At 66.4% G+C, this 53578-nt stretch carries 64 protein-coding genes and 4 tRNA genes (2 of these 68 running past the window's edge); 24 read left to right on the top strand and 44 right to left on the bottom strand.

The window, feature by feature from the left end; translation table 11 throughout:
• On the top strand, positions 1–1456 hold the 3' portion of the coding sequence (locus AC5Y7E_RS11370; protein ID WP_499948993.1) for a polyamine aminopropyltransferase. 122 nt of this gene lie to the left of the window's left edge; the window shows 1456 of its 1578 coding nt (coding positions 123–1578); its start codon lies off the left edge, out of view; the stop codon is at positions 1454–1456.
• A 93-nt stretch (positions 1457–1549) separates the two neighbouring features.
• Here the strand turns inward: AC5Y7E_RS11370 and AC5Y7E_RS11375 are convergent, their stop codons facing one another.
• The 12 genes from AC5Y7E_RS11375 to AC5Y7E_RS11430 all read right to left on the bottom strand — a co-directional run bounded on the left by AC5Y7E_RS11375 (position 1550) and on the right by AC5Y7E_RS11430 (position 13013).
• Positions 1550–2305, bottom strand: a complete 756-nt coding sequence (locus AC5Y7E_RS11375) for a YebC/PmpR family DNA-binding transcriptional regulator (RefSeq protein ID WP_463833598.1) — start codon at positions 2303–2305, stop codon at positions 1550–1552.
• A 103-nt stretch (positions 2306–2408) separates the two neighbouring features.
• Positions 2409–3026 carry a pyridoxal 5'-phosphate synthase glutaminase subunit PdxT gene (pdxT, locus tag AC5Y7E_RS11380; RefSeq protein WP_499919570.1) on the bottom strand — a complete coding sequence of 206 codons (618 nt, stop codon included), beginning with the start codon at positions 3024–3026 and terminating at the stop codon, positions 2409–2411.
• On the bottom strand, positions 3023–3868 hold the full coding sequence (gene tesB, locus AC5Y7E_RS11385) for an acyl-CoA thioesterase II (RefSeq protein WP_499919569.1): 846 nt from the start codon (positions 3866–3868) through the stop codon (positions 3023–3025). The genes pdxT and tesB overlap by 4 nt, the downstream gene beginning before the upstream one ends.
• A 10-nt stretch (positions 3869–3878) precedes the next feature.
• Entirely contained in the window at positions 3879–4784 is a 906-nt protein-coding gene (gene pdxS, locus AC5Y7E_RS11390; RefSeq protein ID WP_499919568.1) for a pyridoxal 5'-phosphate synthase lyase subunit PdxS, read from the bottom strand.
• A 71-nt stretch (positions 4785–4855) separates the two neighbouring features.
• Entirely contained in the window at positions 4856–5881 is a 1026-nt protein-coding gene (locus AC5Y7E_RS11395) for an NUDIX hydrolase (RefSeq protein ID WP_499919567.1), read from the bottom strand.
• Positions 5881–7005 (bottom strand): glycosyltransferase family 4 protein, encoded by a 1125-nt coding sequence (locus tag AC5Y7E_RS11400; RefSeq protein WP_499919566.1) that lies wholly within the window; start codon positions 7003–7005, stop codon positions 5881–5883. Before AC5Y7E_RS11400 ends, AC5Y7E_RS11395 begins: the two co-directional genes overlap by 1 nt.
• Entirely contained in the window at positions 7005–7979 is a 975-nt protein-coding gene (locus tag AC5Y7E_RS11405; protein ID WP_499919565.1) for a phosphatidylinositol mannoside acyltransferase, read from the bottom strand. Before AC5Y7E_RS11405 ends, AC5Y7E_RS11400 begins: the two co-directional genes overlap by 1 nt.
• Positions 7976–8617 carry a phosphatidylinositol phosphate synthase gene (gene pgsA / locus AC5Y7E_RS11410; protein WP_499919564.1) on the bottom strand — a complete coding sequence of 214 codons (642 nt, stop codon included), beginning with the start codon at positions 8615–8617 and terminating at the stop codon, positions 7976–7978. Before pgsA ends, AC5Y7E_RS11405 begins: the two co-directional genes overlap by 4 nt.
• Positions 8614–9189: an ATP adenylyltransferase gene (locus AC5Y7E_RS11415; RefSeq protein ID WP_499919563.1), complete on the bottom strand. Its 576-nt coding sequence runs from the start codon at positions 9187–9189 to the stop codon at positions 8614–8616. Before AC5Y7E_RS11415 ends, pgsA begins: the two co-directional genes overlap by 4 nt.
• Positions 9182–11245, bottom strand: coding sequence for a threonine--tRNA ligase (thrS, locus tag AC5Y7E_RS11420; protein ID WP_499919562.1), 2064 nt, complete (start codon positions 11243–11245; stop codon positions 9182–9184). The genes AC5Y7E_RS11415 and thrS overlap by 8 nt, the downstream gene beginning before the upstream one ends.
• Before the next feature lie 184 nt (positions 11246–11429).
• A complete protein-coding gene (locus tag AC5Y7E_RS11425) occupies positions 11430–12056 on the bottom strand; it encodes a PaaI family thioesterase (protein WP_499919561.1) in 627 nt (208 codons plus the stop codon).
• Between the two features lie 36 nt (positions 12057–12092).
• Positions 12093–13013: an aldo/keto reductase gene (locus AC5Y7E_RS11430; RefSeq protein ID WP_499919560.1), complete on the bottom strand. Its 921-nt coding sequence runs from the start codon at positions 13011–13013 to the stop codon at positions 12093–12095.
• A gap of 22 nt (positions 13014–13035) precedes the next feature.
• Between AC5Y7E_RS11430 and AC5Y7E_RS11435 the strand changes: the two genes are divergently transcribed.
• Positions 13036–13536: a DUF1990 domain-containing protein gene (locus AC5Y7E_RS11435; RefSeq protein WP_499948994.1), complete on the top strand. Its 501-nt coding sequence runs from the start codon at positions 13036–13038 to the stop codon at positions 13534–13536.
• Positions 13537–13539: 3 nt separating this feature from the next.
• Here AC5Y7E_RS11435 and AC5Y7E_RS11440 read toward each other — a convergent pair whose 3' ends face one another.
• Positions 13540–13989, bottom strand: coding sequence for an Rv2617c family stress response/phage resistance protein (locus AC5Y7E_RS11440; protein ID WP_499919558.1), 450 nt, complete (start codon positions 13987–13989; stop codon positions 13540–13542).
• Between the two features lie 96 nt (positions 13990–14085).
• Here AC5Y7E_RS11440 and AC5Y7E_RS11445 point away from each other — a divergent pair, with 96 nt between their 5' ends.
• Positions 14086–14790 carry a helix-turn-helix transcriptional regulator gene (locus AC5Y7E_RS11445; RefSeq protein WP_499919833.1) on the top strand — a complete coding sequence of 235 codons (705 nt, stop codon included), beginning with the start codon at positions 14086–14088 and terminating at the stop codon, positions 14788–14790.
• Here AC5Y7E_RS11445 and AC5Y7E_RS11450 read toward each other — a convergent pair.
• From AC5Y7E_RS11450 to fdxA, 5 genes are all read right to left on the bottom strand, one after another.
• Positions 14771–15727, bottom strand: coding sequence for an NAD(P)H-dependent flavin oxidoreductase (locus tag AC5Y7E_RS11450; protein ID WP_499919557.1), 957 nt, complete (start codon positions 15725–15727; stop codon positions 14771–14773). The two genes, AC5Y7E_RS11445 and AC5Y7E_RS11450, sit on opposite strands and share 20 nt — an antisense overlap.
• 6 nt (positions 15728–15733) lie before the next feature.
• Positions 15734–16078: a cupin domain-containing protein gene (locus AC5Y7E_RS11455; protein WP_499919556.1), complete on the bottom strand. Its 345-nt coding sequence runs from the start codon at positions 16076–16078 to the stop codon at positions 15734–15736.
• A gap of 41 nt (positions 16079–16119) precedes the next feature.
• Positions 16120–16545 (bottom strand): hypothetical protein, encoded by a 426-nt coding sequence (locus AC5Y7E_RS11460; RefSeq protein WP_499919555.1) that lies wholly within the window; start codon positions 16543–16545, stop codon positions 16120–16122.
• Positions 16542–17162 (bottom strand): helix-turn-helix transcriptional regulator, encoded by a 621-nt coding sequence (locus AC5Y7E_RS11465; protein ID WP_499919832.1) that lies wholly within the window; start codon positions 17160–17162, stop codon positions 16542–16544. The genes AC5Y7E_RS11460 and AC5Y7E_RS11465 overlap by 4 nt, the downstream gene beginning before the upstream one ends.
• Positions 17163–17258: 96 nt before the next feature.
• Positions 17259–17615: a ferredoxin gene (gene fdxA / locus AC5Y7E_RS11470; protein WP_499948996.1), complete on the bottom strand. Its 357-nt coding sequence runs from the start codon at positions 17613–17615 to the stop codon at positions 17259–17261.
• Between the two features lie 136 nt (positions 17616–17751).
• Here fdxA and AC5Y7E_RS11475 point away from each other — a divergent pair, with 136 nt between their 5' ends.
• The 4 genes from AC5Y7E_RS11475 (at position 17752) to AC5Y7E_RS11490 (ending at position 20146) form a co-directional block, all read left to right on the top strand.
• The gene (locus AC5Y7E_RS11475; RefSeq protein ID WP_499948997.1) at positions 17752–18591 is read left to right on the top strand and encodes a class I SAM-dependent methyltransferase; all 840 of its coding nucleotides are present in this window, start codon (positions 17752–17754) and stop codon (positions 18589–18591) included.
• A 156-nt stretch (positions 18592–18747) separates the two neighbouring features.
• Positions 18748–18972 carry a hypothetical protein gene (locus AC5Y7E_RS11480; RefSeq protein WP_499919831.1) on the top strand — a complete coding sequence of 75 codons (225 nt, stop codon included), beginning with the start codon at positions 18748–18750 and terminating at the stop codon, positions 18970–18972.
• A gap of 158 nt (positions 18973–19130) precedes the next feature.
• The gene (locus AC5Y7E_RS11485) at positions 19131–19397 is read left to right on the top strand and encodes an Rv2628 protein family (RefSeq protein WP_499948999.1); all 267 of its coding nucleotides are present in this window, start codon (positions 19131–19133) and stop codon (positions 19395–19397) included.
• 101 nt (positions 19398–19498) lie between these two features.
• Complete coding sequence (locus AC5Y7E_RS11490) at positions 19499–20146, top strand: TetR/AcrR family transcriptional regulator (RefSeq protein WP_499919551.1); 648 nt, start codon at positions 19499–19501, stop codon at positions 20144–20146.
• Here the strand turns inward: AC5Y7E_RS11490 and AC5Y7E_RS11495 are convergent.
• Genes AC5Y7E_RS11495 through AC5Y7E_RS11515 form a run of 5 tightly spaced genes read right to left on the bottom strand, consistent with a single transcriptional unit; the run spans position 20137 to position 24196 of the window.
• Positions 20137–21363 (bottom strand): lyase family protein, encoded by a 1227-nt coding sequence (locus tag AC5Y7E_RS11495; protein WP_499949001.1) that lies wholly within the window; start codon positions 21361–21363, stop codon positions 20137–20139. The two genes, AC5Y7E_RS11490 and AC5Y7E_RS11495, sit on opposite strands and share 10 nt — an antisense overlap.
• Complete coding sequence (gene pcaG / locus AC5Y7E_RS11500) at positions 21360–21923, bottom strand: protocatechuate 3,4-dioxygenase subunit alpha (RefSeq protein WP_499949002.1); 564 nt, start codon at positions 21921–21923, stop codon at positions 21360–21362. The genes AC5Y7E_RS11495 and pcaG overlap by 4 nt, the downstream gene beginning before the upstream one ends.
• Positions 21916–22683 carry a protocatechuate 3,4-dioxygenase subunit beta gene (gene pcaH, locus AC5Y7E_RS11505; RefSeq protein WP_499949004.1) on the bottom strand — a complete coding sequence of 256 codons (768 nt, stop codon included), beginning with the start codon at positions 22681–22683 and terminating at the stop codon, positions 21916–21918. Before pcaH ends, pcaG begins: the two co-directional genes overlap by 8 nt.
• 59 nt (positions 22684–22742) lie before the next feature.
• Complete coding sequence (locus AC5Y7E_RS11510; RefSeq protein ID WP_499949006.1) at positions 22743–23228, bottom strand: hemerythrin domain-containing protein; 486 nt, start codon at positions 23226–23228, stop codon at positions 22743–22745.
• On the bottom strand, positions 23225–24196 hold the full coding sequence (locus AC5Y7E_RS11515; RefSeq protein WP_499949007.1) for a Rieske (2Fe-2S) protein: 972 nt from the start codon (positions 24194–24196) through the stop codon (positions 23225–23227). Before AC5Y7E_RS11515 ends, AC5Y7E_RS11510 begins: the two co-directional genes overlap by 4 nt.
• 281 nt (positions 24197–24477) lie before the next feature.
• On the opposite strand from AC5Y7E_RS11515, the gene AC5Y7E_RS11520 reads away from it, so the two are divergent.
• The 5 genes from AC5Y7E_RS11520 to phtC are packed head-to-tail and all read left to right on the top strand — an operon-like array spanning position 24478 to position 28124.
• On the top strand, positions 24478–25827 hold the full coding sequence (locus AC5Y7E_RS11520; protein WP_499949009.1) for an aromatic ring-hydroxylating dioxygenase subunit alpha: 1350 nt from the start codon (positions 24478–24480) through the stop codon (positions 25825–25827).
• A complete protein-coding gene (locus AC5Y7E_RS11525; protein ID WP_499919544.1) occupies positions 25824–26351 on the top strand; it encodes a 3-phenylpropionate/cinnamic acid dioxygenase subunit beta in 528 nt (175 codons plus the stop codon). The genes AC5Y7E_RS11520 and AC5Y7E_RS11525 overlap by 4 nt, the downstream gene beginning before the upstream one ends.
• Positions 26348–26614: a dihydrodiol dehydrogenase gene (locus AC5Y7E_RS11530; RefSeq protein WP_499949011.1), complete on the top strand. Its 267-nt coding sequence runs from the start codon at positions 26348–26350 to the stop codon at positions 26612–26614. The genes AC5Y7E_RS11525 and AC5Y7E_RS11530 overlap by 4 nt, the downstream gene beginning before the upstream one ends.
• The gene (gene hcaB, locus AC5Y7E_RS11535; RefSeq protein WP_499949013.1) at positions 26611–27405 is read left to right on the top strand and encodes a 3-(cis-5,6-dihydroxycyclohexa-1,3-dien-1-yl)propanoate dehydrogenase; all 795 of its coding nucleotides are present in this window, start codon (positions 26611–26613) and stop codon (positions 27403–27405) included. The genes AC5Y7E_RS11530 and hcaB overlap by 4 nt, the downstream gene beginning before the upstream one ends.
• Positions 27402–28124: a 3,4-dihydroxyphthalate decarboxylase gene (gene phtC / locus AC5Y7E_RS11540; protein WP_499949014.1), complete on the top strand. Its 723-nt coding sequence runs from the start codon at positions 27402–27404 to the stop codon at positions 28122–28124. The genes hcaB and phtC overlap by 4 nt, the downstream gene beginning before the upstream one ends.
• Here phtC and AC5Y7E_RS11545 read toward each other — a convergent pair.
• On the bottom strand, positions 28121–28936 hold the full coding sequence (locus AC5Y7E_RS11545) for an IclR family transcriptional regulator (protein WP_499919540.1): 816 nt from the start codon (positions 28934–28936) through the stop codon (positions 28121–28123). The genes phtC and AC5Y7E_RS11545 overlap by 4 nt on opposite strands.
• A gap of 49 nt (positions 28937–28985) precedes the next feature.
• On the opposite strand from AC5Y7E_RS11545, the gene AC5Y7E_RS11550 reads away from it, so the two are divergent.
• Together AC5Y7E_RS11550 and AC5Y7E_RS11555 are read left to right on the top strand one after the other, a co-directional pair.
• Complete coding sequence (locus AC5Y7E_RS11550) at positions 28986–29795, top strand: SGNH/GDSL hydrolase family protein (protein WP_499919830.1); 810 nt, start codon at positions 28986–28988, stop codon at positions 29793–29795.
• A 36-nt stretch (positions 29796–29831) separates the two neighbouring features.
• Complete coding sequence (locus AC5Y7E_RS11555) at positions 29832–30497, top strand: DedA family protein (RefSeq protein ID WP_499919539.1); 666 nt, start codon at positions 29832–29834, stop codon at positions 30495–30497.
• On the opposite strand, the gene AC5Y7E_RS11560 is transcribed toward AC5Y7E_RS11555, so the two are convergent.
• A complete protein-coding gene (locus AC5Y7E_RS11560) occupies positions 30498–31103 on the bottom strand; it encodes a TetR/AcrR family transcriptional regulator (RefSeq protein WP_499919538.1) in 606 nt (201 codons plus the stop codon).
• A gap of 155 nt (positions 31104–31258) precedes the next feature.
• Between AC5Y7E_RS11560 and AC5Y7E_RS11565 the strand changes: the two genes are divergently transcribed.
• Both AC5Y7E_RS11565 and AC5Y7E_RS11570 read left to right on the top strand, forming a co-directional pair.
• Positions 31259–31693, top strand: coding sequence for an anti-sigma factor antagonist (locus tag AC5Y7E_RS11565; RefSeq protein WP_499919537.1), 435 nt, complete (start codon positions 31259–31261; stop codon positions 31691–31693).
• Positions 31694–31715: 22 nt separating this feature from the next.
• Positions 31716–32801 carry a glutamate--cysteine ligase 2 gene (locus tag AC5Y7E_RS11570; protein ID WP_499919536.1) on the top strand — a complete coding sequence of 362 codons (1086 nt, stop codon included), beginning with the start codon at positions 31716–31718 and terminating at the stop codon, positions 32799–32801.
• A gap of 46 nt (positions 32802–32847) precedes the next feature.
• Here AC5Y7E_RS11570 and AC5Y7E_RS11575 read toward each other — a convergent pair whose 3' ends face one another.
• From AC5Y7E_RS11575 to AC5Y7E_RS11585, 3 genes are all read right to left on the bottom strand, one after another.
• Entirely contained in the window at positions 32848–33642 is a 795-nt protein-coding gene (locus AC5Y7E_RS11575) for a sulfite exporter TauE/SafE family protein (RefSeq protein WP_499919829.1), read from the bottom strand.
• An 81-nt stretch (positions 33643–33723) separates the two neighbouring features.
• Complete coding sequence (locus tag AC5Y7E_RS11580) at positions 33724–34665, bottom strand: catalase family peroxidase (RefSeq protein ID WP_499919535.1); 942 nt, start codon at positions 34663–34665, stop codon at positions 33724–33726.
• Positions 34666–34683: 18 nt separating this feature from the next.
• The gene (locus AC5Y7E_RS11585; RefSeq protein WP_499919534.1) at positions 34684–35475 is read right to left on the bottom strand and encodes an SDR family NAD(P)-dependent oxidoreductase; all 792 of its coding nucleotides are present in this window, start codon (positions 35473–35475) and stop codon (positions 34684–34686) included.
• Positions 35476–35774: 299 nt separating this feature from the next.
• On the opposite strand from AC5Y7E_RS11585, the gene AC5Y7E_RS11590 reads away from it, so the two are divergent.
• From AC5Y7E_RS11590 to AC5Y7E_RS11600, 3 genes are all read left to right on the top strand, one after another.
• Positions 35775–36248, top strand: coding sequence for a hypothetical protein (locus tag AC5Y7E_RS11590; RefSeq protein WP_499919828.1), 474 nt, complete (start codon positions 35775–35777; stop codon positions 36246–36248).
• 93 nt (positions 36249–36341) lie between these two features.
• Complete coding sequence (locus tag AC5Y7E_RS11595; RefSeq protein WP_499949015.1) at positions 36342–37901, top strand: long-chain-fatty-acid--CoA ligase; 1560 nt, start codon at positions 36342–36344, stop codon at positions 37899–37901.
• Positions 37898–38689 carry an MBL fold metallo-hydrolase gene (locus AC5Y7E_RS11600; RefSeq protein ID WP_499919532.1) on the top strand — a complete coding sequence of 264 codons (792 nt, stop codon included), beginning with the start codon at positions 37898–37900 and terminating at the stop codon, positions 38687–38689. Before AC5Y7E_RS11595 ends, AC5Y7E_RS11600 begins: the two co-directional genes overlap by 4 nt.
• On the opposite strand, the gene AC5Y7E_RS11605 is transcribed toward AC5Y7E_RS11600, so the two are convergent.
• From AC5Y7E_RS11605 to AC5Y7E_RS11615, 3 genes are all read right to left on the bottom strand, one after another.
• Positions 38684–39514, bottom strand: coding sequence for an enoyl-CoA hydratase/isomerase family protein (locus AC5Y7E_RS11605; protein ID WP_499919531.1), 831 nt, complete (start codon positions 39512–39514; stop codon positions 38684–38686). The two genes, AC5Y7E_RS11600 and AC5Y7E_RS11605, sit on opposite strands and share 6 nt — an antisense overlap.
• A gap of 127 nt (positions 39515–39641) precedes the next feature.
• Positions 39642–40079, bottom strand: a complete 438-nt coding sequence (locus tag AC5Y7E_RS11610) for an Rv1443c family protein (RefSeq protein ID WP_499919529.1) — start codon at positions 40077–40079, stop codon at positions 39642–39644.
• A 133-nt stretch (positions 40080–40212) separates the two neighbouring features.
• A tRNA-Val gene (locus tag AC5Y7E_RS11615) sits at positions 40213–40284 on the bottom strand.
• Positions 40285–40465: 181 nt separating this feature from the next.
• On the opposite strand from AC5Y7E_RS11615, the gene AC5Y7E_RS11620 reads away from it, so the two are divergent.
• The 4 genes from AC5Y7E_RS11620 to AC5Y7E_RS11635 all read left to right on the top strand — a co-directional run bounded on the left by AC5Y7E_RS11620 (position 40466) and on the right by AC5Y7E_RS11635 (position 41085).
• Positions 40466–40538: transfer RNA gene (locus AC5Y7E_RS11620), tRNA-Gly, on the top strand.
• A gap of 28 nt (positions 40539–40566) precedes the next feature.
• Positions 40567–40640 (top strand) — tRNA-Cys (locus tag AC5Y7E_RS11625).
• Positions 40641–40652: 12 nt separating this feature from the next.
• A tRNA-Val gene (locus AC5Y7E_RS11630) sits at positions 40653–40727 on the top strand.
• Positions 40728–40884: 157 nt separating this feature from the next.
• Positions 40885–41085 carry a YegP family protein gene (locus tag AC5Y7E_RS11635; protein ID WP_499949016.1) on the top strand — a complete coding sequence of 67 codons (201 nt, stop codon included), beginning with the start codon at positions 40885–40887 and terminating at the stop codon, positions 41083–41085.
• Between the two features lie 148 nt (positions 41086–41233).
• Here the strand turns inward: AC5Y7E_RS11635 and AC5Y7E_RS11640 are convergent, their stop codons facing one another.
• The 11 genes from AC5Y7E_RS11640 to AC5Y7E_RS11690 all read right to left on the bottom strand — a co-directional run bounded on the left by AC5Y7E_RS11640 (position 41234) and on the right by AC5Y7E_RS11690 (position 50619).
• Positions 41234–41377: a hypothetical protein gene (locus tag AC5Y7E_RS11640; RefSeq protein ID WP_499949017.1), complete on the bottom strand. Its 144-nt coding sequence runs from the start codon at positions 41375–41377 to the stop codon at positions 41234–41236.
• A 53-nt stretch (positions 41378–41430) separates the two neighbouring features.
• The gene (locus AC5Y7E_RS11645; RefSeq protein ID WP_499949019.1) at positions 41431–42228 is read right to left on the bottom strand and encodes a GAF domain-containing protein; all 798 of its coding nucleotides are present in this window, start codon (positions 42226–42228) and stop codon (positions 41431–41433) included.
• A 1976-nt stretch (positions 42229–44204) separates the two neighbouring features.
• The gene (locus tag AC5Y7E_RS11650; protein WP_499949021.1) at positions 44205–44858 is read right to left on the bottom strand and encodes a hypothetical protein; all 654 of its coding nucleotides are present in this window, start codon (positions 44856–44858) and stop codon (positions 44205–44207) included.
• A gap of 91 nt (positions 44859–44949) precedes the next feature.
• Entirely contained in the window at positions 44950–46275 is a 1326-nt protein-coding gene (locus AC5Y7E_RS11655) for a phage major capsid protein (RefSeq protein ID WP_499949022.1), read from the bottom strand.
• A 249-nt stretch (positions 46276–46524) separates the two neighbouring features.
• Positions 46525–46827 carry a hypothetical protein gene (locus tag AC5Y7E_RS11660; RefSeq protein ID WP_499949023.1) on the bottom strand — a complete coding sequence of 101 codons (303 nt, stop codon included), beginning with the start codon at positions 46825–46827 and terminating at the stop codon, positions 46525–46527.
• On the bottom strand, positions 46824–48104 hold the full coding sequence (locus tag AC5Y7E_RS11665; RefSeq protein WP_499949025.1) for a DUF3631 domain-containing protein: 1281 nt from the start codon (positions 48102–48104) through the stop codon (positions 46824–46826). The genes AC5Y7E_RS11660 and AC5Y7E_RS11665 overlap by 4 nt, the downstream gene beginning before the upstream one ends.
• Positions 48101–48409, bottom strand: a complete 309-nt coding sequence (locus tag AC5Y7E_RS11670; protein ID WP_499949026.1) for a DUF2742 domain-containing protein — start codon at positions 48407–48409, stop codon at positions 48101–48103. The genes AC5Y7E_RS11665 and AC5Y7E_RS11670 overlap by 4 nt, the downstream gene beginning before the upstream one ends.
• Positions 48406–48681, bottom strand: coding sequence for a DUF6011 domain-containing protein (locus tag AC5Y7E_RS11675; RefSeq protein WP_499949194.1), 276 nt, complete (start codon positions 48679–48681; stop codon positions 48406–48408). The genes AC5Y7E_RS11670 and AC5Y7E_RS11675 overlap by 4 nt, the downstream gene beginning before the upstream one ends.
• Positions 48671–48883: an excisionase family DNA-binding protein gene (locus AC5Y7E_RS11680; protein ID WP_499949195.1), complete on the bottom strand. Its 213-nt coding sequence runs from the start codon at positions 48881–48883 to the stop codon at positions 48671–48673. The genes AC5Y7E_RS11675 and AC5Y7E_RS11680 overlap by 11 nt, the downstream gene beginning before the upstream one ends.
• A gap of 130 nt (positions 48884–49013) precedes the next feature.
• Positions 49014–49463, bottom strand: a complete 450-nt coding sequence (locus tag AC5Y7E_RS11685) for a hypothetical protein (RefSeq protein WP_499949027.1) — start codon at positions 49461–49463, stop codon at positions 49014–49016.
• A gap of 1 nt (position 49464) precedes the next feature.
• Entirely contained in the window at positions 49465–50619 is a 1155-nt protein-coding gene (locus AC5Y7E_RS11690) for a tyrosine-type recombinase/integrase (protein ID WP_499949029.1), read from the bottom strand.
• Between the two features lie 321 nt (positions 50620–50940).
• Here AC5Y7E_RS11690 and AC5Y7E_RS11695 point away from each other — a divergent pair, with 321 nt between their 5' ends.
• A complete protein-coding gene (locus AC5Y7E_RS11695) occupies positions 50941–51801 on the top strand; it encodes a hypothetical protein (RefSeq protein ID WP_499919527.1) in 861 nt (286 codons plus the stop codon).
• A 36-nt stretch (positions 51802–51837) separates the two neighbouring features.
• On the opposite strand, the gene AC5Y7E_RS11700 is transcribed toward AC5Y7E_RS11695, so the two are convergent.
• Positions 51838–52080 carry a hypothetical protein gene (locus AC5Y7E_RS11700; protein ID WP_499919526.1) on the bottom strand — a complete coding sequence of 81 codons (243 nt, stop codon included), beginning with the start codon at positions 52078–52080 and terminating at the stop codon, positions 51838–51840.
• A 993-nt stretch (positions 52081–53073) separates the two neighbouring features.
• Positions 53074–53578, bottom strand: the 3' portion of a protein-coding gene (locus AC5Y7E_RS11705) for a hypothetical protein (RefSeq protein ID WP_499919525.1). The gene runs 29 nt beyond the window's last position; the window shows 505 of its 534 coding nt (coding positions 30–534); its start codon lies beyond the right edge, outside the window; its stop codon occupies positions 53074–53076.

Raw genomic sequence — 53578 nt, forward strand, 5'->3', positions numbered from 1 at the left:
CGCGCTGCTGACGCTGTCGGCCAGCCTCGACGGCGGCGGGATCGTCGCCACCTCCCTGATCGTCGCGGGCTACATCGCCGCGCTGGGCGTGGGCGCCCTGCTGGTCAAACCCCTGCTGGCGCACGCCGCGATCACCTTCATCGCCGTCGAGGCGCTGCTGGGCATCATCGGTGGCCTGTCGGCGGCGGCGCTGTACGTGGTGTTCGCGTTCGTGGATGGGTCGACGTGGGTGCTCGCGTTGAGCACGGCGCTCATCGGTGGCTTGGTGGGCGCCGAGGTGCCGCTGCTGATGACGCTGCTGCAAGGTGGCCGGGCAGCCGGTGCCGCCGATGCCGGGCGGACGCTGGCCAACCTCAACGCCGCCGACTACCTGGGCGCGCTGCTGGGCGGGCTGGTCTGGCCGTTCCTGTTGCTGCCGCAGTTGGGGATGATCCGCGGTGCGGCCGCCACCGGCATGATCAACCTGGCGGCCGCCGCCGTCGTAGCGATTTTCCTGTTGCGGCAAGTGGTTTCGACGCGGCAGCTGGCGCTGGCGATGTGCGCGCTGGCCGCCGCCGTTGGGCTGCTCGCCACCCTGCTGCTGCGTTCGGCCGACATCGAAACAACAAGCAGGCAAAGGCTTTACGCCGACCCGATCATTGCCTACCGGCACACTGCCTATCAGGAGATCGTGGTGACGCGCCGCGGCAACGACACCCGGCTGTATCTCAATGGGGGGCTGCAGTTCTCCACCCGCGACGAGTACCGCTACACCGAGAGCCTCGTCTACCCCGCCCTCGGCGGGGTTTCCCAAGGCGCCCATTCGGTGCTGGTGCTGGGCGGCGGAGACGGCCTGGCGGCGCGCGAATTACTGCGCCAGCCAGGCGTTTCCAAGATCGTGCAGGTCGAGCTCGACCCCGCGGTGATCGACGTCGCGCGCACCACACTGCGCGGGGCCAATGGCGGCTCGCTGGACAACCCCCGGGTGTCCGTGCTGATCGAGGACGCGATGAACTGGTTGCGCGGGCCGCACGTGGACCGCTTCGACGCGGTGATCGTCGACCTTCCCGACCCCGACACACCCGTGCTGGGCCGGCTGTACTCCACGGAGTTCTACGCGCTGGCCGCCCGCGCGCTCGCGCCCGGTGGGCTGATGGTGGTGCAGGCGGGCAGCCCGTTCTCCACTCCGACGGCGTATTGGCGCACGGTATCGACGATCCGGGCGGCCGGCTACGCGGTCACGCCGTATCACGTGCACGTGCCCACGTTCGGTGACTGGGGATTCGCCCTGGCGCAGCGCGCCGACGCCGCACCCGTGCCGAAGGTGCCCACCAATGCGCCGCCGCTGCGCTACCTCAACCAGCAGGTGCTCGACGCCGCGGGCGTCTTCTCCGGCGACATCGGGCCGCGGCCGGTGGAGCCGTCGACCCTGGACAACCCGCGCATCGTCGAGGACATGCGGCACGGATACGACTAGCCATTGCTGGCGGCCTTGGTCCCGCCGAGCGTGCACTGATGGCGACAAATCGGGCTGAATCTCGCCCTTAAGGCACGCTCGGCGAACGCCGAACTAGTCCTCGTCGAGGGCGGCGAGCACCTCGTCGGACAGGTCGACGTTGGTCCAGACGTTCTGCACGTCGTCGCTGTCCTCCAGCGCGTCTACCAGCTTGAACACCTTGCGCGCGCCCTCGACGTCGACCGGCACGCTGACCGACGGCTGGAAGCTGGCCTCGGCCGATTCGTAGTCGATGCCGGCGTCCTGCAGCGCGGTGCGCACCGCGACGAGATCGGTCGGCTCGGAGATGACCTCGAAGCTCTCGCCGAGGTCGTTGACGTCCTCGGCACCGGCGTCCAGCACGGCGGTCAGCACATCGTCTTCGGTGAGCCCGTTCTTCTCGAGCGTGACGACGCCCTTGCGGGTGAACAGGTAGGACACCGATCCGGGGTCGGCCATGTTGCCGCCGTTGCGGGTCACCGCCACCCGAACCTCGCCGGCCGCGCGGTTGCGGTTGTCGGTGAGGCACTCGATCAGCACCGCCACGCCGTTGGGGCCGTAACCCTCGTACATGATGGTCTGGTAGTCGGCGCCGCCGGCTTCCTCGCCCGCGCCGCGCTTGCGGGCGCGTTCGATGTTGTCGTTGGGCACCGAGGTCTTCTTCGCCTTCTGAATGGCGTCGTACAGCGTCGGGTTGCCGGCCGGGTCACCACCGCCGGTACGGGCGGCGACCTCAATGTTCTTGATCAGCCGGGCGAATTCCTTGCCGCGGCGCGCGTCTTTGACGGCCTTCTGGTGCTTGGTGGTCGCCCACTTGGAATGGCCGCTCATCGGTGTCTCGTACCTCTTCTATCTCTGGAAAGTTCGCCAGACGAGTCTACGTGGACGGTCGATGCACCGAACGTCACGCCAGCGCGGCAGTCGCCGCCGAGCGTCACTCCTGCGTGACGTTCGGCGTGCCGGCACCGGTCACCAGGTCGACGAACAGGTGGTGGATGCGGCGGTCGCCGGTCATCTCGGGGTGAAACGCCGTCGCCAGCACCAAGCCCTGCTTCACTGCGACGACGTGGCCGGCCGCGCTGGCCAGCACCTCGACGTCGTCGCCGGCTCGCTCGACCCAGGGGGCCCGGATGAATACCGCGCGCACCGGATCGCTCAGCCCCGCGAACGGGATGTCCCCCTCGAAAGAATCGACCTGTCGTCCAAAGGCGTTGCGCCGCACCGTCATATCGATTGCACGCAGCGGCAGCGCCTCGCGCCCGCCCGCGCCGGCGTCCAGGATCTCGCTGGCCAGCAGGATCATCCCGGCGCACGCGCCGTAGGCGGGCAGCCCGTCGGCCAGCAAGCCCCGCAACGGCTCGAGCAGCCCGAGATCGAGCAGCAGGTGGCTCATGGTGGTCGATTCCCCGCCGGGGATGACCAGCCCGTCCACCGCCTCCAGCTCGCTGCGCCGGCGCACCGGCATCGACTCGGCTCCCGCCTCCCGCAGGGCCGCCAGGTGCTCGCGGGTGTCGCCCTGCAGTGCCAGGACCCCGATCCGCGGGGCGCTCACTGGTTGGTCGGCTGGTACCCACGCTTGAAGCGGGTCAGCCCCTCCTGCATGACCGCCGCAACCATCTCACCGGACTGGGTGAAGATCTTGCCCTGGCACAGCGAGCGGCCGCCGCTGGCCGACGGCGAGCTCTGGTCGTAGAGCAGCCACTCGTCGGCCCGGAACGCCCGCATGAACCACATGGCGTGGTCCAGCGACGCCACCTGCAGGTGCTCGCGCACATCGAGGTGGTTGACCTGCGCCGATCCCAGCAGCGTCAGGTCGCTCATGTAGGCCAGCGCGCAGATGTGCAGCACCGGGTCGTCGGGCAGCGGATCACGGTGGCGGAACCACACCTGCTGTTGGGAGGCCTTGACCGGCGAGAGGTGCAGCTTCTCTCGGGGCACGATGCAGACGTCCCACTCCTCGAACTGTTTGAACCCGGCGTCGTCGAACACCTTGATCGAGTCCAGACCGGGCAGGCCGTCCGGCGGCGCGGCGGCGGGCATGACGTCCTGGTGGTGGATGCCCTCCTGGTCGGTCTGGAACGACGCCCCCATGGAAAAGATGATTTCGCCGTGCTGGATGGCATTGACGCGCCGGGTAGCGAATGACCCGCCGTCGCGGGTGCGCTCGACGATGAACACCGTGGGCTCGTTGGCGTCGCCGGGCCGCAGGAAGTAACCGTGCAGCGAGTGGACCTGGTAGTGCGGGTCCACGGTGCGAACCGCCGAGACGAGCGACTGCCCCGCCACGTGACCGCCGAACGTGCGCTGGAAATATCCCGACTCCGGGCTGAAAACCCGACCACGGTAGATGTTGACCTCGAGTTGCTCGAGATCGAGGATCTCTTCGATCGCCACGGAGAAGTTCTTACCAGCCGCGTTCGGCCAGCCGGTGGGGCTCCGCGATCTGCTCGACGTTGATGCCGACCATCGCGTCGCCCAGCCCGCGCGACACCTTGGCGAGCACGTCGGGATCGTCGTAGAAGGTGGTCGCCTTGACGATCGCGGCCGCGCGCGCGGCGGGATCGCCGGACTTGAAGATCCCCGAACCGACGAATACGCCCTCGGCGCCGAGCTGCATCATCATCGCCGCATCCGCCGGGGTGGCGATGCCGCCCGCGGTGAACAGCGTCACCGGCAGCTTGCCCGCCCTGGCCACCTCGACAACCAGGTCGTAGGGCGCCCGCAATTCCTTTGCGGCGACGTACAATTCGTCCTCCGACAACGACGTCAGGCGGCGGATCTCGCCGCCGATCGCCCGCATGTGCGTGGTCGCGTTGGAGACGTCACCGGTGCCGGCTTCGCCCTTGGAGCGGATCATCGCCGCGCCCTCGCTGATGCGGCGCAGCGCCTCACCGAGGTTGGTCGCCCCGCACACGAACGGCACGGTGAACTTCCACTTGTCGATGTGGTGGGTGTAGTCCGCCGGGGTGAGCACCTCAGACTCGTCGACGTAGTCCACGCCGAGGCTCTGCAGGATCTGAGCCTCGACGAAGTGGCCGATGCGGGCCTTGGCCATCACCGGGATGGTCACGGCGGCGATGATGCCCTCGATCATGTCGGGGTCGCTCATCCGCGACACACCACCTTGCGCGCGGATGTCGGCGGGCACCCGTTCCAGCGCCATGACGGCGACGGCGCCGGCGGCCTCGGCGATCTTGGCCTGCTCGGGGGTGACGACGTCCATGATGACGCCGCCCTTGAGCATCTCGGCCATGCCGCGTTTGACGCGCGCCGTTCCGGTTCGCCCGTTCGGTGGGTGGGCCGTACTCACTGCATGATCTCCTTCAAACGTTGTCGACCCAGTCTAATGAGGCGTTTTGGCCCGCGTTGACACCGGCGGAGTCAGCGGATGGACAACAGCGGCCCGGGGGTGCGGCCGCCGGCGAGCGCCGCCGCGTCGGTGAGCAGTCCGGACAGTTGCATGGGGTACACGGTCTCCCCCGCTGCGACCAGCGCGGCGATGTCGGCAGCGTCACACCACCGGTGGCCGTGGATGTAGCTGCGTTCCAGCTCGGTGCGGCCCGCGCGCGACGGCTCGAACCGCCGGGTGCGGTAGACGAAGTAGAACTCCTCGCTGTCGATCAGCGAGCCGTTGAACTCGAAGACCTCGTCACGCCGCCAGACCGGCCCGACCATCTCCGCCGGCGCGACCCGCAGACCGGTTTCCTCGGCCAGTTCCCGCGCGGCGGCTTCGGCCAGCCGCTCCCCTTGCTGCACCTCGCCACCCACGGTGAACCACCACTTCGGGGCATGCCGGTCGGCGAGCGCGGGGTCCGACCCGCACAGCAGCAGCACCGCGCCGGTGTCGTCGAGCAGCACGATGCGCGCCGAGGTGCGGTGGTTGAGGACGCCGTGATCGCCGTGGGCCAGCGCGTGCGGACGTTCGACGATCTCGAAATAGCTGGGCACAGCGGCCTTTCCGCCGAGGTGGAACAGCCGCACCAGGGGCCGCTCGGCCAGGGCCAGGGTGTCGCGGACCGCGTCGTTGTGGAAACGACGGGCCAGCACCACCCGGGCCTCGGCGTCGGCCAGCTCGGCGATCAGACCGGCCGGCAGCGACGCAGGATCGACGACGGCCAGCGCGGCCGACAACGCGTTCTCGGCGTTTTCCCGCGCGGGCCGGGGCGCCCCTTCCGCGGCGTCGGCCAGCGCCGCCAGCCGCCGCCCTTCGGACGCACCGCCGTAGGCGTCGATGGCGACGGCGCGCGACACCACCGCGCGCCGTGCCAGCGCCCCGTCGAGCGCCTGCCACGACAGGTCGTAGCGGACGTGCAGGCGGTCCAGCCTGTTCGCCGTCCGGTACGCCCAGACCCCGAAGACCGCCAGCACCGCGACGAACACCGCGATGGCGACAATCAGCCACGTCATCAACTGGCCACCTCAACCTTGGCGCCTGACGCGGCGACCGTCTCGTACACCCGCATGATCTGGCTGGCCACCACCGACCAGTCGTAGCGCTGGACGGCTGCCGAACCCGCCGTCACATAACGTTCCCGCAGCACATCATCCTCCAGCACCGCGATCAGCGCATCGGCAAGCGCGTCACCGTCGCCGACGGGTACCAGGCATCCGACGTCACCGTTGCCCAGCACGCGGCGGAAGGCGTCCAGATCGCTCGCCACCACCGGGGTGCCGGCGGCCAGCGCCTCGACCAGGACGATGCCGAAACTCTCCCCGCCGAGGTTGGGCGCGCAGTACACGTCGGCGCTGCGCATGGCCGACGCCTTGCCGGCGTCGTCGACCTGCCCGAGAAAACGGAGGTGATCCACCAATTCCCCTGCCTGGGAGCGCAATTGGTCTTCATCGCCGCGCCCGACGACCAGGAGTTGCACGTCGGGAAAACGCGCGACCAGCGCCGGCAGCGCGTCGAGCAGCACCGAGATGCCCTTGCGCGGCTCGTCGTAGCGGCCCAGGAACAGCACCGTCTTGCCGGGGCGCGGGTAGCCGTCCAGGTGCGGGGCCGAGGCGAACGATGCGACGTCGACGCCGTTGGGGATCTCCACCGCGTCGGTGCCCAGCGCCTCCATCTGCCAGCGCCGGGCCAGATCGGAGACCGCGATCCGGCCGACGATCTTCTCGTGCATCGGGCGCAGGATGCCCTGAAACACCGTCAGCGTCAGCGATTTGGTGGTGGAGGTGTGAAACGTGGCGACGATCGGGCCCTCGGCGATGTTGAGGGCCAACATGGACAGACTCGGCGCGTTGGGCTCGTGCAGGTGCAGCACGTCGAAATCGCCTTCGGCGAGCCACTTTTTCACCTTGCGGTGGGTGGCCGGCCCGAACCGCAGCCGGGCCACCGAACCGTTGTAGGGAATCGGGACGGCCTTGCCCGCCGAGACGACGTAATCGGGCAGCTCGGCGTGCGGCGAGGCCGGCGCGAGGACGCTGACGTCATGACCCCGGGCGCGCATCACCTCGGCCAGCTGCAGGACGTGCGACTGCACCCCGCCCGGAACGTCGAACGAGTAGGGACAGATCATCCCGATCCGCATCAGGTTTCCTTCAGCCGGGCCTGCTTGGCATCGGGAAGGTCGGACAGCCACTGCGGCTGCATCATGTGCCAGTCCTCGGGGTGGGCGGCGATGTTCTTCTCGAATTGATCGGCCATCGCCTGGGTGATGGCGCCGACGTCGCCGCTGGTGCAATCGAGTGGCGGGCCGATGTCCACGCCCCAGCCCCGGCCCTCGAACCAGCAGTGCGCGGGCAGCAGGGCCGCCCCGGTCGCGATGGCGAGCTTCGCCGGGCCGGCGGGCAGCCGGGTGGGCTCGGCGAAGAAGTCGACCTGCACGCCGGTGCGGGTGAGGTCGCGTTCGGCCATCAGGCACACCACCCGGTTGGCCCGCAGCCGATCGCACAACACGTCGAACGGCGACCGTTCTCCCCCGGACAGGGGCAGCACCTCGAAGCCGAGGCGCTCGCGGTAGGCGATGAAGCGCCGGTACAGCGATTCGGGTTTGAGGCGCTCGGCGACGGTGGTGAACGTGCCGTGCGTCTGCGCCAGCCATACCCCGGCCATGTCCCAGTTGCCGCTGTGCGGCAAGGCGATCACCGCGCCGCGGCCGCTGGACAGCGCCGCCTCGATGTGATCTTGCCCCAGGACCGAGTCGTGCAGCTCGCGGCCCAGCGCGCCCAGGTCCATGCCCGGCAGGCGGAACGCCTCGCGCCAGTAGCGGGCATAGGAGGCCAGCGAGGCCCGCATCAGCGAGTCGGGCACGTCCTCGGGTGGCACGCGCAGGACGCGGGCCAGGTTCTTGCGCAGCTGGTCGGGGCCGCCGCCGCGGGCCGCGTACCGGGCCCCGGCCTCAAAGGCGTTGCGCGCGGCGAACTCCGGCATCGCCCGCACCGCCATCCAGCCCGACGCGTACGCCCAGTCGGTGCCCACACCGCCGGTCAGGCGGCCCAGTGTCCGGCGGGCCAGCCGCCGTTGCGCCCCAATCATTTTCATGCCCGGCGGAGTGGGAATCACGGCTCGCTCACCATTCGATCGGTCGCGCCCGGGGAGGTGCGCACCGCGCGCAACCGCTGCGCGCAGGTGACGAGGCTGGCCACCGCCAGCAGCCACATCGCCACGGGCAGCGCCCACGGCAGCGGATACACCGGAAGGTCTGACAGGCCGGCGCCGACGAGCACGATGATCAGCCGTTCCGGCCGTTCGATCAGCCCGCCGTCGCCGCGCAGTCCGCTGGCCTCGGCGCGGGCCTTGATGTAGGAGATCACCTGCGAGGTGACCAGGCAGATCAGCGTGGCGACCGCCAGCAGCTTGTCGTGCAGGCCGAAGACGATCCACCACAGCAGCCCGCAGAACACCGCGCCGTCGCTGACCCGGTCACAGGTGGCGTCCAGCACGGCGCCGAACCGGGTGCCGCCGCCGCGTTCCCGGGCCATCGCCCCATCGAGCATGTCGAAGAGGACGAAAAACCAGACCACCAGCGTGCCGGCGAACAACTTGCCCATCGGGAACAGGGTCAGCGCTCCGGCGACCGCGACGATGGTGCCCAGGATCGTGACGACGTCGGGGGTCAATCCCAGCCGCAGGCACGCCCTCGCGGTCGGAGTGGTCAGCCGCGCGAACGCCGCCCGCGACAGGAACGGCACTCTGCTCATGGTTGTTTCGTCCACTCCGTGGCGAGCAGCTGGCGCGTCTCGCGCAGCAACTGCGGGATCACCTTCGACCCGCCGATGATGGTGATGAAGTTCGCATCGCCGCCCCAGCGCGGCACCACGTGCACGTGCAGATGTTCGGCCAGCGACCCGCCGGCCGATGTCCCCAGGTTCAGGCCGACGTTGAAACCGTGCGGCCGCGAGACGTTCTTGATGACACGAATTGCCTTCTGGACGAAGGACATCAGCTCGGCGCTTTCCGGGTCGGTCAGGTCCTCGAGCTCGGAGACCCGCCGGTACGGGACCACCATCAGGTGTCCGGGGTTGTAGGGGTAGAGGTTGAGCACGGCGTAGACGAGCTCGCCACGGGCGACCACCAAGCCGTCTTCGTCGGTGAGGTGCGGAATGTCGGTGAACGGCTGCTCGGTTTTGCCGTTGTCGCGCTTCGTCGGCGCTTCGGCCAGGTAGGTCATCCGGTACGGCGTCCACAACCGCTGCAGGTGGTCTTGCTCGCCGACCCCCCTGTCCAGGATGGTGTCGTCGGCAGCCTGCTCGGCCGGTTCGCGGTCAGTCACGGTCACTCACCACTGACGCTTTCACGAGTTCGGCTGTGGGAACCGAGTTTTCGCGGTCGGCGACCCAGTTCACGATCGCATCGACCGCGCGGTCGACCGGAACGCCGTTGATCTGGCTGCGGTCACCGAAGCGGAAGCTGACCGCGCCGGCCTGCACATCGCGGTCACCGGCCAGCAGCATGAACGGCACCCGCTGGGCGGTGTGATGAACGATCTTCTTGGCCATCCGGTCATCGCTGGCGTCGACCTCGACCCGAACTCCGTGTGGCTTCAGCTGTGCCGCAATGTTTTCCAGGTATCCGACGTGTTCGTCGGCGACCGGAATGCCCACCGCCTGCACCGGCGCCAGCCACGCCGGAAAGGCCCCGGCGTAGTGCTCGGTGAGGATGCCGAAGAACCGCTCGATGGACCCGAACAGCGCCCGGTGGATCAGCACCGGCCGCTGCCGCGAGCCGTCGGACGCGGTGTATTCCAGCTCGAAGCGGTCCGGCATGTTGAAGTCGAGCTGGATAGTCGACATCTGCCAGCTGCGGCCCAGCGCGTCCTTGACCTGTACCGAGATCTTCGGGCCATAGAACGCCGCGCCACCCGGGTCAGGCATCAATTCCAGGCCGGACGCTTCGCCGACCTCCCGCAGGACCTCGGTGGCCTCGTCCCACATCTCGTCGGAGCCGGAGTACTTCTCCGGGTCCTTGGTCGACAGCTCCAGGTAGAAGTCGTTGAGTCCGTAGTCGGCCAGCAACTTGAGCACGAAGTGCAACACGCGACTCAGCTCGTCGCGCATCTGCTCTCGCGTGCAGTAGATGTGGGCGTCGTCCTGAGTCATGCCGCGCACGCGGGTCAGCCCGTGCACCACGCCCGACTTCTCGTAGCGGTAGACGCTGCCGAACTCGAAGAGCCGCAACGGAAGTTCGCGATACGAGCGCCCTCGCGACCGGTAGATCAGGTGGTGCATCGGGCAGTTCATCGGCTTGAGGTAGTAGTCCTGCCCGGGCTTGCGCACCGTCCCGTCCGCGTTGAACTCCGCGTCGAGGTGCATCGGCGGGTACATGCCGTCGGCGTACCACTCGAGGTGCCCCGACGTGATGTAGAGCTGCTCCTTGGTGATGTGCGGGGTGTTGACGAACTCGTAGCCCGCCAGCTCGTGCTGAAGTCGCGAGTACTCCTCGAGCTCGCGACGGATGATGCCGCCCTTGGGATGGAAAACCGCCAGGCCGGAACCGATCTCGTCCGGGAAGCTGAACAGGTCGAGCTCGCTGCCCAGCCTGCGATGGTCGCGGCGCTGCGCCTCCTCGATCAGCTCGAGGTAGGCATCCAGCGCCTCCTGCGACTCCCAGGCGGTGCCGTAGATGCGTTGCAGGCTGGCGTTGCTCTGGTCGCCGCGCCAGTAGGCCGCCGAGCTACGGGTGAGCTTGAACGCCGGGATGTGCTTGGTGGTCGGGATGTGCGGCCCGCGGCACAGATCACCCCAAACCCGTTGCCGCGTACGGGGATTGAGGTTGTCGTAAGCGGTGAGCTCGTCGCCGCCGACCTCCATGATGTCCGGGTCGCCGGACTTGTCGTCGACGAGTTCGAGCTTGTAGGGCTCGCCAGCCAGTTCGGTGCGCGCCTGCTCTATGGACTCGTACACGCGCCGCTCGAACAGCTGGCCCTCTTTGACGATCTGGCGCATCCGCTTTTCCAGCGCCGTCAGGTCTTCGGGCGTGAACGGCTCCTTCACGTCGAAGTCGTAGTAGAAGCCGTCGGCGATCGGCGGGCCGATGCCCAGTTTGGCTTGTGGGAACAGCTCCTGGACGGCCTGGGCCAACACGTGTGCGGCCGAATGCCGGATCACGCTGCGGCCCTCGTCGGTGTTGGCGGCCACGGGGACGACGTCGGCGTCGGCGTCGGGCGTCCAACTCAGGTCGCGCAGCTTGCCGTCAGCGTCGCGCACCACCACGATCGCGTCCGGCGTGCCCCGGCGCGGCAGACCGGCCTCGCCCACCGCGGCGGCCGCGGTGGTCCCGGCAGGCACCCTGATCGGGGCTGCCGGGGCGGGCTGTGCGGCGACGCTCATCTGGCTGGGTCTCCAAGGGTCGAGTTCTCGATGATCGTTGCCATGCTATCGGGGCGGACCTCGAAAGAACCCAAGGCATTAGGGCCGCAGGGCGCCGCCGCTATCGCGACACATAAACCACGAACACGACACGCCGCTGCCGGTGTGCATGGTTTATGTCTGGGCGCGTCCTGAAAGACCGCGCTTACGGCTGCCCGGGTTTGAGCCGTACGAACAGTGCGTCGGCCTCGGTCAGCAACTGATCGCCGTCGGTCAACCGGCCCGACACGAAGATCTTGCGTCCGTCCACCCGGTCGATGCCCGCGTCGAACTGCAGTTCCTTTTCCACCGGAACGATGTGGCGGTAGTCGATCTTGAGGTATGCGGTGCGCTGCCGCGGGTTGCCGGTGAGAACGGAGGCGGACAACCCGAGGATGGAGTCGAACAGCATGCCCAGCGCGCCGCCGTGCACGGCGCCGTTGCGGCCCAGGTGGAACCGGGCGAAGCGGGCCTGGCCGTGGATTCGGCCGTCCTCACCCTTGCGCGCCGACATCGGGATCGTCAGGATGTTGCCGCGCATCGGCAGGTCCATCCGCCGGCCCGACGGCGACGCCCATTCGTCGGCGTCGAACGGAGCCAGCAGCGCCGACACCTTCTCCACCAAGTCGGCGGCCTCGCTGATGACTTCGTCGGGCGCGTCGGCGGCCCGGGCGTGGTCCTGCAACGAGCGCACGGCGTCGATGAACCTGCCGTAGTCGGGCCCGCCCTTGGTCGTCGGGTCCGGCGGGTTGAATCCGCCGCCGGGGTGTCGCTGGTGTTCGGCCACCACCACACCGTATTGCCCGGCGGCCGCGCTTTCGCGCGGTGGTCAGGCCGGCTGCTGCGCCCCGGCGGCCGACAACGTTTCGAACTCGTCGTCGGACAGCTCGATCGCAGCGGCAGCGACGTTCTCCTCCAGGTGCGCAACCTTGGACGTACCCGGGATCGGCATCATCAACGGCGAGCGTTTCAGCAACCACGCCAGCGCCAACTGTGAGGGCGACGCGTCGTGGTCGGCGGCGATGCGCTGCAGCGGGCCGTCGGGAGCGGCCAGCGGCCCGGCGGCCAGCGGGAACCACGGGATGAACCCGATGCCCTGCTTGGTCGCGGCGTCCAGGAGCGGCTCGGCGCCACGGGCCGTCAGGTTGTACATGTTCTGCACCGACACGATGTCGGTGATACGCCGGGCCGCGTTCAGCTGCTCGACGTCGATCTCGGACAGGCCGATGTGGCGGATCTTGCCCTCGCTTTTCAGGGTGAGCAGCTCGCCCACCTGATCTTCCAGCGGGAAGTTCTTGTCGATGCGGTGCAGCTGGAACAGGTCGATGGTGTCCACGCCCAGCCGGCGCAGGCTCATCTCGCATTCCTGGCGCAGGTAGCTCGGGTTGCCCAACGGAATCCAGACGTCCGGGCCGGTGCGCAGCAGGCCCGCCTTGGTCGCGATCACCAGACCGTCGTAGGGGTGCAGCGCCTCGCGAATGATCTCCTCGGAGACGTAGGGGCCGTAGGAGTCGGCGGTGTCGATGAAGTTCACCCCGAGTTCGACGGCCCGGCGCAGCACCCGGACGCATTCGTCGCGGTCGTCGGGCGGGCCCCATACGCCCTTCGCCGTCAGGCGCATGGCGCCGAAGCCGAGTCGGTTGACGGTCAGGTCGCCGCCGATGGTGAATGTCCCGGATGCCCCTGCAACAGTTTTCGAGTTTTCTGCGGTCACATCTACCGACCGTACGCGCCGAATGCGGCGGCGCATCTCGGCGTGGCAAGCTGAGGACGTGGACCTGCGAACGCTCGAGGAACTCCCCCTGACCTACGCGGAAGTGGGTGCGACGGCTTCCGGCGATCTGCCCGCCGGATACGACCATCAGCACGCAGAGCGCCAAATCGGCACGGGCCGGCAGCGTTTCGAGCAAGCCGCGGCGGCCGTCATGCGCTGGGGCATGCAGCGCGGATCCGGGCTGCGGGCGCAGGCCAGCTCCGAGGTCGCCGTCGTCGACGCGGTCGTCGTGGTGAAGATGGGTTTTCTGCCGGCGCCGTGTCGCGTCGTCTACGTCGTCGACGAGCCCGACATCCGTGGCTTCGGCTACGGCACCCTGCCGGGCCATCCGGAGTCCGGCGAGGAACGCTTCGTGGTTCGTCGCGACCCGGTGTCCGACGCGGTCTACGCGGAGGTATCCGCCTTCTCCCGGCCCGCGACCTGGTGGAGCAAGGCCGGCGGGCCGGTGGTGAAGGTGGGTCAGCGCCTCATCGCCAGGCGCTACCTGCGCGCGGTCTGAGCGCTAGCGCGCCGCCACTCCCACGGTGCCGCTGTGCACACCCTGCGCCAGCCGGGCCAGCGCCACGGCGCCGACGAACAATCCGAAGTCGCGCAGGGCGACGTCGTAGAAGCCGGGACCGGTGACCAGGTCGATGATGATGCCGATCAGCCATGCCGCGACCACCCAGGCGCCCAACCGCGGGACCACCGCCACCAGCACCCCCGCGACGATCTCGATGATGCCCACCAGGTACATGCACTGATCGGCCGTCCCGGGTACCAGGCCATCGATCCAGCCGGCCAGGTACATGCTCCAGTGGTGTGGATGGGTGAGCAGGTTGAAGAACTTGTCGAGCCCCATCACGATCGGCGCGATCGTGAAGACCGTGCGAAGCGCGAGGTACGCCGAGTACGCGGGATCCCTCAATTGGTCGGCGAGGGCCGGTGCCGCGTTCACTTGCTTGATGCTCATGGCTGCCTCCATTTCTAACGGATAATAATTTGAACGTTAGATCCAGTAGACTGTAGCGTCAAGCATTTTGTCCGTTAGAAAATGGCGGTGGACGACGTGGACGACCAGGAGGCTTTGCTGCGGGACGCCGCGGGCATCGGCGCACTCGCCGATCCCGTGCGTCGACAGCTCTATCAGTTCGTGTGCGCGCAACCGGTGCCCGTCAGCCGGGACCAGGCGGGCGAGGCCGTCGGAATTCCGCACCACCAGGCCAAGTTTCACCTGGACCGGCTCACCGCCGAGGGCCTGCTCGAGTCCGATTACGCTCGCGTGACCGGCCGCTCCGGCCCCGGCGCCGGACGCACCTCCAAGCTGTATCGCCGGGCCCGCCGCGACATCGCGGTCAGCCTGCCCCAGCGGGAGTACGAGTTGGCCGGGCGTTTGATGGCGACGGCCATCGCGCGCTCGGCCGGGACGGGCGAGCCGGTCGCCGAGATCCTGAATCGTGTCGCCCGCGAGTACGGCCACGAGATCGGTACCACTGTGGGGTCCTCCCCCCCGAAAGACGCCGACGCCGCGCTGCAGCGCGCGGTCCGGGTGCTGCGCCGATACGGCTACGAGCCGCGGGTCTCCGAGCGCGAGGTCGAGCTCGCCAACTGCCCGTTCCACGCACTGGCACAAGAGCAGACGGAGCTGGCCTGCAACATGAACCACGCGCTGATCACCGGTGTGGCCGATGCGCTCGCACCGTACGGTCCCGACGCACGCCTGTGCCCCGGCCGGGACCGGTGTTGCGTCGTGCTCACGGCCGGTCGCCGGTAGTTCCCCAGCGGGACAGCAATTCCTCGGCGCCCGTGCACATCTCGTCGATGACGTCGGCCACCGATGCGTCGTTGTGGATCATCCCGACGCCCTGGCCGGCATCCACGGGCGCGATTCGGCAGTCCCCGGCGGCGATCGCGGCGGCCAGCTCGTCGCAGGCGCCCGCATCCAGTGCCTCCTCGTGACCCGTCCAGTGCTCGACGAAGTCGTTGGCCAACACCCGCGACGGGAACCGCGCCGGCCAGGGCAGCCCCTTGGCGACGTCGAAGACCCGGGTGACGGCGGTGTCGGTTTCGGTGGCGGTGACCAGGGCCCGACGGCCGGTGTCGCCGGTCAGCGCTTCCGGACACGCCGACAAGCGGGTGCCCACCCACGCCCCGCTGGCCCCGGCGGCCAGCACCGCGGCCAGGCTGCGCGCCGAGGCGACCCCGCCGCCGGCCAGCACCGGCACCGAGACGGCATCCAAAACGGCGTCCAGCAGCGGCAGCAGCCCGAGCTTGTCCTCGCCGTGGCCGCCGCCCTCGGACCCGCGCGCGACCAGGATGTCGACGCCGGCGTCGACGGCCCGCCGGGCCCCGGCGCTGTCGTAAACCTGTGTGACCGTGGGGATTCCGGCGTCATGCGCCTTGGCGACCCACGAAAACTCGGTGCCGAAACTGACCGACAACAGGGCGGGCCTCGCGGCCAGCGCATCCTCGAGCAGTCCGGACTCGTTGCGCATCACCCAGTCGACCATGCCGATGCCGAACCGCCCGTCGACGTGCTGCAGCTGCTCGGCGAGCAGCTGCCTGGTCGCGACGCTGCCCATGCCGACCATGCCGAGCCCGCCGGCCGCCGTCACGGCCGCGGCCAGCCGGCCGCCGGCGACCCCGCCCATCGGCGCGTTGACGACGGGGACCCGCAGACCGAAACTCTTGGACCAGGGCGTCGACAACATCGGCGGCTAGTGCGCCGAGGGGATGGTCTTCAGCACGGTCAGCAAAACCACGGAATCCTCGACCGCGTGCAGGGCGTGCCGTTCGGCGGGGATCGCGACGTACTCCCCGGCCTTGCCGTCCCAGGCGTCGCCGCTGGTGGTCAGGCGGACGCGACCCTGCAGCACCTGCAGCGTCGCCTCACCGGGGCTGTCGTGTTCGGACAGGTCGTGACCGGCCAGCAGAGCCAGCACGGTCTGGCGAAGCTCGTGGGTGTGGCCGCCGTGGATGGTGTGGGCGGCACGTCCGCTGTGCGATTGCTTGGCCTCGGCGATCTTTTCGGACGAGAGGTCGGTCAGCGAGATGGAATCCATAGTGGTCCTTCGAAGTTGCAAGGCCGCACGGCCTTGAGGATTTAACCGCTCAGTAGCAGTATCCCCGCCGCGATGAGTCCGATGACCTTGACCGCCTCCAGCGCGACGTAGGCGTAGTGGGCGCGGGAGCGCGGGCCCTCCGACCCCGCGAGCACCCGGTCGGCGCGACGGGTCAGCGCCGGGCGCACCGCGACCAGCTGGATCGCCAGTGCGGCCACGGCGACGGCGATCGCCACCGCGATGCCGGCCCGGGTCGGACCGGCGACCACGATAGCGCCGATGACGAGGGCGAACGCCACTTCGACGGTGTTGAGCGCGCGAAAGACCAGCCGGCCGATGCCGAGCCCGATCTGCAACGTCACGTCGGGAGCCCGGAATTTCAGTGGGGTTTCCAGGAAGGAGATGGCCAGCACCATGCCGAGCCAGACGAAGGTCAGCGCAATGGCAATAGCTGTGCCGGTGCTCATTTGACCGCCAGCGTCAGGTGAGCCAGGCACAGGTCCGGCTCGACGAACGGGTCGAGCCGGTCCACCGAGACCGGCGCACCCCAGGTTTCCATCGCTCCCTGCATGAGGCCCAGATGCACCGGACAGACGACACTCGAGGAGTTTTCGGCCAACTCCAGGAAGGGGCAGTGCCGCAAGCCGACCTGGTGCTCTCCGTTGCTGATCCGACGCTCGGGGGCGAAGCCGAGCTCATCGAGCACATCGAGCAGGCGGGCGATCGCCTCTTCGGCGCCGTCGGGGTTCTCAGACACCGGGTGCAAATCGGCATCCATCTTCTGCCCCCAGGCGCGGCCCGCGGCCAGGGCTTTGGGGCCGGGATCGCGCTCCGCGGCGAAACCCATGGCCAGGATCTCGGCCAGCAGCCGATAGTGCCGCGTTCCGCCGCGATCCATCTGCCGGACCGCGCGGAACATCAGCGGTGGACGCCCAGGACCCTTCCTATCCAGCTCGACATGTTCCACCTGGCCGTCGGCGACCAGGCTGTCGAGGTGGAAGCGGACGGTGTTGGGGTGCACACCCAGTGCGTCGGCGATCCCGGCGATGCTCATCGGATCCGGCGCGGCCCGCAGCAGCCGCATCACAGCGCGCCGCCGGCCGGCCGATTCCCCGGTCGACGAGTCGCGAGACTTCTGCGAATTCTCGGATTTCACAGGGGCCCTCCCGCTCCTTGTCCTTCACGCCCCGTCTGCATTGGCGGCACTGGGCTGGCCCGCCACCAAAGGTGTGTCGACACCGAGCGGACCGACCTTTCCCGCGCCACCAGGGGAACCCAGCGGGGCATCGCGACCCGGGAGCGTTTCAGCGAAGAATGCCTCATTGTCGGCCAGGTGGGGTTTGAACTCCTCGGGCAGGTCATCTTCGTAGTAAATCGCTTCCACCGGACAAACCGGTTCACACGCGCCGCAATCGACGCATTCGTCGGGATGAATGTAGAGCGCCCGGCCGCCTTCGTAGATGCAATCCACCGGGCATTCATCAACACAAGCGCGGTCCATCACATCGACGCACGGCTTCCCGATCACATAGGTCATGCGCTAGAGTTTACACAACACCACTTGTGAAAACTAGAGCGGAGGCCGGAGAACCCATGCCCGCCAACGGACTTGACGTCAGCCAACGGCGCAAGCCGGACAAACACCCGAAAACCCCTGTGCGGCAGGGGATCTGATGCAGGGACATCGAGCAGGATCCGAACTTCCGCTACCGTCCTCCAGCCGCGCCGACGACGCGGTCGCCGGCCATTGGCTGCTGGCCCGGCTGGGCAAGCGCGTGCTGCGCCCCGGCGGTGTCGAGATGACCCGCACCCTGCTGTCCCACGCGAAGCTGAGCGGAGCCGACGTCGTCGAGCTGGCCCCGGGCCTGGGCCGCACCGCCGCCGAGATCGTGGCCCAGGGGCCGCGGTCGTACGTCGGCGCCGAGGGCGACCCCGACGCGGCCAACGTGGTGCGCGGCGTGCTCACCGATCTCGGTGCGCAAAACGCGGCCTTCCGAGTCGCCGACGCGGCCGCCACCGGATTGCCCGACGCCAGCAGCGACGTCGTCATCGGAGAGGCGATGCTGAGCATGCAGGGCGACGCGGCCAAGGGGGCCATCGTCGCCGAGGCGGCGCGGGTGCTGCGGCCGGGCGGACGCTACGCGATCCACGAACTGGCCCTCACGCCGGACGACGTGCCGGAAGAGATCAGCACCGACATCCGGCAGGCGCTCGCCCGGGCGATCAAGGTGAACGCGCGTCCATTAACGGTTGCGGAGTGGTCGAAACTGCTCGCCGAGCACGGACTGCTGGTCGATCACGTGGCGACAGCGCCCATGGCCCTGTTGCAGCCGCGCCGGCTCGTGTCCGACGAAGGGTTCGCCGGTGCGCTGCGCTTCGCCGGCAACGTGCTCGTGCACCGCGACGCCCGCAAGCGGGTGCTGACCATGCGCCGCACGTTCCGCAGGCATCGCAAGCGGCTGGCCGCCGTCGCCATCGTCGCCCATAAACCGGCGGCATCCGGCACCGCCTGACAGCGCTTTGACCTTTGCCTTCGCCCCGTCGCCGACTTTGGGCCCGTTCCGCAATCTGGGTGTGACGGTTTAGTGATGCCCCCTGGCAAAACTTGGCTGCGGCAGTCGCGGGGAGAACAAAGGAGCTTGCCGGTTATGGGTGCAATGCCACCGTCGTTGACGGAGTCCGACCTCGATGCGTTGGCGTCGGATTTCCTGCAGTCGCACTACCTCGGTTCCCGCTACGCCGACTGGTCACCGGATCGACGGCTCGACACGTTCCTGCGGCGGCGCGGTCTCGTCCGGGTGGCCAACGACGGCGACCTGTCCCACAACGTCCTGGAACGCATCATGTCCCGCGGCCGCGCCGGCGCGGCGCTGATCGGGCCGTTTGTTCCATAGCACCAGGTGAGCGATCGGATGACCAAAGATCTCGAAAAACCGGCATTTCGCACAGCGGAAATACCGGCCATGGCATTGGTACGGACGTACGATTGTGCCTTGAAGTTGTACGCGCCGCCGGGGCCGGATGAGTCGTTGAGGCTAGCGGGGAGGGGACGATGAATTCACCGAAATGGACGGTTCATTGGCCGCAGCGCAGACCGACGGCCACGATCTATCAGTTGACCGACAGGCTCCACAAAGGGCACATGGCCCGCGTTCCCGCGCACGAGATCACGGCGACGGTAGCGTCCTGGCTGGCCGACCTGGGCGCCGCCGACAGCCCGCTGGTCGACGAACTCGAGCGCGCCGTTTGTGGCGGCGACTGGGCCGCCGCGCACGCGCTGGGCGAGTGCTTGTCCATCGAGATCGCGGTGGCCGACTGACGAAGTCGCCGTCCAGCAAAGCGTCGTTCTTCATCGGCATTCTTGCTGGTTTTCATCAACAGTTTTGTTGACGTATATCGACGTGCCCAACAGTAACGGGCGTGTCCGACCTTCCGACACAAACCAAATACCTGCAGGCCTCGCGCGGCCGGCGCGCGTCGCACTACTCCGGTGACGACCGGGAGAAGGCCATCCTCGCCACGGCCGAGCGGCTGTTGCAGGAAAGGCCGCTAGGCGACTTTTCGGTCGACGACCTAGCAAAAGGCGCCGGGATCTCGCGGCCCACCTTCTACTTCTATTTCCGGTCGAAGAACGCGGTCGTGCTGTCGCTGCTCGACCAGATGAACAGCACGGCGCAGGCGGCGCTGGGGGCGCTCGACGTCCTGTCCGCCGGTGACCCCGAGGCGATCTGGCGGGCGCGCATCGAGTCGTTCTTCGCGGTGTCCGGGTCGCACCCGGCGGTCGCCGTCGCGGGTGCGGCGGCCAAAGCGACCAACCCGGAGGTGCGACAGCTGTGGTCCGCGCTGATGAGCAAGTGGATCTCCTACACCACCATCGCGATCAAGGCCGAGCGCGGTCGTGGCGCCGCCCCCGACACGATCCCGGCCGCGGAGTTATCGGTGGCGCTGAACATGCTGAGCGAGCGGATGATGACCGCGACGTTCACCGCCGACGATCACGCGATGCCGGAAGACCGGGCGATCGACACGCTGCTGCACATCTGGCTGGCGAGCATTTATCAGCGCTGAGCGAGCGCCCGCGCCCCGCGGCTCAGGCTCGCGTCGATCAGCTTGTCGGCTGCACCGAGGTAGGCGGATGACGGCTGTTTGCCGACCAGCTCGGCGATCGCGCGCTGCTCTCCGGAAACCTCTGCGGCGGACAGGTTTTCGGCCATCCGCTGCGCGTGCACTCTCAACCCGGCCAGCAGCTCGCCACTTTCCGATCCCGCGACGACGGTGCGGCGGGCCAGCGTGCGCAGCGGGTCCCATTCGGCGTGCCAGGCCCCGTCGGGCCGCTCGTCGTTGGCCAGCGCCGCCGCTGTGTGCAGCGTCGCGGCCAATGGCGGCGCCGCGATGGCGGCCCGCCGGATCAAGATGGACAACACCGGGTTTCGTTTGTGCGGCATCGACGATGAGCCGCCGCGGCCGGCGGCGGCCGGCTCGTCGAGTTCGGCGATCTCCGGGCGGGCCAGGGTGACGATGTCGGAGGCGATGCGGCCCCATGCGTCGGTGCAGCCGACGAAGGCGTCGGCGGCCGCGGTGACGGGCGCGCGGGCGGTATGCCACGCGGGCCGGTCATGCAGGCCCAATGCGGTTGCGGCGGTGTGCACGAGCCGCACTGCGACGCCGGCCGCGTCGGTCGTGCCGGTGAGCAACGTCGCCAGCTCCGCGGTAGCGGCCAAGGTGCCGGCGGCCCCGCCGATTTGGATCGGTAGGCTCAGCGCCGCCACCCGCTCGAACGCGTCGACGACACCGTTGAGCCAGCCTGCGGCCTTGACGCCGAAGGTGCTGGGCGCGGCGTGCTGGGTGAGGGTGCGGGCCACCATCGGCGTGGCCCGGTGTTCGCTCGCGAGTGCGGACAGGGTGGAGATCTGTTGCCTCAGCTCGGTTGTCAGGTCGTCGGCGACCGCGCGCACCGCCAGCATCAGGCTCGTGTCCAGGACGTCCTGGCTGGTGAGCCCCCGGTGGATCCAGGGCGCGACGCGCGACTCGGCCCGCTGCCGCAGCAGCTGCACCAGGGGAATCACCGGGTTACCGCCGCCCTCGGCGGCGACCGCGATCAACTCGCAGTCGTTGTGCGTGACCAGATTCCACAGCCCCGCTTCGGCGCAGTCGGCGGGCGCCAGACCGGCGGCCGCCAGCGCGTCCAGCCACGCGCACTCCACCGCGATCATCGATCCCAGCAGCGCCTCGTCGGTCATGTGCTCGCCGGCCCGATGGTCTCCGGGCCACAACATGTTGCTCATCGCGGGCCTTCTGAGTACGCCAGGAACACGGTTTCGGCCGGGCCCTGCAGGCGGATGTCGAAACGGTAAGCGGCGCCGGCATTTTCGGCGGAGCACAGCAAGGCGGCTCGGCGCTCGGGGGCGACCGCCGCCAGCAGCGGATCGGAGTGCGGCTCGGCGCCGGGCAGGTACGCCCGGGTGAACAGCCGGTCCAGCAGTCCCCGGGCGAACACCGTCAACGCGAAGAACGGTGGCCGCCCCGCGGCCGCCGATCCGGGCGCCAGGGTGGTGAACGAGTAGCGTCCGGCGGCGTCGGTCGCGCAGCGCCCCCAACCGGTGAACACCGTGGGGTCGCGGCGCAGCGAACCGGCTTGGCGCACAACGTCACCCGCGCTGTCGGGTTGCCAGAGTTCCACCAGCGCGTCCTCGACCCCGACCCCGGCGCCGTCGAACACCGTGCCGTGCAGCCGGATTGCCTGCGGATGCCGCGGGTCGACAATCACGCTGTCACCGGCAAACGGCAGCCCCAGGTCGAAGAAAGGCCCGACGGTTTGCCCCGGCGTGCAAGCCGATTCAGTCATGTTCACACTCGGTCGGAGTTCGCGCGCCGCCGGCCAGCACGATGTCCCACCGGTACCCGGTCGCGTAGTCCGGCTCGGTCAGGTCGTGGTCGTAGCGAGCGATCAGCCGGCTGCGCGCGGCGGGATCGAGGATCGACTGAACGATCGGGTCCAGCTCGAACATCGGATCACCCGGAAAGTACATCTGGGTGACCAGTCGCTGCGGGAAAGCGGTTCCGAAGACGGAGAAGTGGATGTGCGCCGGCCGCCACGCATTGTGGTGGTTGCGCCACGGGTAGGGACCGGGCTTGATGGTCAGGAAGCGGTAGCCGCCGTCCGGCCCGGTCAGGCAGCGGCCCGCCCCGGTGAAGTTCGGGTCGAGCGGCGCGCGATGCTGGTCGCGCTGGTGACGGTAGCGCCCGGCGGCGTTGGCTTGCCAGATCTCCACCAGCTGGCCCGCGACCGGGCGGCCGTATTCGTCGACCACCCGCCCTGCCACGACGACGCGCTCCCCGATCGGCTCGCCCGGATGACCGGCCGTCAGGTCGGCATCGAGTGGGTCGACGTCCCGGTGGCCGAAGCACGGCGCCCAGCGTTCGACGCCCTCGGGGTCGACGACGACCAGCGGCCGCTGTGGATGGCGCAGGATCGAGCTGCGGTACGGCGGATAGTCGAGCCGCGGCCGCTCGCGTTGCGCGACTCCCCCGGCCCGGTATTGCGCTGCGATGCGGGCGATCTCCGCCGTGATGTCACCCTGAGTGGCGACACGCTCGGGGTTCATGTGCCGTGAGGCTACTCCCGGTGGCCCACCGAATCCCGTAAGCGGGCGGTGTCGTGGGGCTAGAGCGAGCGCACCAGCGCCGCGCGCCCCTTGGTGCGCATCTTGTAGGTTGCCGAGCCGCGGTATTGCTCCATCCTCGCGGCCATCTTGTTGCCCAGCGCTTCGAGCTCCTCGTCGGTGATCTTCACCTCCGGCGGGGCCGGAATCATGTCGCGTTCCTCTTCGTCGGCATGGGCTTCCAGCACCGTCTTGAAGGAGTTCCACTCGTCCTCATAGCCGGGCGAGCTCTGTGGGGTCCGCAACAGCACCGAAAGCTGGTCGACCACCTGGCGATGCTCGGCATGGGCGATCGCGATCAGCTTGCTGGCATCTTTGAGCGCCGGGTAGTACAGGTCGTCCTCGATGCGGAAGTGGATGTCGAGCTCGATCAGCAGCTCGTCGAAAAGCTCGTGCCGCTCTTCGGAATTCACCGGTGCATCACTGATCTTGCGGCCCAGGCCCTTGATCACGATGTGGTGTTCCTTGAGCACGTCGTAGGCGTTCACTTGGCTCCTCCTTTTGCGATTCCTGCCGCGCCGCCGGGAGCGTGCTGCCGCTCGCCACGGACTTCGACCACTCCGTCGACCAACCGGGCCTCGTAGCACGGCAGCGGCGCCGCTGCCGGGCCGCGCACGACTTCGCCGGAGTCGGCGGCGAACCAGGAACCGTGCCATGGGCACACCAGCCGGCCCCGGTCCAGCCAGCCGTCGGCCATCGGCGCGGCCAGGTGCGGGCAGAATTCCCCATACGCCGCGACCTCACCGGGCTTGGTCTGGCAGACCACCAGGCCCACTCCGTCGACCTCCACGCGTACCGGCTTGCCGTTCAACGAACTCGCGGGCAGCACCGGCGTCCAGCTGGAGGTGCGCAGGCGCGGGCCCGATTGGTCGATGCCGATCCCCGACTCGAAGACCAGCGCACCACCGAGGTAGCTGCCGGCGACCGTGATCCCGTAGCCGAGAGCGGTCAGCAGGATGCCCCGCCCGTGGCGACCCTTGCGCCGGTCCCACCAGGACTGCATGTACAGCCCGGTGGCGGCCACGTTCACCAGGCCGTGCACCGCGCCGATCCGGCGGTCCTCCTCGTGGGTGTGCTGCCAGTCGGTGACACCGGTGACCGCCGAGCCGAGGCTCGCCACGATGCCCACCCCGAGGGAGCGGGAAGCGAATCGTGAGGCGTCGACGACCTCGGATGCGGGCTGACCGGGCAGCAGGCTGAGCGCGTCGAGCGCCACCGTCGTCCCGAGCGCGCCGCTGGTCAGGGACGCCAGGGGCGGGTGCACCGGGTGACCCAGCCAGACACCGTTGAGCGCGTTCGCGACGGTGTTCCGCGCGCCGCCGAGCCCGTTGTAGGCGAAGCTGAGCAGGTGTTCGAACCGATAGCTCGGCCGATCAAGCCATTCCTGGCGCCCGATGACGGCCAGAACCTTCGATCCGACCTGCTGCAATCGACCCCCTCGTGGCCGACCCACCATGGCACCAGTCCCTTCCTCAAATCAGCGGAAAACTACGATTAATTACCGTAAAACCGGATGTTTACCCCTCGTTTACTCCGCTCTCACGGTACCAGGGCGGCCGCCCCGACCCACCGTAACCGCGGGCCTGCGCCATTCGATTGCGTGGAACCTGTGAATCAGCACCAAGCATCCTTTGAGGTACCTGCGGACGCGCCTGCCAGGTGATTGACCGGCGCCCCAGAGTGCGGGATTCTACTGAGCGGAGAGTTTTTCTGTAGAACAGAGAGATCGCATAGGCCATGGCAGACCATCGCGGCGAATTGGTCGAGGTCTTCGAGAATGTGCGACGGGGGATGATCCCCGCGCACATCTACAACGACCGAGAGCTGTTCGCATTGGAGAAGCAGCGCCTGTTCAGCCGGGCCTGGACCTTCGTGGGGCACGAGTCCGAGATTCCGCAGGACGGCGACTATGTGGTGCGTCGCGTGCTCGACGACTCGTTCATCATCACCCGCGACTCGCAGGGCGCCGTGCGGGCCCTGTTCAATATGTGCCTGCATCGCGGCATGCAGGTGTGTCGCGCGGAGATGGGAAACGCCTCGAATTTCCGCTGCCCCTACCACGGCTGGACCTACCGCAACGACGGCCGGCTCACCGGGTTGCCGTTTCACCGCGAGGCCTACGGCGGCGACGACGGGTTCGCCAAGGACCAAACCCTTTTGCCGGCACCGAATTTCGCGAGCTACAACGGCCTGCTGTTCATCAGTTTGGATCGAGATGCCGAACCGCTGGAAGACTTCCTCGGTGACTTCACGTTCTACCTGGACTACTACACCAAGCAGAGCGTCGGCGGTGTCGAGGTGCGGGGGCCGCAGCGCTGGCGGATCAAGGCGAACTGGAAGATCGGCGCGGAGAATTTCGCCGGGGACATGTATCACACGCCGCACACCCATGCGTCGATCGTCGACATCGGGCTGTTCCGCGAGCCGAAGGCCCAGAAGCGCAAGGATGGCGCCACCTATTGGGCGCACCGCGGCGGTGGAACCACCTACAAACTTCCGCCGGGCGACTTCGAGGAGCGGATGCGCTACGTCGGCTACCCCGACGAGATGATCGGCCGGATCAAAGACTCCTGGACGCCGCAACAGCAGCGGGTGGTCGGCGAGGACGGATTCATGATCTCGGCCGCGACGTGTTTTCCGAACCTGAGTTTCGTGCACAACTGGCCCAAGGTGCGCGACGGTCACGACGACGAAGTGCTGCCGTTCATCTCCATTCGGCTGTGGCAGCCGATCAGCGAGAACGAAACCGAGGTGTGCTCGTGGTTCGCGGTGGACTCCGCCGCTCCCGCGCAGTACAAACAAGATTCGTACAAGGCGTATCTGATGTGCTTCGGGTCGACCGGCATGTTCGAACAAGACGACGTGGAGAACTGGGTGTCGCTGACCACCACCGCGGGCGGTTCGATGGCGCGGCGGCTGCTGCTGAACAACCGGATGGGCCTGCTTTCCGACGACCGTCCCGTCATCGATGCGTTGCCGCCCAGCGCTTTCCACGGGCCGGGGCGCGCCCAGGTCGGCTACAACGAGCACAACCAGCGAGCGCTGCTGACCATGTGGGCCGACTACCTGCAGCGGGTGCCCGTATGAGCAAGCCTTTGCCGTTCAGCGACACCCGACACCTCGAGGCACATCAGTTCCTGGTGGACGAGGCGTACCTGCTGGACGCCCAGCAGTACGAGGCGTGGCTGGACACGCTGACCGACGACGTCCGCTACGCCATGCCGGTGCGCGTCACGACCGCGCGCGGCGCCGGATTCGACACCTCGCCGGGCATGGACCATTTCGACGAAGACAAATACTCGCTGTCCCAGCGGGTCGCGCGAATGGGCACCGAGCACGCGTGGGCCGAAGACCCGCCGTCGCGGCTGCGCCATTTCATCACCAATGTGCGCACGTTTCCCGGGGACGACCCCGAGGACCCGGCCCACCTGCGGGTCGAATCGGCCGAGCTGCTGTTCCGCAGCCGCGGCGACGTCAACGACAGCGCCCTGATGTCGTGCGGACGCGAGGACGTGTTGCGCTGGTGCGACGATCGCTGGAAGCTGGCCCGCCGCACCATCATTGCCGACGAATCGGTGCTACGGATGCAGAACCTGGCGGTGTTCCTGTGAACGACGAACTGCGGCTGCTGCTCGACGGCGCGGTCGGCGAACCGATCAGCGTCGCAAACGAATTCACCGAGGTTGTGGTGCGCCGGGTCGACACCCGCAACGGATCGCGCCTCCTGATCAGCGCGCCCAGATCCGGGCAGTGGATCACCCTGGACGCGCTCGAGGTCGAGGCGTTGACCTGGCAGAACCCCCGTACGCTGGCCGCCATGGTCGGCAACTCCCACGCGCCTCTGCTGCCCGACGAGAACGAGCCTCAACCATGACCGGCTGGCTGGAGGGTAAGCGCGCGCTGGTGGTCGGCGCCGGTTCCGGGATCGGCCGGGCCGTGGTGGCGGCCTTCGGCGCAGAGGGTGCGAATGTTGCTGTGCTGGAACGTGTTCCATCCAAATGCGATGCGCTGCGACAACAGCTTCCTGACGTGCCGGTGGTCGAGGGCGACGCCACCACCCGCGAGGCCAACGACCGCGCCGTCGCCGCGGCGGTGGATGCCTTCGGCGGATTGGACACCCTGGTCAACTGCGTCGGGGTCTTCGACTTCTACCGGGGTGTGGGCGACATCGACGCCGACGCGCTGCCGCGCGCGTTCGACGAGATGTTTCGCACCAACGTGCTCAGCCACCTGCAGTCGGTGAAGGCCGCGCTGCCGGCGTTGCGAAGCGCGAACGGTTCCTCGATCGTGCTGACCGGGTCCGCGTCGTCGTTCTATCCCGGACGCGGTGGCGTGCTCTACGTGTCGTCGAAATTCGCGGTGCGCGGGCTGGTGTCGGCGCTGGCGCACGAACTGGCGCCGGACATCCGGGTCAACGCCGTGGCGCCCGGCGGCACGCTCAACACCGACCTGCGCGGCCTGTCCAGCCTGGGGCTCGACGGGACCCGACTGGACGACAGCCCGGACCGGGCGCGCGACGTTGCCGCGCGCACTCCCCTGCACGTCGCGCTCACGGGTGCGGACCACGCCTGGAGTTATGTGTTCCTGGCCTCCCAGCGGTCGCACGGGATCACCGGCGAAACCGTCCGGCCCGACGGCGGATTCGGGTTGGGCGCACCGCGATGACGAACCTGGATCAGCAGCGCGCTCTGGTGGCGCAGGGATGCCGCGTCGCGGCGGCCCGCGGCCTGGTCGACGGCATCCTCGGCCACCTGAGCCTGCGCGTCGACGACGAGCGCCTGCTGGTCCGCTGCCGAAGCGACGACGACACCGGGGTGGCGTTCACCCGGCCCAGCGACATCCGGCTGATCGCCTTCGACGGATCCGCCGGTGCCCCAGGGGAACTCGACGGGTATCGGGTGCCCAACGAGCTGCCGATCCATGTCGAGACGATGCGGGCCGATCCCGGCCATGTCGCCGTCGCGCACCTGCATCCCCCGGACGTGGTCGCCGCCGACCTGGCCGGCATCACGATCCGGCCGATCTACGGCGCCCACGACATTCCCGGCGCCTGGCTGGCGCGCGGCGGTGTGCCCGTCTACGAACGTGCTGTGCTGATCCGGAATTCGCGCCTGGGCAAGCAAATGGTGGCGGCGATGCGCGGGCGGCCGGTGGTGATCTGCCGCGGCCACGGCATCACCAGCGCCGCCACCACCGTGCCGCAGGCGGTGCTGCAGGCGATCAGCCTCGACGCGCTGGCGCGAATGTCGTTGCGGGTGGCCGCGGCCGGTGGCACGCTGCGTGACATCGACGACACCGACTGGGATGACCTGCCGGACTTGGGATCTGCGTTCACCGCCGAGGCGGCCTGGCGCCACGAGGTGGCACGGCTTGGTGGCGGCTAGCCGAGCTGATCGCCAATCTCCTTGGCGGCCGCGACAAGTGCGGCGGCCACCGCGGGATACCGGGATGGTTCCAGCCGGCTTTGCGGCGCGGCGGCGTTGAGCGCGAGCCGCAGCCCGGGCGCGCGCGTCGGGATCGGCACGGCGACCGAGGCGACGCCTTCCTCACTCTCTTCGGCGTTGGTGGCGTAGCCGCGCTCGCGGATGCCGGCGAGCTCGGCTTCCAACTCGGTGCGAGTGCCGATCGAATGCGAGGTGATGCGCTTGAGCTGCTCGCGCGGCAGCAGCGCACGCAGTTCCAATTGCGGCAACTGGGCCAGCATGACCTTGCCCGTCGAGGTGCAATGGGCAGGCATGGCGCGGCCCAGCCGCGACGCCACCCGCACGGCGGCCGGCCCCTCGACGGCGGCGACGAAGCGGACGCTGGCCCCGTCCAGCATGCCGACGTGCACCGTTTCGCGCAGTTGCTCGCTGAGGCCGCGCATGACGGGCGCGGCGGCCCGCGCGATGTCGATGCGGCCGAAGATCGCGAACGCCACCCCGGTCAGCGAGGGGCCGGGTAGGTACGCCTTGGACACCGGGTCCTGCCGGACGAACCCGCGATAGGCCAGCATCGCCAGCAGCCGATGCGCGGTCGACGACGCCACACCCAGAAAGCGGGTCGCCTCGCTCAACCGGATCTGTGGCCGCTCACCCAGCAGCAGCAACAGCTTGAGCGCGTTGTCGACCGACTCGATCGGATACTGCGGCGCAAGCGAATCGGCGCCGGGCGCCGCGGCGGCGCCCTCGTCGTCCGGCTCACGCTTGTGCGGCATGGGTCCACGGTAACCAGTAATGGGCGCGGCTTCGGTTATTCTCGGCATCGTGAGCGGGGCTACTCACGCTGGATACCACCGTTTCGTCGCCATCGGTGACAGCCAGACCGAAGGCCTGTGGGACGGCGACGACACCGTCGGCCTGCTGGGCTTCGCCGACCGGCTCGCGATGATGATCGATTCGCTCTATCCCGGCCTGCAATACGCCAACCTCGCGATCCGCGGAAAGCGGATCAGCCACGTGCTCACCGAGCAGGTTCCGCAGGCTCTGGCGATGCAGCCCGATCTGATCACCGTCTGCGCAGGGATGAACGACGTCATCCAGCCCGGACGCTCCTTCGCTCCCGCGCTGGCCGACCTGGAGCAAATCTACGCCGCACTGGCCGAATCGGGCGCGACGGTGGTGACGACGACCTTTCCGAACGTCGCCCAGTTCCTCCCGCTCGGACGGCTGGTGGCGGGGCGGCTGACCCGCATCAACGGGGCCATCACCGCCGCCGCCCAGCGCTACGGCTTCCGGCTCGTCGACCTGTACAACGCGCCCTCGATGCGCGAGCTGGACACCTGGGCCATCGACCGGGTGCACGCATCGACCAAGGGGCACATACTTTTTGCCGCCGCGGCCGCCGAGGCGCTGGATTTGCCTGACACCAACCATGATTGGGCACTCGGCGGCCTCAATCCCACTCAGCGTTCCTTCGCGGCCGGCACGTACGAGCAGTTGCGCTGGACGCGGGAAAGCTTCGTCCCGTGGATCTGGCGGCGCCTGCGCGGCATGTCGTCGTACGACGGGCTCGAACCCAAACGCCCGCGGCTGGAGGGGTTGCGCACCCCGAGCGAACTCAAGCGCACACCTTAAGCCACGGATCCGCGACCGGTCAGGCATCCTTGACGCATGAATCTGGAGCCCCTGCTGCACTCGATTCCGCCGATCACGGTCTACCTGGTGGTCGGCGGTGTGGTCGGGATCGAGAGCCTGGGCATCCCCCTGCCGGGCGAGATCGTGCTGGTCACCGCCGCGCTGATGTCGTCGCACCATGACCTGGCCGTCAACCCACTCGGGGTCGGCGTCGCCGCGGTGATCGGCGCGGTGATCGGCGATTCGATCGGCTACGCGATCGGACGCCGATTCGGCATGCCGCTTTTCGACCGGCTCGGCCGACGGTTTCCGAAACATTTCGGTCCCGGGCACGTCGCGCTTGCCGAAAAGCTGTTCAACCGCTGGGGTGTTCGCGCCGTCTTCCTCGGCCGGTTCATCGCGCTGCTACGGATTTTGGCCGGCCCGCTGGCGGGGGCGCTGAAGATGCACTATCCCCGGTTCCTGGCGGCCAACGTGTCGGGCGCGATCTGCTGGGCGGGCGGCACGACCGCGCTGGTGTACTACGCCGGAATCGCGGCCGAACGCTGGCTGGAACGATTCTCCTGGATCGGCCTGGTGATCGCCGTCGTGGCGGGGCTGACTGCCGCGATCCTGTTGCGGGAACGCACATCCCGGATGATCGCGGAATTGGAGGCCGAACATCACCGCAAGGCCGGCACAACCGCGTCCGACCCCGTCTGACTAGACGGCCGCCCCCGAGGGCGGCCGGTGTTCGTCGATCAAAGCGAGAGCCATCTTGCGGGCGCGCAGCGCGGCGTCCAAATCTCCGACGGCGGCCAGAATGATCGCGCCCTTCATCAGGATGTGCCAGGACGAGGCGAAGTCCTCGACGTGGGTCAAACCGGCCGCCACGGCGCGGCGCCGCACGATGTCGCGGACGTGGTCGATGTGGACGATGCAGGCCTGACCGGCCGGGTGATCGGGTCCGAGTTCGAGCAGCACGTTGATGAACGAGCAGCCCTCGTAGCCGTCGCGGAGCTGAAACCAGTCGTGCATGACGTCGAAGATCGCCAGCAACTGCTGCTCGGGGGTGTCGCCGCGCCGTCGCGACTGTTCCTCGATCAAACCGCGGGTCCAGACCTCCTCTCGGCGCTCCAGCACGGCCAGCACCAGGGCATTCTTGGTCGCGAAATGGCGATACAGCGTCGCCCTGGCGACACCGGCCCGTGCGATCACCTCATCGGTGCCCACCGCGCGGATGCCACGCCGGCTGAACAGCTCATATGCGGCAGTCAGAACGCGTTCGCGAGGCGACGCGGTGGGAGTTTCGACATCGGGTGTTGTCATACCGGACTTAACGTACTCTTAGGCCCCCGCCGGTAGACAGACCGTCCTGTCTCGTTATAGAAAAGAGATTCACGTAGGCAACAGTCTGTCTTCAGACATTAGGACGGGCATCCATCGAGGCGTCTCTGCGCCTGTCGATCAGGGGGTCCACCACCATGAATTCTGTCATTGAAGCGATGCCCACCAGTCATTTGACGCTGAGCACAAAACTCGTCTACGAGCTGGGCGACCCTAACTCCACGCTGCGGGCGACCGCGGATCGCAGGGGCCCGTCGGTCGTGATCTATGCCGGCGGCGAGATCGATGCCTGCAACGAGGACACCTGGCGCCACCTGGTGTCCGAGGCGGCCAGCGGCGTCACCGCGCCCGGTCCCTTCGTCGTCGACGTCACCGGACTCGACTTCATGGGCTGCTGCGCGTTCGAGGTGCTGGCCGAAGCGGCGAAGAGCTGCCAGAAACGCGGCATCGACCTGCGCGTGGTGAGCTGCGCGCCGACCGTCGCGCGCATCGTCGACGCCTGCGGTCTCAGCGGCGTGCTGCCGATCTACCCGACCGTCGACTCCGCCCTGTCGGCGGCCGCCCGCTGGTAGCGCCCCGAGCCGTAATCGGCTCATGGGCGAGCATCCCACTTTTGGTGCCGAGGAAGAATTCCTCCTCGTCGACCCACAAACCGGCGAGCCCGCCGCGCGCAACGCCGCGGTCGCCGCGGAAGCCGAGCGGCGGGGCATCAAGCTTCAGCTCGAACTGAGCGGTTGCCAGGTGGAGACCACCTCGCAGGTGGCGTCGACCAGCGCCGAACTCGGTGCGGAGCTGACCCGGCTGCGGCGCACCGCGGCGCAGGCCGCCGCAGACGCCGGCGTCCGACTGCTGGCGTGCGGGCTCCCGCCGACCACGCCGCACGAGTTCCCCGTCACCGACACCCCGCGCTACCGCAAGATGGGTGAAGAGTTCGGAATGGTCGCGCACGAGCAGGGCATCTGCGGATGCCACGTGCACGTGCAGGTGCCCGACCGTGCCGCAGCAATTCACGTCAGCAATTGGCTGCGGCCGTGGCTGCCGTCTTTGCTTGCGCTGTCGGCGAATTCGCGGGTGTACCGCAACGCGGACAGCGGCTACGCCAGCTGGCGCAGCGTGTTGTGGCGGCGCTGGCCCGCGGCTGGAGCGCCGCCGTTCTTCGCCTCGCCCGACGAGTACGACGAAGCGGTGCGCATGTTGGTCGACACCGGGGTGATCTTGGACAAGGACATGATCTATTGGGACGTACGCCCTTCGGCGGATTTCCCGACGGTGGAGGTCCGGGTGGCCGACGTGCCGGCCACCGCCGCCGAGACCGTGCTGCTTGCCACCCTGATCAGGGCGGCGGTGATGACCGCGCTCGACTCACCCGATGACGCCCGGCGACTCCCGCCCGGTGCGCTACGCGCGGCGTACTGGAAGGCAGCACACGACGGATTGTCCGGCCGCACCTTGGATTTGATTGACGGCCGCGGTGCGGTGCCGGCGAGTGAGCAATTGCGTGTGCTGGTGCGGCGAGTGCGGCCCGCGCTGGAGGCGCTGGGCGAATATGACCGCGTCATCAAGGAACTCGATCGCGTGATCTCCGGCGGTAACGGGGCGATGCGTCAGCTGCGGGCGTGGCGCAAACGCGGCGAGGTGCGCGACGTCGTCGCCGAGGCCGCCACGGCCACGCTCAGTTGAGGCGCACCTTCAGCGGGTCAATCCCGTTGCCGCACCGGGCCTCTCGTCAGGCCACGGCGAGCAGGCGATACAGGCCGATCAGGCCCACGACCACGATGACGGCACGCAGCGCGTTGCCCGACAGCCGGCGTCCATAACGCGCCCCGAGCAGGCCGCCGACCAGTGAGCCCGCCGCGATCAGGCCGGCGGCCGGCCAGCTGATCCGGTCGAATGCCGCCAACGTATACGCAACGGCGGCAACCACATTCACCACCAGGGCCAACAGGTTCTTGGCCGCGTTCAGGCGCTGCACCGACTCCGGCAGCAGGGCGCCCATCAGGCCGACCAGCAGGATCCCTTGCGCGGCGGTGAAGTAGCCGCCGTAAACGCCGACGGCGAAGGTGCCGAACACCAGTGTCGCCATCCGGCGGGCGCTGACGTGCTCGGGCGAGCGTTCCGACTCTCCCCCGCAAGCGGCGGGTGCCCCCACGGCGCGGCGGGCCGTCCACGCCTGGATCCGCGGCCCGATCACCACCAGCACCAGCGCCAGTACCAGCAACACCGGCACAATCTCGGCGAACACCTTCTCGGGCAGATGCAGCAACAGGTAGGCGCCCACTATCGCGCCCGCCAGCGACGCCGGAAGCTGCCATCGCAGCCGATCCCACTGGCCACGCAGCTCGGCGCGATATCCCCAGGTGCCCGACGCGCTGCCGGCGACTAGACCCGTCGCGTTCGACATCGTGGCCGTCACCGGCGGAAAGCCGAGCGCGACCAGAGTGGGGAAGGTGATCAGGGTGCCGGACCCGACCAGGGCGTTGATCGCGCCAGCACCCAGCCCGGCCAGGCATATGAGGAACATCTGAAATGGCGACACCGAAGAAAAACCTTAACGCGCCGCCGATTTCGGCGCGAGGCGACCATCGCCCCGAGCGCACTCCGGTCAGGCCGGCGGAGCTTCTGCACCGCGTTCGACACCGGTGCGCAGCTTGACCGAGGCCGAATACGCCAGAGTCCGAAAGTGCAGCACCGGATCGTCGGAGGGTTCGATGCCATCGGTCACGCGCATCGGGTCGAACACCACGATGTCGCCGCCGTGCTCACGCTCGGTGTCCAGCCCGGTGATCGTCAGCGTGCCGACGGTGACGATCTGCGTGCTCTGCCAGGCCGCCGACGGGTCCACCGTCGAGTCGGTGGGCCCGGCGATCTGCACCCGGAAGTCGAACCGCACGGGCCCGCCGTCCAGCCGCTCCTTCAGCTCGTCGGTCAGGAAGTCTCGATCCTTGTCATGGGCATCGGACCCGGACAGGTATTCCTCGGATGCACTCGGAACCAGGTGGTAGCGAACGAATCTGGCGCTTCCGTCGGCGGCGATCCAGCGGAAGGCGTGCAACCCGTGGTATTCGGTGGTGGCGTAGCTGGCCGGGACCCGGCTCGCCTCGCGCAGGATGGGCAGCGCGCCGAGCAGTTTCGGATGGTAAAGCAGGTGTTTGGCCATGCGCAGCGGCGTCGTGAGGCCGGGCCGCATCGCTTTGAGCAGATCGATGAAGCCGTCGGGAGTGCTGGAGACGAACAGCCGGGCGGTCTGGGTCGAGACATCGGTGGTGGAGCCGTCGGGCAGGGTGAACTTCACCGCCATCCCGCGCACGCCGGACGCGCCGTCGCGCTGCTCGGGATTGCCCGACCCATTGGAGAAGCGAATCAGCGCCGGGACGGTCGAACCATCGAGATGTTGTGCGCGCGAGAGCATCAGCGCGTCGGGGGTGGCGGTGAACGTGCCGCGATACAGGGTCCCTTTGGCGTGCAATGCGCGACAGCCGGGCTGGGCTCCCCCGGCGCCCCGGATCGCCTCGATCGCCTTGTCAGGAGTAAGTCCACCGCTCATGGACGAATCTTAGTTGGATCAGTCGGGAAAGCCGAAGAGTTCGACGACACCGTGATCGCGACCGGCGGTGTAGCCGCCGTCGACGGCAAGGGCCTGGCCGCTGACGAACGAGGCATCGGGAGAAAGCAGGAAGGCGGCCATGGCGGCGATCTCCTCCGGCCGCCCCAGCCGCTGCAGGGCGTGCTCCTTGGTGATGGAGGCCAGCGGGCCCTCCATCCCGGGGATGCTGAAAACGCTGTGCGCCATGGGCGTTTCGATGAAACCGGGACAGATGGTGTTGGCCCGGATGCCGCTGGGCCCGTAGTCGAGCGCGATGTTCTTGGTGAGCAGCACGACGCCGCCCTTGGCCGCGTTGTACGAACTGCCACCGGCGGTGCCCTCCAGACCTTCGACGCTGGCGACGGTCACGATCGAGCCGCGTTCGCCGTCGGCCCGGGGTTGGTCGATCATCCTGGCCAGGGCGGCCTTGGCCACCAGGAAGGTGCCGGTGAGGTTGATGCCGATCACGCGGTCCCATTCGGCGCGGTCCAGCAGGTGCACCGGACCTCCCCCGGCGACACCGGCGGCGTGGAAGAGGCCGTCGAGGCGGCCCGGCACCGCGGCCAGCACCGCGGCGATGGCGGCTTCGTCGGTCACGTCGGCGGACACGAAGGTGAACCGCGGGCCCAGGTCGTCGGGTGGGGCGGCCAGGTCGGCCCCGACCACGGTGCCGCCCTCGGCCAAGAGTCGCCGCGCGGTGGCCAGCCCGATTCCCGACGCGGCGCCGGTCACGACGAAGGTGCGGGAACGGGCGCGCTCGGGGTTCACCATGTCGAATCCTTGTCTGGGTCGTCGGGCCGGTCGGCCCCGTCATGGTGACACACGTTCGCGCCGTTGGCTTTACAAATTGGCTCGATCGGCATGCCCGCCTTGGACATTGCCGGGGCCGCTGGAGGACGATGTTTCCACCGGCGAATTTCGCAGCGACGACGGCGTTAGGAACAACGATGTCAATCACTCAGCCTCGGGCGCTCGCCCGTCGGTCCCGATGGCGACTGAGAACGGCGAGCGCGGTCGCGGTGATCGCGGCCCTTAACTTCACCCCCGACCGGGCCGAACGCACCGTCGCGATAACGCTGACGTCCGACGACGCGATCGCCATCGCCCAGGGCGTCTCCGTCACCCCCGCGCCCGGCTGGACGCTGGGGCATCGCGGCCCGAACTGGGTGGCGCTGAACAACGCCGACACCAGCGCGCAACTGCGGATCACCGTCAAGCCCGCCGGCGGAACCGATGCCGCAGGGCTCCTGCAGGCCGACATCGACCAATTCACCGGCAACGCCTCGGCCATCCTGACCGATGTGAACCGACTGGCGCCGCCCGACGTCAAGGCGCTGCCCGGCCCCAACTTTCAGCAGGAAGCCTCCGTCAACTACACCGCGACGGTGGTGAACCCGCAGGGCACGATTCCGGTGATCGGCACGTTCACCGAGCTGTTGAACACCTCGAACGGCCGATCGGCGTTCATCGACTTCCGGCAGGACAGCAGCGCCACCACCCAGGCCGCCGGCGACGGTGGAATGATGATCGGCTCCATGGATTGAGGCGCTGACCATCCGCGCGGGCGAGGGTCGGCGTCGCGGCCGCGGGACCGACCACGTATTACAGACGGAAACACATCGAACGCGGAGGGGTTCATGCCACCAGGCGACACGAGGACCGGCGCGGCGGAGACGCTCGCCGGCATCGTCGAAAGCCACGCACAGCACAGTCCCGACGCGATCGCCATTCGCTTCGGCGAACGCCAGTGGTCCTGGGCCGAGTGGAGTTCGCGGATTCGCCGCACGGCCGGGGCGCTGCGCGCCGCGGGTCTCGAGCGGGGCCACTGCGTGGCCTTCCTGGACAAGAACCACCCCGCCTGCCTCGAAGTGCTCATTGCCGGCGCCTCCATCGGCGTCGTCACCACCGTCGTCAACTGGCGGGTGATCGGCGACGAACTCGTCCACGTGCTGGCCGACAGCGGCGCCCGCGTGCTGCTGGTCGGCGCCGAGTTGCGCGGCGCGGCCGAGGCGGCCGCCGGGCGGGTACCGGGCGTCAACCGCATCATCGAGATCGGCGACGAGTACGAATCGCTGCTCGCCGCGGCGGCACCGACGCGCCCCGACCCGACCGTCGACGAGAACGAGACGGCGTTGGTGATATACAGCTCCGGCACCACCGGCCGCCCCAAGGGCGTGCTGCTCAGTCAGCGTGCGCTGGTCAATCACGCGTCGAACCTGGCCCCGGCGTTTCCGTTCGCCGAGGGCGACGCGAACCTGGTGGCCATGCCGCTGTTCCACGTCGGCGGAATCGGCTATGCGCTGTTTGGAATCCGTTCCGGTGCACCGACATTCATGACTCGCGAACCCGATGCCGCCACGCTGATCGGCGCGGTGCGGGCCGGAGCAACCCACGCGTTCTTCGTCCCGCCGGTGATCGCCCGGTTCCTGGACGCCGGTGAGGCGGCAACCGCGGCCATCGCCGGCCTGCGTTACATCGTGTACGGCGCCGCGCCGATGCCGCTGCCGTTGCTGCATCGAGCGTTGTCCACCTGGCCCGAGACGAAGTTCGTGCAGGTGTACGGGCAGACGGAACTGTGCGGCGCGGTCACCGCGCTGTCCGACGACGATCACCGCGACGCCGCGAGACCGGAGCTGCAGCTGGCGGCCGGAAAGGCGGTGTTGGGCTGCGAGATTCGCGTCGTCGATCCCGAATCCGGAGAGCCGTTGCCGACCGGAGAATCCGGCGAGGTGTGGGTGCGCAGCAACCAGAACATGACCGGTTACCTCAACCGGCCGGAGGCGACGGCCGAAACCATCACCGCCGACCACTGGGTTCGCACGGGCGACATCGGGCGCCTGGACAGCGACGGCTACGTCTACATCGAAGACCGCATCAAGGACATGATCATCACCGGCGGCGAGAACGTGTACGGCCCCGAGGTGGAAAGCGTGCTCATCGAACATCCCGCCGTCTTGGACGCCGCGGTGATCGGGGTGCCCGACGACTTCTGGGGCGAATCCGTCAAAGCGATCGTGGTAAGCGACGGCGCAACGGACGCGAAGCACATCATCGAATTCTGCCGACAGCATCTGGCCGGCTTCAAATGTCCGCGCACCGTGGACTTCGTGCCGGAGCTGCCCCGCAACGCGAGCGGAAAGATCTTGAAAACTCAGCTGCGGGAGCCGTTCTGGCGCGACCGGGCACGCGGCATATGAGCACTCGCGTGGGTGCGGCACGCCGCGACTGTGCGATCAGCGTGCTGGGCGGACCGACCACGGTGATCGACATCGCGGGCCGCAGGATCGTCATGGACCCGACGTTCGATCCGCCTGGGGTGCACGACTACCTGACCAAGCTCACCGGTCCCGCGGTGAGCGCCGCGGCGCTGGGGCCGGTGGACGCGGTGCTGGTCAGCCACGACCAGCATCCCGACAATTTCGATGACGACGGCCGCCGGATGGCGCTGGCCGCGCCGCTGCTGCTCACCCATCCCGGTGCCGCGGGGCGTCTCGGAACGCCGGCAATCGGATTGGCGCCGTGGCAGTCCTACGAATTCGACGGCGGATCGCTTGCCGTGCAAGCGGTTCCGGCAGTGCACGGTCCGGCCGACGGGCAGCGCGACGCCGGCGGCCACGTCAACTGCGAGGTGACGGGTTTCGTGCTGTCCGGGCCCGGGCTGCCGACGGTGTACCTCAGTGGGGACAACGCCTCGATGGCCGCGGTCCAAGACGTCGCCGATCGCGTCGGCCGGGTCGACGTCGCCGTGCTGTTCGCCGGCGCCGCGAGCGTGCCCACCAAGGAACGCGGACGGCCGCTGACGCTGACCGCGGCGCGTGCGGCCGCCGCGGCCGAACTGCTGGACGCCGACACGGTGATTCCCGCCCACGTCGACGGCTGGGCCCATTTCACCGAGGGCGTCGACGAATTCGTCGCGGCGTTCGATCAGGCCGGCATCAGCAACGTGCTGAAGGTTGCGTCCCACGGCGAGTGGATCGACTTATAGGCGCCCCTCGACGCGCAATTCGGGGTGCACCCAGTCGGGTGAGCGACGTTCCTTGAACGAGCGGAACCCCTCGATGGCCTCGGCGTCGGACAGGCTGGCCGCCATGCCGATCCGGTCATAGAGGCCCAGATAGCTGTCGATGCTGGACTTGATGACGCCGCGGGCGCGGGGGGCGGTCCGACAGCATTGTGCGAGTAGGTCTTTCGCCGCATCCAGCAGACCCTCATGTGGAACCACCCGGGTGACCAGGCCCCAGTCGAGGGCTTCGACCGCGGTGAGCACCCGTCCGGTGAACATGAGGTCGCGGGTGCGCACCGGTCCGATCACCCGGGCGAGCATCTGGCTGTAGTAGGTGTCGGCGTAGCCGCGGAATAGCTCGGGCACCCGGAAGGTCGCCCGATCGCTCACCACCGACAGGTCGCTGCACAGCGCGATCTGGAATCCGCCGCCCTGGCATAGCCCGTTGACCGCCGAGACGATGGGCTTGCCCGAGGTGCGGACCGCGTCGAACGGGGTCACGTCCATGCCCAGCGCGGAACCGAAGGTGATCCAGTTGTCCTCGCCTCCCCCGCCGCCCATGTCACCGCCGGGCGCGAAGACGTCGCCGGTTCCGGTGAGCACCAGCCCGGCCAAGTCCGGGTCTTCGTTGAGACGTCCTACCGCATAACGGATTCCGAAATACATCGCCGGGCTCAACGCGTTGCGTGCGTCTGGTCGGTCGATGGTGCAGACCGCAATCGGGCCCTGGCGTTCGAAGCGCAAGTACGGCGTACCCAGCCAATCGCCTTCGGGTGGACGGGGGCTGCTCTGCGGTGTCTGCGCCACGGGGCTCCTTTCAGGTCGGCGTCGCCGCAAATGCGCCGCGCCGCGACGCGGCTACTGTAGCTCGTACGGTATCGGCGGGGCTGAGCGACTCGAACCGCACCGTCTGATGCGGGGCGTCCGTGCGCCGTCAGTGCAGGATCTGCGCGAGCTTGCGCCATCGTCGGTGCCGGTGGCGAAACATGACCCGGACGAAGGCGCGGGTCAGGAGCCCGTGCACGCCGTCGTCCGTCTCAATCTCGTCGGTGTAGCGGCAGCTGCGGTCGTCAATGGGTTCGAACGTCAACCGGTGGTTCCAGGTGCGGACCGGGCCACCGTGCTCGTTGGTGTAGATCTCGGTCGGCTCGAGCCGCTTGATGGTGAGGTGGTGGGTCCAGCCCGGGATCACGCCGAACCACCAGAGCCGCGCCGATCCCTGGGTGCCGACCTCGATGCGCTCGGGGACGTCGAGGCGGTAAGCCCGCAACACCGGGCTGAGGACATGCCGCATCAGCTCGGGCTTGCGCGCCAAAGCGGAGGCGGTCTCGACCGGGATCGGCAGCTCCGTAGTTAGGGTTACCTTACTCACGCAGCTCATGGTCGCTGAAGGGACGCGATTAGGCAAGGGCAGCGTGGTCAGTGGGGCGGTTCTCGGCCGTTGGCGCGGGCGGCCTGGGCCGGCCAGGACGGTGAAGTGGCCTATGTGGGCTGGCCAACCTTTGTGGTCCCGGCTGGGATCGAACCAGCGACCTTCCGCGTGTGAAGCGGACGCTCTCCCACTGAGCCACGGGACCGGCGCCGAGACGGCGAACGACGTCGAAGACTAGCACGCGCCAGCCCCCGACAATACCGGCCGCATCGTGTGGCAGGTCGGCGCGATAGCCTGGACACGGCTTGTACCAAGAAATTTGTATGTGCCCGCTCACGTGGACTATCGTCGTGCTTCGCACCGGGCGACGATCTCGTCCGAGGCGCGCGGATGTAGCGCAGTTGGTAGCGCATCACCTTGCCAAGGTGAGGGTCGCGGGTTCGAATCCCGTCATCCGCTCGAAGGTGCAAGTGGCGTGGACCCCAACGGTGGAGTGGCCGAGTGGTGAGGCAACGGCCTGCAAAGCCGTGCACACGGGTTCGATTCCCGTCTCCACCTCCAGTTGATTTCCCGGCGCGATTAGCTCAGCGGGAGAGCGCTTCCCTGACACGGAAGAGGTCACTGGTTCAATCCCAGTATCGCGCACCAGAGTTTTAGCAGCTCAGAGTGTGTTTCTGTATGTGATATTTGCCTGCGTGACCTAGATATGACCTGACGGTGGCAATGCTGCGAAGCGGCAACCGTCACAGGCTTTAGGGGCGTAGCGTTTTCGTTGTTCGAGTTAAAACGAACAAGGAGAACTGCCATGGCAGCCAAGTTCGAAATCAGCAAGGACAAATCCGGCAAGTACCGCTACCACCTTAAAGCGGCCAACGGCGAGATCATCGCCAGCGGCCAAGGCTACAAAACCAAAGCGAGTGCCGAGAAGGGCATCGAGGCCGTCAAGACAAGCGCTTCTGCCGCGAAGGTCATAGACCTGACCGAGCGGGAAGCGGCGCACAACTAGCGCGCGTTGGCGCACTGCGTCCATCGCGCGCCGCGAACACAACGGACGTGCGGCGATCTCTTGCGAATCGAGTGGAACCAGGTCGTTGCTGTCCGCGTCTGAATACTTGATCGGGCCGTCCTGCCTCTCTCCAGGGCAGCCCGATTGATTAGCGGTGCTCCGCGCGTTCGCGAGCCACCTCGCGCTCAACCGCTGCGCGGGTGCGCTGCCGGGCTTCCGCGTAGTAGCCGGCGGGGTCGTCCAGAATCTTTTTAACCCGATCGTCGGGGACCGGTTCGATACGCACCGCCATATCTACCTCCCTTTTGCCCGCAAGTTGCAACACTATTGTAGGTCCGCCGAAGGTTACTCCGTCGCACCGACACCGGGACGCAATTCTTGGATTGTCCTAGCAATCCCGAGGAGACCAGCCATTACGGTGAGCAGGTCAACATCACGCTCCTCCAGATCCCCCGGGTTGGGAGCATCGACGGTGAGCATCCCGTATGCAGTGGACCCAGCAACTACCGCAACCGAAATGAACGTTCTGTAGTCACGCTCTTTTTCGTTCCATCCTGGCGGGGGGTCCTTGCTGGTGTCGTGGCAGAAGCGGTGTCCATTGGCTTCTACCATCGCGATCGCATCGCGGCCATCTTCTGATTCTTCGCCGAAGGTTGAACGCGTAGTGCCCACACGTCCAGCGTGATACATCGTCGGCACGAGTTTCTTTGGCGGTCCAGGCTTTAACTCGAAATAGCACGAACGGGTTTCATGGTCAGGACCGATGATCTCAGCAGCCGTCTTCACGATCACCCAAAGCACGCGGCCACCCAGTCCCGGCGTGCGCGCGCCGCCAGCCAAGCATCTGACGATCGGATCGAGGGCCTGGTTCATTTCGACGCGGGTCTGTGTACGCACATCGATTTCACGTTGCGCTGCGCGCGATTCCCGTCGCTTCGCACGGATAGCCGCATATGCCGGCAGACCTGCAGCAATGACTGTGGCAACAATCTGGCCCGTCAGCCACCAACCGTAGATGCCCCCCGACGGCCTTCTGACGAACGATCCGCAAACGACAGCGGTAGCGCCAGCCGCGACGGTCAATGCGACCGTGATGTAGTCCCACCAACTGAGGCTCGATCGCTGACTGGTGCTAAGGCTCATCCGTTTTGGGCCCCTCCTGTTGCGTGCCATCTGAATTAACCAAAGACGGGCAGTAGCTTAAGCGCATCCAGAACGGCGGTACGGCTATTTGGACAAAGCCCGCTTGGAGAAAACCACCCGAGACCTGATTGACCGGATTTTCACAATTCGCGATATAAGTAACCGCGGAAGCGTCTACGCTCCCATCGACGAATCGGGTCACACGTCAGTCAGAGGGAGCCGGGGCGGGGGTCGGTATGGCAGCAATGGGGAACGATCAAGAGAACACGGACTTTATCCGGCAGTCAGGCGCGATGCCGTGGCCTCCGCAGGATGCTGACCCGCCACTGGACTACCCTCTGCCGCCGCCGCTTAGCGCCGCACCTTTCTATCTCCCGAACTTGATCGCGGCGATCGTTGCGGGCGTGGGGATAGTTGTCGGCAGCATCGGCACGTGGGCATCTCTCGGGCCAGTCAGCCTCGGTGGTATGGATTTTCGTGGGGATTGGGGACTTGTTACCCTCATCCTTGGCGCGGTCGCGGCCGTCGCCCTATTTGTCCAAATCAATTGGGGTAGAACAAGCTTCAGCCTTCGTTGGGCGGTGCCGATCGCATGGGCGGTGCTCGTGGCCGGCGTTGGATGTCTAGCCATCGCTTTGGTTAACACGGCAACGGTCACATCCTTCTCGAAATTGGTATTCGGAGTACCCGGTGTCGCGCAAGTGGGATGGGGTCTCTGGCTAGTCGTCATTTGCTCGGCGGTACTAACCGTGACAGCAGCAATTGTGGCCGTACAAGTCGGCACGGCAGCAAGTCACGACTACAGGCATCCTTCGCAAGCGGCTTGGTCAGGTGCTTGGCGGTGGGCGGCGATCGTTGCGTCGGCGATAATCTTCGTAATCGCGATCATCAATGCCTATCGCCCGTTCATGATCGATAATGGTGGCGGCCAACAAGTCACCGCGACCGCTACTCAGACCGTGACGGAGCGACCCTCAACATCGACGGTTACTTATCCGCAGCCACGGGTTGAGCCTCCCGCGCCGGTCCCGGCTCCCGAAACTCTGCCCCCGAATGCTACGCACTGCACATCCAATCCAGTGAACGTCCCGCTGAGCAATTCTGCCGCCGGTACGGAGATAACCAGTTGCCCATTCGCTGAAGCGGTACGCGCACAGTACCTTCGGCAAGATCCACGAGGTGCACCCATCACGCTGAACGTCATGAGTCCTGTCACTAACCAGAGCTACGTGATGACTTGCATCGGCTCCCACGTAATTACCTGCACTGGGGCAAACGACGCGGTGGTCTACCTGTACTAAGCAACCTAAGCCGACGGAGAACTCGCCGTCATTGACTTGACCACCGCCAGCTTCCCGCGGCGCGGGGTCCGCTTCGACAGCGTGCCCAGAATCGCCACCAGCTGGCGTGCCGCGGCGGGCTGAGTCGCTACATGCCTCGGATCGTCGAGGATTTCAGCCAACGCAAACGCCACTGCTGTCAGGCCGGGACGTTCGACAGCGGCCGGCGCAGCATCCAATTCCGCACGCACAGCCCTAACGACAGACCCGTCCTGTGCGGAAACTGGCGGCGAACTAATGACATTCAGCTTCGGAGGGTCCGGCGGGTCGACCGGAAGCCCACGCTGGCGTCGATAGCGGTCACGCTGGTAATCGCGCTCGGCGGCCTTACAGACGCCACAGCGGCACCCGCGCGTATACCTGGTGCGCCCATGGGCCAGTGTCGCCATTTGCTCTCAAATCTGAAGGGGATAGGTACATCTCGGGAGGGAGGGGGCCACGCGGAGTCGAGGGCCCCCAGCAGTTTTCGCCAACGAATTTTCAATCTCACATGTGAGACAGCATTTTCGTGGGCGAAAGACTGCCGCAGCCTCTGGCTCGTCCGGATGGTCGTTTGCTGAGATTTGCATACCCCCTGGCAGGAGGTCCACATCTCGGAATGACCGGGAAGCGACTCGGAATTCGTCATGATGCCGCCTAAGTAGCCGCTACTTCTATCAGCCTGATGACGAACAAGCAAATCACAATCGACGGAACGATGACCATAAACTTGCCCCGCTCTGGAAACGCTTTAAGCGCAAGGCCACCTAATCCGAGCGCACCAATTCCGACAAACAAAGTGACAAAATCAATCGGGCTGAAGTGATCTTTGCCTTGAATGACCAGCCCTAGGCCGAACAGCAGAAATATACCCGCCGCCACCGCCGCGGCCCTCGCATTTTGTAGGAGGCCTGGCGCTCCGTCGACCTCCGGTTTGATGCCAAGGCTATCAACAGGTACGTCCAAGTGGCATTGCCAACACTGAAATGTGGGCTCGCCTCGCGGCACGTTTTGCTCCGCATTGCATCGTGGGCAATGGACAGCGACCAGACCCATTGGGGTAGCGGGTTTGCCAGGCGACGCGATAGCAGCAGCCAGGATACCGAAGAGGCCTAGGAAAATACCCAGCATAAAAAAGCCACCGGCGCTCCGCTGTTTGTGCTGCGCTATCGCACTTGCGATAAGACCGCTGGACAACGGAATCAACACTCCGATTGCTACGAATCCCCCCGACGTCATGTCTTCCCTCCCGAACATCGAAAACCGATTGGTTCCCGCTTTTGCTGGATAAATCTTGATCGTTGACCCCACCAAAGTGCCGCCCTCATGGTGAGAGCGGCATCCTCGGGTGAACCTACTGGAAGGGGACGGATTGCGGGCGTCTTTGGCATAGCGCGTTCCTTTACGCGGCGTCCGTCAGGTCAACCAGGCAAATCGCCTCCGGATAGATCACCCCGAGCGCGAAACGAGTCTCCGCACGGTAGTGGATCTGGTTGTACTCGAACGCACTGTCCGCATACGGATTTGCCATAATCTCTAGGCCCCAGCGGCGGAAGATGTTCACCGCAATCTTGGAGTCCAGAACGGCTGCATGGCTTTGTGGAACCTGGGTGCTGACAACGACGCGGATACCGAAGATGTTGTCGATACCGCCCAACGTGTTGGGGTCGTTGGGGTCCAAAATGTAGCTGTTGAACGTCGTCTTCAACTTCCGCATGGCTAGCCAGTCGGCCGGATGCAGCAGGATCAAATCCGCTTCGGCATAGCTGCCGCCGACGCGAATGTCGTTCGCGGCCTCGAGGACTGTGTCAATGAGCGTGTCGCCGCCAGTGGAGTCGTACTGACGCGTCAGAGTTCCGCTGGTATTGAACAGGCCGGTCTGGTTCACACCCGTCCCGCTGCCCTGGAGCAGCTGGTAGTTCTCGCCGATGATGATCCAGTTGCTCAACTCCCGCGGCATGAATGACGCCACGTCCTCGAAGTCGGTGAACAGCTGCTTCGACACCTTCGCCAAGCCGGCCACCACCGTGTACGTGGCGTCAAAGGGCGTCAATGTTGGCCCGATGTCCGGCTTCTGGGCGTTTTCCGCAACGGCCAATGCGGACGCGGCGGTCGAGTTCGCGGTGTGTTGAATCCAGCTGACGGTTTGACCCTCGGATTCGACAACCTGAAAATATTCCGCGATCCTTGTCGGCTCCACCCGCATCGAAAATGCGTTCGGCAACAAAATTGGCGGAATCAGTGATCCGGACGCGCCTTCGCCAATGGCCGCCTTATCGCGCATGCCGCCGAACAACGCTTTGTTGCGGTTACCGCGCTCGTCGATAGTCGTGGAAAACGACTGAGCACTTTTACCGGCTTGGAACAGGGATTCCAACTGCTCTGGGGTCATGTCATACGGCGATGGGGCGTGGTGCTTGAGTTGGGCAATGTTAGACCCTTCGCCCTCTGGGAGCTGCCAGCGTTGGCCGCCTGGAAAGGCGCCGTTGTCGTATGTACCCGGATTGACGTTGGCGAAGCCGTGTTCGGCCGGCGAAGCATACGAGGACATGGCGCTTGCTTTCTTGTAAACCTCGAGCTGGTCTTCTAGGTCGGCTTGTTCGTATGCCAGCTTGTTGATATATGCGATTTGTTTCTCGGATAGCTGGTCGAACTTTCTGACGTCGAACCGTCTTGCTTCTTTGCTGATCTCATTGAGCCTCTGCTCAATCAGGAAGCGGGATTTCATGGAATGTCCTTACGGGATAACGCCTATGGGAACCCGGCGGAGTAAGTACCGGGTTCCCTAGACGTGCTTAAAGAGAACTACTTTGAATCGCACCCGTCGGTGCTGGTCAGCCGACTTAGCAAGAGCCGTGCTGTGTCGCGTTTCCCTGGTGATTGGTTCGAGCGGTGGCGGGTTGGCGGCCGGCCTTTCGGGAAGCCGTTGCCCCGTCGCGGGTCGATATGTCACCGGTCTAACGCTTAGCAAACAATTCTACACCACGCCAATCCGTAAAACCAGCAACTCGCCGCGCGCAATCACCCAGTCCTTCACCGCTTTCCGATTTGCCATCCCCCATGTGAGGCAGACGGCTTCGGTCAGTACAGCAACTCTGTGGAGCGCGAGCTGTTCGGGCGTCTCGCCGGCCGCGGTGATTTCTCGGACTTCAGGGCACAACTGGGCGATGGCCTTGATCTCGGTGAAGTCGCAGTTGTCGGTCAAACCGTCGTCGTCCACGTGCAGCAGAGTCAGGCTCTTGATGAACAGGTCACACTTGTGGCGGTCATTGGGGGTCACGATGCTTTTCCTTTCATTGCAGCCACGCAGTAGAAGCAGGGCTCTGATTGGTTGGTGCATACACAGCCGGGGCGCCGGGGCGCGGTTCTTGGTAATGGCTGTAGCGGTGTAGCGGATGTAGCGCTTCCTATGGGAGACGGTCCTCCGGGGTCGTCCGGCAGGTACCGCAACCAGGAGTCGTTGAAGTCCTCGCGCATATAGCCCTTGAGCACTTTGCCCCCAGAATCGCGAACGTTGCGGGACTTGATCCCGTACTTGCCCAGGCGCTGCGCCAGGCCGCGTGGGTCCAACGCCTTGCCATCGCGATTGATGCTGGCCCAAGGGCTTTCCTCAAGATCGTGCAGGCTCTTGAGCAACTGATCTGTCATCAGTCGGTCGCTGGCGTGTTCATCGAACACCGCCCGCACGTCCCGCAGCAGCATTACCCCAATGCTGGGACCGCCTCCCATAGAAGCCGCTACAAGCGCTACAGCGCTACGCCGCGCATCGTCGGGCCAGTGGCCGCCCGCCAAATCGGCAACGGCCAGAAGGGCTTCCCAGACATCGGCCGCGCGGTCCTCAACACCGCTCGGCATCTCAGGCCACATATCGACGGCATGTTCACACACCGAGGCGGCCCAATCGGCCAGGCGGGCCGTCAGTTCATGCGCCTGGGGCGCGTTGACTCGATAACGCCAGGGCTCAACAGGTTCTGTCGGTGCTCGCCGCCGCATGCGGCACACGACCGACCGAGACATCAACGTGTCCGGCAAGTCATCGAGGCCAGCCAGGGCAACAGCACAATAGGCGGGTAACTCTTCCGTCTCCACGGTCTTACCGCGGACCACGCATCGGCCGGCCATCGCACCCTTGCGGTGCCCGGCGTTAAGCATTCCCCGAATGTCTTCGTTGTCCTTGGCTTTCGGGCCGAAGACGGTGTCAATCTCGTCGTAGAGGATCGTTGGGCGCCCATCCGGGTCGGATACCTTGCGGAAGAGATACGCCGGACTTGTGTTGACGGCGTGAACCGGCCGCGGCACTAACGGTTCGGTGACTTCGAGAGCCCTAGATTTGCCACTACCGGGCTCCGGTGACAGGAACGCGATACGAGGGGTTGAATCCCAGCAGTCCATCAGCCAGGCGTGGGCAATCCACAGCGCATGTGCGCGGCGTTCATGCTCAGATGGATACACCACGAACCGGCCGAGAAAATGCTCGATGTCATCGAGCAACTCGGCGCCATCTACGGGTCCGTACAAGTCAAGGAACTCGTCAGTGCGGTCGGGGTTTTCGTTCACTGGTCCACCGCCCGAGGGATGTACGCGCCGCGGCGCTGCTGAATTTTTGATGCGACGGACTTCCAGTCGGCTGCGGCGGATATCGCCTTAGAGGCATCGGCCCTAGCCTCCTGGCACGTCTCAACACGAAGTGCCCAGTGCTGCGCTCCATCGAGCAGTGCGCACCACTTGCGCGGGTCGGTGTGCGCGAGGCTACACCAGGCCGGCGTGCCCAGCATGGGCCAGTCGTTCACCTGGTTGAGAATGGGCTGGATCAGCTCATAAACCGCCCACCATGAGACCTGTTGCGATTCAGTCTGTTTCACGCCGTCACCGCCTTGGCACGGCACACCGGACCACGATGCGTAGCGACAGACTTGGGCGCGGACAGCCAGTGACCGCAGTCCAGGCAACGAACCCCGAGCCTGTACCCAAGCGCCTCGGCCGCCGCGATGATCGCGGTGTCGGCGCGGTCCTCGGCGTCCGGCGCTGTGTACCCATCTTGTCGCCGGGGTGCGATAAACTGGGTGGCAGTCGATGTGTTGCGAGAAGGTCGGTTCCCAGCCCGGGCCGGCCTTTTTCGTTGTTTAGGCGGCATGGTCGCCACCGCCAAACGGCGCCATAGCGGCGTCAATCTGGTTGAGGTCAACGCGGACTAGCCGCGTGCCACTGCGATAACCGGTCAATCGCCCATCGGCGATCATTTGCCTGATGGTGCGGTCGGTGACTTGAAGGTATTCGGCCGCTTCAGCGATCTTGACGTAGCGGCGACGAGTGAGGATCTCGCGACGAGTAAGAATCTTTTCGGGCACAGAAGGTCTCCATGGTGAGAATTGGAGACTTCATGCCCGGTCGAAATTGAAGCCGTTTAGCGGACGCCGCGTGGGTCGCGCTAGACGTTACCAGAAGCGTGCGGAAATACCGTGTATCTCATCGCGGGTCGCGGCGTCTGAAACTAGATTTCTTGTCTTCGGGGTACAGGCTGCCAAGGTCTGGGCGGTTGTTCTGTTCGTTGGCCAGCTGCCAGAGCTGGTCGTTCTTTAAAGCTGCTTCCGGGTCCAGGTACTTGTGGAGGGTCTGCTGCGCACCCATTGCCTCGTCTGCCCAAGCGAGTAGGTCGCGCGAGGACAGCTCGAGAGGAGCTCTACAACTTGGGCACCATGCCGGAATGTTAGTGACCGCGTTGTCGACTAGAGGGATTTCGTGGTCTGAGGCGAAGACCATTTCCGGGCCGTTCGAGTCCTGGTGGGTTGTCTTGGCACGGTACTTGAAGCTGAGATAAACGATGCCTCCCTCTGCCGGATCGGCCTCCACTACGCCGAGCTTGTGGTCACCGCCATTTTCCGGACGGCACCAAACCTTGACTAATTCTGTGCCCATGTCACTCCTTCGTTGTTGCCATCTTGGATAGCAGTGCGGCGATCTGCCGGTCCCTCCCCTGCGCGGCGTGCTGGTAACGCATCGCCGCGGCCGGGGTCGAATGGCCAAGGCGCGCCATCAGTTCCGCCAACGTGGCGCCAGTCGCGGCCGCGAGGACGGCGCCGCTGTGCCGAAGGTCGTGCCAGCGCAAGTCATCCCGCTTAGCCGCTGACCGGGCTTTGTAAAACTGGCGGTACAAAGTGGCGGGCGCCAGGTGCTCCCCGTGGGCTGCCGGGAATAGCAGCGCATCCTTGTCCTTAGCGACGAACCGCGCCAGGTGGTCTTTGATCAGTGGCAGCAGATGAGGCGGAATCTCAACATCGCGCCGCCCTGCGTCGGACTTCGGGGTGGTGGGCTGGAAGCCCTCCTTGACTCGGACGACAGCGCGCTCGACGCGAACAATTCCGTAGCCGTCTTCTGGTCTGTCGTCCGGCTCCACGATGATGATGTCTTTGCGGCGCAGCTCGGTCAGCTCACCGAACCTCAAAGCGCACCAGGCGGCTAGCAACACCATCGCCTGATACTGCTCGGGCATGGCCTGGGTGATGGTCTCTATTTCGTCAAGTGACGCCGGGCGGATCTTGTGGACACGGCGGGCAGTGCCGGCGCCGCGGATCACACAGGGATTGACCTTGATCTTGCCGTCCGACAACGCGGTTCCCATGATGGTGCGCAGTAAGCCGTAGGCGTGGGCGCGCAAGGTCGGGGTCTTGGCGCCCATCTTCGCGTGCCAGGCCCGTACATCATCGGCGGTGATTGACGCTAGCGGCAACGCTCCGAAGGTGGGCACGATGTGATGCTCGAGCAGCTTGTCGTAGTGCTCGCGGGTCCGGTCTTTCAGGTCGCGCTGAGCCATCCACGTTTTCGAGTAGGCCTCGAAGGTGAGCTTTGGCATTGGTTGTTCGTCAGCTTCTGGGGGCGCCCACGCCCTGCGCACTATTTCCGCTTGCCGTAGTGACAGCCACGAGCGGGCTTCTTTCTTGGTGAGGAAAAGGGTGGGGGCTTTGTAGCGGCGACCATCGGGTCCGAAGTAGCGAGCGCGGTAACCCGTAGCCAGCTTGTCAACGGAACCGAATGTTCCGGTCTGGCGGTCTTTGCGACCGGCTCCGCGCGTCACTGTGGCCTTTCCAATGTCAGGTCATGACCTAGCTGTGACCTGACGATAGCACACTCATCTCCGCTAGCTTCCGCACGATTCCGGTTGTACTATTTGAGCTCAGCGCAGGTAACGCCATAAATATGCTGGTCAAGTAAACAGAGTCAGCAAACCGATTGCACTGGTTCAATCCCAGTATCGCGCACCGGCATTATTGCAGTTCAGGCCGCATTGTTAGCTGCCCTTACTGCGGGTCATGCAATAGCCATGCAATAGTAATTCGGCCAGCGCGCGCGGCGCGGCGCCACACAACTGCCCGCTATGGCTTTTAGTGTGCGTCGTGTGAGCGAAGCGCCCGAGAACGCATCGGCCACGCAGCCCAAGCCATCGCTCAACCGGTATCAGACGGCAGTGTCGTGGTGCGCGACGAACGCGACTTGGTTAGTCCCCACATGCGCGGTCCTGGCCCTGATCTTGGTCCTCATCGTGGTGAAGCAGACCGTCGAACTCCACGGGCATTACACAGAAACCAACTGGGGCAACGTAGCCGAAGCGTTTGGCGCAGCGGGCACGCTGCTCGCGGTCGTCGTTGCCTTATGGCAGTCGCTGGTCATCCGCCGCCAAGCCGAGCAGGCAAGGATCGATGCGGCCGAGCAATTCGAGGGAGAGCTGAAGTCGGCACGCGATTTGCACGCCGCAGAGATGAAAGCCGCCGACGATCGACACAAGGCCGAGCTAGACGCCCAGCGCGAAATCGCCCGAGTCCAGCGCCTCAGTCTGCGTGAGCAGGAGTTCAAGCTTGCCCTGATCAGGGTCTCGCGAGCCGCCAACGCCTACGCGCACGAACTTGCAACCCTGGTCGCGGAGACGCCGCGCATCCTAAGTGGAACCAGTCGACAGGACCGCGACGATGCGCTCAAACCGATCAGCAAGCAGCTCGCCGTGCTCGCAAGTGATCTCACCGCGGAGATCTCAGGTGCACACTTGCTGACCAATAACAACCAGCTACACAACGCCCTGGACCGAGTTACCGCGGCCGCGCTGAACGGCCCAAAAGCTGAGAGCGACTTCCGGAACACCACGGTCATGGCGGGCCAACAGCCTAACGAAACTCCCATTTTCATGGTGATGGCAGAGTTGCAACGAGTTATCGGAGACACACGCCGTCTCGCCGGGGCACTGCTTGTCACTGGAATGGACTGACATTCGCGCCATTTGAAGCCCGCTGCGCTTGGTTCCTTATGACGTGTCGCAGCCGTACCGTCCTTCGTCGTCTGGTTGCCGCAAGATGGTGACTTGGCCTGTCTCGTTGATATGGACTTGGGTGATGTTCTTGTCGTCCATCCAATTCCATTCGGTGAAGCCGATCTTGCCGTTGACCTCCTGGTTGCACCACCGCACACCCTGGTAGTCGTGGAAGATCGGCAGCTGCTGACGAAGGCTTTGGACTGTGTACTGGTAGGGCGTCGTAACAAGCCACATTTCTTGGCCCGCATACTTCCCGCAGCACGCCGGCACTGTTCCGGGCGGCAGTGTGACATTGATCAGCTCGGAGTGAACGCCGTCCGTTGGGGCTGCTGCTGTAGTTAAGGCCGGGGCTGGCGTAACAGGCGGCTGTGCCGCCGTCGTGATGGCGGCGACACGGTGATCGTCTCCGTAGATGTCGCCGCAGGCGTGGAGCTACCACAGGCGGCGATGAAAGTGGCCGCAATCAACAACACTACGATCGTCGGCAGCTCACCCATACAACAGCAGTTTGCCCGAAAACCGTACGGCTGTCTCGGCTTTGACGCTGTTTAGGCCAGAAGGAGTCGAGGCTGCGCTAGTTGTGCCGCCGGCCCGGGTCCGGCTCTGGTGGCGCGTCGGAACAGTCGCGAAGCCGCCGCTCCCATCGCTGCAATCGAATCCGCCAAAGGCGGCATTCGCCGCAATCGCAATCGTCGGGCGGCTGGCGTCGCCGCCTCACGGGTATCTCCTCAATTCGGCGTCGGTGTCACCGCTTGGCACCGCCAGCGTGCGAGCCAGGCGGTCCGCCAGCTCGCGGTGTCGGCGAAGTTCGCCATACAGCGATTGGGCCGCGGCTGTCCTGTCGAGCCGGTGACGACAGGCTCAGATCGCGCTAAAACGGCCCTTAAAACGTCGATTTCGTCATAATTCGTGGAAAATCGCCAACTCGGCTGGATTCGGTTCGCATATTTCGATTATACTGCGCCACAGTGCTTTTGAGCGTTTTCGGAGTCCTCTCGGCGGCGCTGGCCGCAATAGCGTTGTATCCATGAAATCCTATCTGACCTGTGCGTTTGCGCGTTGGCGCAGTACGTCCAAAAAAAGTCGCAGCCCGCACGGAGGGGGAAATCCGCGACCAAGGTCACCAAGCGAGCCGCCACGCAGACTTTCGAGCGGGCCTAGGGGCGGGGTGATCACCCTTGAATCTATCGCAATTATGTTGCTGTGCAACGGAATTCAGTAAAATATTTAGGAGTTAGGACAGAAGTTCACAAGCACCGCGTTACTCATATCCTCGACTACCTCGGCACGGCTGATCATGTCGCTCCGTTGGGGCTGAAAAAACGCAGCAGCGACCAACTTATCCTTTATCCGGTCGGCCACTTTGTTGCGAAAGTCCAGCTCCACATCGCGCGGAATGTTGCTCAGTCCGTGGTCGCTTGTTAGGTAGGTGCATACATTCTGGTTCTGCTGGGCAAGTTGTTGACCGATCGCCACCAGCGCGTCGTCAGTCATGTCATTGCAGAAAACCGGAGTGCGAACACCGATAGAGTGAAGATACGTTTGCGGGACGTACGCGCCGGTGTACTTAACCGAATCGACCGTTCGGGTTCCCGATGGGCAACTCGGCGGCGAGTTGGGCAGACCGTAAAGTGATACTTGGCCCGGCGCTTGCGGGGCCGCATGATTGTCATTGTCGCCCTTGCTAGCCTGCCGGTGGCCGCTGTCGCAACCGACCAGCAGGGCAAGGCAG

It is taken from the genome of Mycobacterium sp. NGS17, assembly GCF_059813205.1.

What these genes read in the sequence shown, in the direction of transcription:
- AC5Y7E_RS11635 (WP_499949016.1), top strand. Translation starts at nt 40,885, where the DNA reads ATGGCAGCCAAGTTCGAAATCAGCAAGGACAAATCCGGCAAGTACCGC.
- AC5Y7E_RS11430 (WP_499919560.1), bottom strand. Translation starts at nt 13,013, where the DNA reads ATGCGCCGCCGCATTCGGCGCGTACGGTCGGTAGATGTGACCGCAGAA.
- AC5Y7E_RS11400 (WP_499919566.1), bottom strand. Translation starts at nt 7,005, where the DNA reads ATGCGGATCGGGATGATCTGTCCCTACTCGTTCGACGTTCCGGGCGGG.
- AC5Y7E_RS11465 (WP_499919832.1), bottom strand. Translation starts at nt 17,162, where the DNA reads ATGCGGCTGCTGCGGGCCGCGCCGGATCCGATGAGCATCGCCGGGATC.
- AC5Y7E_RS11595 (WP_499949015.1), top strand. Translation starts at nt 36,342, where the DNA reads ATGCCACCAGGCGACACGAGGACCGGCGCGGCGGAGACGCTCGCCGGC.
- AC5Y7E_RS11475 (WP_499948997.1), top strand. Translation starts at nt 17,752, where the DNA reads ATGCAGGGACATCGAGCAGGATCCGAACTTCCGCTACCGTCCTCCAGC.
- AC5Y7E_RS11455 (WP_499919556.1), bottom strand. Translation starts at nt 16,078, where the DNA reads ATGGATTCCATCTCGCTGACCGACCTCTCGTCCGAAAAGATCGCCGAG.
- AC5Y7E_RS11450 (WP_499919557.1), bottom strand. Translation starts at nt 15,727, where the DNA reads ATGTTGTCGACGCCCTGGTCCAAGAGTTTCGGTCTGCGGGTCCCCGTC.
- AC5Y7E_RS11600 (WP_499919532.1), top strand. Translation starts at nt 37,898, where the DNA reads ATGAGCACTCGCGTGGGTGCGGCACGCCGCGACTGTGCGATCAGCGTG.
- fdxA (WP_499948996.1), bottom strand. Translation starts at nt 17,615, where the DNA reads ATGACCTATGTGATCGGGAAGCCGTGCGTCGATGTGATGGACCGCGCT.
- AC5Y7E_RS11460 (WP_499919555.1), bottom strand. Translation starts at nt 16,545, where the DNA reads ATGAGCACCGGCACAGCTATTGCCATTGCGCTGACCTTCGTCTGGCTC.
- AC5Y7E_RS11545 (WP_499919540.1), bottom strand. Translation starts at nt 28,936, where the DNA reads ATGCCGCACAAGCGTGAGCCGGACGACGAGGGCGCCGCCGCGGCGCCC.
- AC5Y7E_RS11395 (WP_499919567.1), bottom strand. Translation starts at nt 5,881, where the DNA reads ATGACGTGGCTGATTGTCGCCATCGCGGTGTTCGTCGCGGTGCTGGCG.
- pcaG (WP_499949002.1), bottom strand. Translation starts at nt 21,923, where the DNA reads ATGACTGAATCGGCTTGCACGCCGGGGCAAACCGTCGGGCCTTTCTTC.
- AC5Y7E_RS11515 (WP_499949007.1), bottom strand. Translation starts at nt 24,196, where the DNA reads ATGGTGGGTCGGCCACGAGGGGGTCGATTGCAGCAGGTCGGATCGAAG.
- AC5Y7E_RS11485 (WP_499948999.1), top strand. Translation starts at nt 19,131, where the DNA reads ATGAATTCACCGAAATGGACGGTTCATTGGCCGCAGCGCAGACCGACG.
- AC5Y7E_RS11700 (WP_499919526.1), bottom strand. Translation starts at nt 52,080, where the DNA reads ATGTGGCTTGTTACGACGCCCTACCAGTACACAGTCCAAAGCCTTCGT.
- AC5Y7E_RS11520 (WP_499949009.1), top strand. Translation starts at nt 24,478, where the DNA reads ATGGCAGACCATCGCGGCGAATTGGTCGAGGTCTTCGAGAATGTGCGA.
- AC5Y7E_RS11555 (WP_499919539.1), top strand. Translation starts at nt 29,832, where the DNA reads ATGAATCTGGAGCCCCTGCTGCACTCGATTCCGCCGATCACGGTCTAC.
- pgsA (WP_499919564.1), bottom strand. Translation starts at nt 8,617, where the DNA reads ATGAGCAGAGTGCCGTTCCTGTCGCGGGCGGCGTTCGCGCGGCTGACC.
- AC5Y7E_RS11640 (WP_499949017.1), bottom strand. Translation starts at nt 41,377, where the DNA reads ATGGCGGTGCGTATCGAACCGGTCCCCGACGATCGGGTTAAAAAGATT.
- AC5Y7E_RS11495 (WP_499949001.1), bottom strand. Translation starts at nt 21,363, where the DNA reads ATGAGCAACATGTTGTGGCCCGGAGACCATCGGGCCGGCGAGCACATG.
- AC5Y7E_RS11525 (WP_499919544.1), top strand. Translation starts at nt 25,824, where the DNA reads ATGAGCAAGCCTTTGCCGTTCAGCGACACCCGACACCTCGAGGCACAT.
- phtC (WP_499949014.1), top strand. Translation starts at nt 27,402, where the DNA reads ATGACGAACCTGGATCAGCAGCGCGCTCTGGTGGCGCAGGGATGCCGC.
- pcaH (WP_499949004.1), bottom strand. Translation starts at nt 22,683, where the DNA reads ATGAACCCCGAGCGTGTCGCCACTCAGGGTGACATCACGGCGGAGATC.
- AC5Y7E_RS11675 (WP_499949194.1), bottom strand. Translation starts at nt 48,681, where the DNA reads ATGCCGCCTAAACAACGAAAAAGGCCGGCCCGGGCTGGGAACCGACCT.
- AC5Y7E_RS11375 (WP_463833598.1), bottom strand. Translation starts at nt 2,305, where the DNA reads ATGAGCGGCCATTCCAAGTGGGCGACCACCAAGCACCAGAAGGCCGTC.
- AC5Y7E_RS11560 (WP_499919538.1), bottom strand. Translation starts at nt 31,103, where the DNA reads ATGACAACACCCGATGTCGAAACTCCCACCGCGTCGCCTCGCGAACGC.
- hcaB (WP_499949013.1), top strand. Translation starts at nt 26,611, where the DNA reads ATGACCGGCTGGCTGGAGGGTAAGCGCGCGCTGGTGGTCGGCGCCGGT.
- AC5Y7E_RS11645 (WP_499949019.1), bottom strand. Translation starts at nt 42,228, where the DNA reads ATGAGCCTTAGCACCAGTCAGCGATCGAGCCTCAGTTGGTGGGACTAC.
- thrS (WP_499919562.1), bottom strand. Translation starts at nt 11,245, where the DNA reads ATGAGCGTCGCCGCACAGCCCGCCCCGGCAGCCCCGATCAGGGTGCCT.
- AC5Y7E_RS11685 (WP_499949027.1), bottom strand. Translation starts at nt 49,463, where the DNA reads ATGGGCACAGAATTAGTCAAGGTTTGGTGCCGTCCGGAAAATGGCGGT.
- AC5Y7E_RS11440 (WP_499919558.1), bottom strand. Translation starts at nt 13,989, where the DNA reads ATGAGCATCAAGCAAGTGAACGCGGCACCGGCCCTCGCCGACCAATTG.
- AC5Y7E_RS11585 (WP_499919534.1), bottom strand. Translation starts at nt 35,475, where the DNA reads ATGGTGAACCCCGAGCGCGCCCGTTCCCGCACCTTCGTCGTGACCGGC.
- AC5Y7E_RS11575 (WP_499919829.1), bottom strand. Translation starts at nt 33,642, where the DNA reads ATGTTCCTCATATGCCTGGCCGGGCTGGGTGCTGGCGCGATCAACGCC.
- AC5Y7E_RS11580 (WP_499919535.1), bottom strand. Translation starts at nt 34,665, where the DNA reads ATGAGCGGTGGACTTACTCCTGACAAGGCGATCGAGGCGATCCGGGGC.
- AC5Y7E_RS11655 (WP_499949022.1), bottom strand. Translation starts at nt 46,275, where the DNA reads ATGAAATCCCGCTTCCTGATTGAGCAGAGGCTCAATGAGATCAGCAAA.
- AC5Y7E_RS11565 (WP_499919537.1), top strand. Translation starts at nt 31,259, where the DNA reads ATGAATTCTGTCATTGAAGCGATGCCCACCAGTCATTTGACGCTGAGC.
- AC5Y7E_RS11570 (WP_499919536.1), top strand. Translation starts at nt 31,716, where the DNA reads ATGGGCGAGCATCCCACTTTTGGTGCCGAGGAAGAATTCCTCCTCGTC.